54 protein-coding genes, 2 tRNA genes and 1 other annotated feature (1 of these 57 running past the window's edge) are annotated in these 57671 nt (G+C 26.3%); of the genes, 30 read left to right on the top strand and 26 right to left on the bottom strand.

The window, feature by feature from the left end; all coding sequences use genetic code 11:
* Positions 1-154: 154 nt before the first annotated feature.
* From C7380_RS08670 to C7380_RS08690, 5 genes are all read right to left on the bottom strand, one after another.
* Positions 155-979, bottom strand: a complete 825-nt coding sequence (locus tag C7380_RS08670; protein WP_109605111.1) for an ABC transporter permease — start codon at positions 977-979, stop codon at positions 155-157.
* Positions 980-998: 19 nt separating this feature from the next.
* Positions 999-1997: an ABC transporter ATP-binding protein gene (locus C7380_RS08675; RefSeq protein WP_109605112.1), complete on the bottom strand. Its 999-nt coding sequence runs from the start codon at positions 1995-1997 to the stop codon at positions 999-1001.
* A 209-nt stretch (positions 1998-2206) separates the two neighbouring features.
* Positions 2207-2494: a DUF4491 family protein gene (locus C7380_RS08680; RefSeq protein ID WP_109605113.1), complete on the bottom strand. Its 288-nt coding sequence runs from the start codon at positions 2492-2494 to the stop codon at positions 2207-2209.
* Entirely contained in the window at positions 2491-3141 is a 651-nt protein-coding gene (locus C7380_RS08685) for an SGNH/GDSL hydrolase family protein (RefSeq protein WP_158274857.1), read from the bottom strand. Before C7380_RS08685 ends, C7380_RS08680 begins: the two co-directional genes overlap by 4 nt.
* 56 nt (positions 3142-3197) lie before the next feature.
* Positions 3198-3692: an inorganic diphosphatase gene (locus C7380_RS08690; RefSeq protein WP_109605115.1), complete on the bottom strand. Its 495-nt coding sequence runs from the start codon at positions 3690-3692 to the stop codon at positions 3198-3200.
* Positions 3693-3877: 185 nt separating this feature from the next.
* Between C7380_RS08690 and C7380_RS08695 the strand changes: the two genes are divergently transcribed.
* The gene (locus tag C7380_RS08695; RefSeq protein WP_109605116.1) at positions 3878-5152 is read left to right on the top strand and encodes an ArsB/NhaD family transporter; all 1275 of its coding nucleotides are present in this window, start codon (positions 3878-3880) and stop codon (positions 5150-5152) included.
* Between the two features lie 19 nt (positions 5153-5171).
* Positions 5172-6119, top strand: a complete 948-nt coding sequence (locus tag C7380_RS08700; RefSeq protein WP_109605117.1) for a hypothetical protein — start codon at positions 5172-5174, stop codon at positions 6117-6119.
* A 155-nt stretch (positions 6120-6274) separates the two neighbouring features.
* Here the strand turns inward: C7380_RS08700 and C7380_RS08705 are convergent, their stop codons facing one another.
* Genes C7380_RS08705 through C7380_RS13550 form a run of 3 tightly spaced genes read right to left on the bottom strand, consistent with a single transcriptional unit; the run spans position 6275 to position 7573 of the window.
* A complete protein-coding gene (locus C7380_RS08705) occupies positions 6275-6505 on the bottom strand; it encodes a hypothetical protein (RefSeq protein WP_109605118.1) in 231 nt (76 codons plus the stop codon).
* Entirely contained in the window at positions 6502-7038 is a 537-nt protein-coding gene (locus tag C7380_RS08710) for a hypothetical protein (protein ID WP_109605119.1), read from the bottom strand. Before C7380_RS08710 ends, C7380_RS08705 begins: the two co-directional genes overlap by 4 nt.
* Positions 7031-7573 carry a hypothetical protein gene (locus C7380_RS13550; RefSeq protein WP_158274858.1) on the bottom strand — a complete coding sequence of 181 codons (543 nt, stop codon included), beginning with the start codon at positions 7571-7573 and terminating at the stop codon, positions 7031-7033. The genes C7380_RS08710 and C7380_RS13550 overlap by 8 nt, the downstream gene beginning before the upstream one ends.
* A 242-nt stretch (positions 7574-7815) precedes the next feature.
* On the opposite strand from C7380_RS13550, the gene C7380_RS08725 reads away from it, so the two are divergent.
* The 13 genes from C7380_RS08725 to C7380_RS08785 all read left to right on the top strand — a co-directional run bounded on the left by C7380_RS08725 (position 7816) and on the right by C7380_RS08785 (position 21769).
* A complete protein-coding gene (locus C7380_RS08725; RefSeq protein ID WP_109605122.1) occupies positions 7816-9057 on the top strand; it encodes a M23 family metallopeptidase in 1242 nt (413 codons plus the stop codon).
* A gap of 110 nt (positions 9058-9167) precedes the next feature.
* Positions 9168-9380, top strand: a complete 213-nt coding sequence (rpmE, locus tag C7380_RS08730) for a 50S ribosomal protein L31 (protein ID WP_109605123.1) — start codon at positions 9168-9170, stop codon at positions 9378-9380.
* Between the two features lie 235 nt (positions 9381-9615).
* Entirely contained in the window at positions 9616-9993 is a 378-nt protein-coding gene (locus C7380_RS08735; protein ID WP_206050574.1) for a S1 RNA-binding domain-containing protein, read from the top strand.
* A gap of 100 nt (positions 9994-10093) precedes the next feature.
* On the top strand, positions 10094-11359 hold the full coding sequence (gene hisS / locus C7380_RS08740) for a histidine--tRNA ligase (protein WP_109605124.1): 1266 nt from the start codon (positions 10094-10096) through the stop codon (positions 11357-11359).
* 13 nt (positions 11360-11372) lie between these two features.
* Positions 11373-12230: a hypothetical protein gene (locus tag C7380_RS08745; protein ID WP_109605125.1), complete on the top strand. Its 858-nt coding sequence runs from the start codon at positions 11373-11375 to the stop codon at positions 12228-12230.
* A gap of 45 nt (positions 12231-12275) precedes the next feature.
* Complete coding sequence (locus C7380_RS08750; RefSeq protein WP_109605126.1) at positions 12276-13499, top strand: DegT/DnrJ/EryC1/StrS family aminotransferase; 1224 nt, start codon at positions 12276-12278, stop codon at positions 13497-13499.
* On the top strand, positions 13496-15349 hold the full coding sequence (locus C7380_RS08755; RefSeq protein ID WP_109605127.1) for a nucleoside-diphosphate sugar epimerase/dehydratase: 1854 nt from the start codon (positions 13496-13498) through the stop codon (positions 15347-15349). The genes C7380_RS08750 and C7380_RS08755 overlap by 4 nt, the downstream gene beginning before the upstream one ends.
* On the top strand, positions 15333-16313 hold the full coding sequence (locus C7380_RS08760) for a glycosyltransferase family 2 protein (protein WP_158274859.1): 981 nt from the start codon (positions 15333-15335) through the stop codon (positions 16311-16313). The genes C7380_RS08755 and C7380_RS08760 overlap by 17 nt, the downstream gene beginning before the upstream one ends.
* A complete protein-coding gene (locus tag C7380_RS08765; protein WP_109605129.1) occupies positions 16310-17215 on the top strand; it encodes a glycosyltransferase family 4 protein in 906 nt (301 codons plus the stop codon). Before C7380_RS08760 ends, C7380_RS08765 begins: the two co-directional genes overlap by 4 nt.
* 17 nt (positions 17216-17232) lie before the next feature.
* Positions 17233-18540 carry a hypothetical protein gene (locus C7380_RS08770; RefSeq protein ID WP_146192163.1) on the top strand — a complete coding sequence of 436 codons (1308 nt, stop codon included), beginning with the start codon at positions 17233-17235 and terminating at the stop codon, positions 18538-18540.
* A 56-nt stretch (positions 18541-18596) separates the two neighbouring features.
* Positions 18597-19205 carry a DUF8042 domain-containing protein gene (locus C7380_RS08775; RefSeq protein ID WP_109605131.1) on the top strand — a complete coding sequence of 203 codons (609 nt, stop codon included), beginning with the start codon at positions 18597-18599 and terminating at the stop codon, positions 19203-19205.
* Positions 19206-19215: 10 nt separating this feature from the next.
* Entirely contained in the window at positions 19216-19650 is a 435-nt protein-coding gene (gene fliS / locus C7380_RS08780) for a flagellar export chaperone FliS (protein ID WP_109605132.1), read from the top strand.
* A gap of 322 nt (positions 19651-19972) precedes the next feature.
* Positions 19973-21769: an LVIVD repeat-containing protein gene (locus tag C7380_RS08785; RefSeq protein ID WP_109605133.1), complete on the top strand. Its 1797-nt coding sequence runs from the start codon at positions 19973-19975 to the stop codon at positions 21767-21769.
* Between the two features lie 45 nt (positions 21770-21814).
* Here C7380_RS08785 and C7380_RS08790 read toward each other — a convergent pair whose 3' ends face one another.
* The 8 genes from C7380_RS08790 to C7380_RS08825 form a co-directional block, all read right to left on the bottom strand.
* Entirely contained in the window at positions 21815-22114 is a 300-nt protein-coding gene (locus C7380_RS08790) for an STAS domain-containing protein (RefSeq protein ID WP_109605134.1), read from the bottom strand.
* Positions 22115-22195: 81 nt separating this feature from the next.
* The gene (gene abc-f, locus C7380_RS08795; RefSeq protein ID WP_109605135.1) at positions 22196-23995 is read right to left on the bottom strand and encodes a ribosomal protection-like ABC-F family protein; all 1800 of its coding nucleotides are present in this window, start codon (positions 23993-23995) and stop codon (positions 22196-22198) included.
* Complete coding sequence (locus C7380_RS08800; RefSeq protein WP_109605136.1) at positions 23995-24684, bottom strand: pseudouridine synthase; 690 nt, start codon at positions 24682-24684, stop codon at positions 23995-23997. The genes abc-f and C7380_RS08800 overlap by 1 nt, the downstream gene beginning before the upstream one ends.
* Positions 24685-24728: 44 nt before the next feature.
* Positions 24729-25643, bottom strand: coding sequence for an ABC transporter ATP-binding protein (locus C7380_RS08805; protein ID WP_109605137.1), 915 nt, complete (start codon positions 25641-25643; stop codon positions 24729-24731).
* Between the two features lie 12 nt (positions 25644-25655).
* On the bottom strand, positions 25656-26105 hold the full coding sequence (gene smpB, locus C7380_RS08810) for an SsrA-binding protein SmpB (RefSeq protein ID WP_109605138.1): 450 nt from the start codon (positions 26103-26105) through the stop codon (positions 25656-25658).
* A complete protein-coding gene (disA, locus tag C7380_RS08815; RefSeq protein WP_109605139.1) occupies positions 26089-27201 on the bottom strand; it encodes a DNA integrity scanning diadenylate cyclase DisA in 1113 nt (370 codons plus the stop codon). The genes smpB and disA overlap by 17 nt, the downstream gene beginning before the upstream one ends.
* A gap of 2 nt (positions 27202-27203) precedes the next feature.
* Complete coding sequence (gene radA / locus C7380_RS08820; protein ID WP_109605140.1) at positions 27204-28541, bottom strand: DNA repair protein RadA; 1338 nt, start codon at positions 28539-28541, stop codon at positions 27204-27206.
* Positions 28538-31033: an ATP-dependent Clp protease ATP-binding subunit gene (locus C7380_RS08825; protein ID WP_109605141.1), complete on the bottom strand. Its 2496-nt coding sequence runs from the start codon at positions 31031-31033 to the stop codon at positions 28538-28540. The genes radA and C7380_RS08825 overlap by 4 nt, the downstream gene beginning before the upstream one ends.
* Before the next feature lie 302 nt (positions 31034-31335).
* Between C7380_RS08825 and C7380_RS08830 the strand changes: the two genes are divergently transcribed.
* The 12 genes from C7380_RS08830 (at position 31336) to mtnA (ending at position 45430) form a co-directional block, all read left to right on the top strand.
* A tRNA-Thr gene (locus tag C7380_RS08830) sits at positions 31336-31411 on the top strand.
* 16 nt (positions 31412-31427) lie between these two features.
* A tRNA-Tyr gene (locus C7380_RS08835) sits at positions 31428-31514 on the top strand.
* Between the two features lie 28 nt (positions 31515-31542).
* Positions 31543-31707: a 50S ribosomal protein L33 gene (rpmG, locus tag C7380_RS08840; protein WP_109605142.1), complete on the top strand. Its 165-nt coding sequence runs from the start codon at positions 31543-31545 to the stop codon at positions 31705-31707.
* A 75-nt stretch (positions 31708-31782) separates the two neighbouring features.
* The gene (gene secE / locus C7380_RS08845; RefSeq protein ID WP_109605143.1) at positions 31783-32010 is read left to right on the top strand and encodes a preprotein translocase subunit SecE; all 228 of its coding nucleotides are present in this window, start codon (positions 31783-31785) and stop codon (positions 32008-32010) included.
* Between the two features lie 23 nt (positions 32011-32033).
* A complete protein-coding gene (locus tag C7380_RS08850) occupies positions 32034-33101 on the top strand; it encodes a transcription termination/antitermination NusG family protein (RefSeq protein WP_109605144.1) in 1068 nt (355 codons plus the stop codon).
* Between the two features lie 130 nt (positions 33102-33231).
* Positions 33232-33660 carry a 50S ribosomal protein L11 gene (gene rplK, locus C7380_RS08855; RefSeq protein ID WP_109605145.1) on the top strand — a complete coding sequence of 143 codons (429 nt, stop codon included), beginning with the start codon at positions 33232-33234 and terminating at the stop codon, positions 33658-33660.
* Positions 33661-33676: 16 nt separating this feature from the next.
* Entirely contained in the window at positions 33677-34378 is a 702-nt protein-coding gene (rplA, locus tag C7380_RS08860; RefSeq protein WP_109605146.1) for a 50S ribosomal protein L1, read from the top strand.
* Between the two features lie 10 nt (positions 34379-34388).
* Positions 34389-34538, top strand: a sequence feature (ribosomal protein L10 leader region).
* Between the two features lie 11 nt (positions 34539-34549).
* On the top strand, positions 34550-35092 hold the full coding sequence (gene rplJ, locus C7380_RS08865; protein ID WP_109605147.1) for a 50S ribosomal protein L10: 543 nt from the start codon (positions 34550-34552) through the stop codon (positions 35090-35092).
* Positions 35093-35111: 19 nt separating this feature from the next.
* Positions 35112-35495 carry a 50S ribosomal protein L7/L12 gene (rplL, locus tag C7380_RS08870; protein ID WP_109605148.1) on the top strand — a complete coding sequence of 128 codons (384 nt, stop codon included), beginning with the start codon at positions 35112-35114 and terminating at the stop codon, positions 35493-35495.
* 161 nt (positions 35496-35656) lie between these two features.
* Positions 35657-39220 (top strand): DNA-directed RNA polymerase subunit beta, encoded by a 3564-nt coding sequence (gene rpoB / locus C7380_RS08875; RefSeq protein ID WP_109605149.1) that lies wholly within the window; start codon positions 35657-35659, stop codon positions 39218-39220.
* Positions 39221-39314: 94 nt separating this feature from the next.
* Entirely contained in the window at positions 39315-44249 is a 4935-nt protein-coding gene (locus C7380_RS08880; RefSeq protein ID WP_109605150.1) for a DNA-directed RNA polymerase subunit beta', read from the top strand.
* A 131-nt stretch (positions 44250-44380) separates the two neighbouring features.
* Positions 44381-45430 (top strand): S-methyl-5-thioribose-1-phosphate isomerase, encoded by a 1050-nt coding sequence (gene mtnA, locus C7380_RS08885; protein ID WP_109605151.1) that lies wholly within the window; start codon positions 44381-44383, stop codon positions 45428-45430.
* A 19-nt stretch (positions 45431-45449) separates the two neighbouring features.
* Here mtnA and C7380_RS08890 read toward each other — a convergent pair whose 3' ends face one another.
* Positions 45450-46160 carry a TylF/MycF/NovP-related O-methyltransferase gene (locus tag C7380_RS08890; RefSeq protein ID WP_109605152.1) on the bottom strand — a complete coding sequence of 237 codons (711 nt, stop codon included), beginning with the start codon at positions 46158-46160 and terminating at the stop codon, positions 45450-45452.
* A 145-nt stretch (positions 46161-46305) separates the two neighbouring features.
* Between C7380_RS08890 and C7380_RS08895 the strand changes: the two genes are divergently transcribed.
* From C7380_RS08895 to C7380_RS08905, 3 genes are read left to right on the top strand one after another with little or no spacing between them, the layout of a single operon-like run.
* Positions 46306-47211: an ABC transporter ATP-binding protein gene (locus C7380_RS08895; RefSeq protein ID WP_109605153.1), complete on the top strand. Its 906-nt coding sequence runs from the start codon at positions 46306-46308 to the stop codon at positions 47209-47211.
* Between the two features lie 10 nt (positions 47212-47221).
* Positions 47222-48352 (top strand): ABC transporter permease, encoded by a 1131-nt coding sequence (locus C7380_RS08900; RefSeq protein ID WP_109605154.1) that lies wholly within the window; start codon positions 47222-47224, stop codon positions 48350-48352.
* Entirely contained in the window at positions 48342-49403 is a 1062-nt protein-coding gene (locus tag C7380_RS08905) for an ABC transporter permease (RefSeq protein ID WP_109605155.1), read from the top strand. Before C7380_RS08900 ends, C7380_RS08905 begins: the two co-directional genes overlap by 11 nt.
* 40 nt (positions 49404-49443) lie before the next feature.
* On the opposite strand, the gene C7380_RS08910 is transcribed toward C7380_RS08905, so the two are convergent.
* The 9 genes from C7380_RS08910 to C7380_RS08950 form a co-directional block, all read right to left on the bottom strand.
* Positions 49444-51849 (bottom strand): DNA polymerase III subunit alpha, encoded by a 2406-nt coding sequence (locus tag C7380_RS08910; RefSeq protein ID WP_206050575.1) that lies wholly within the window; start codon positions 51847-51849, stop codon positions 49444-49446.
* Between the two features lies 1 nt (position 51850).
* The gene (locus tag C7380_RS08915; protein WP_109605157.1) at positions 51851-52786 is read right to left on the bottom strand and encodes an RluA family pseudouridine synthase; all 936 of its coding nucleotides are present in this window, start codon (positions 52784-52786) and stop codon (positions 51851-51853) included.
* Entirely contained in the window at positions 52761-53204 is a 444-nt protein-coding gene (gene lspA, locus C7380_RS08920; RefSeq protein ID WP_109605158.1) for a signal peptidase II, read from the bottom strand. Before lspA ends, C7380_RS08915 begins: the two co-directional genes overlap by 26 nt.
* Position 53205: 1 nt before the next feature.
* Complete coding sequence (locus C7380_RS08925; protein WP_109605159.1) at positions 53206-54021, bottom strand: CheR family methyltransferase; 816 nt, start codon at positions 54019-54021, stop codon at positions 53206-53208.
* A 13-nt stretch (positions 54022-54034) separates the two neighbouring features.
* Positions 54035-54772: a hypothetical protein gene (locus C7380_RS08930; RefSeq protein ID WP_109605160.1), complete on the bottom strand. Its 738-nt coding sequence runs from the start codon at positions 54770-54772 to the stop codon at positions 54035-54037.
* Positions 54773-54833: 61 nt separating this feature from the next.
* A complete protein-coding gene (locus C7380_RS08935; RefSeq protein WP_109605161.1) occupies positions 54834-55592 on the bottom strand; it encodes a YebC/PmpR family DNA-binding transcriptional regulator in 759 nt (252 codons plus the stop codon).
* A 12-nt stretch (positions 55593-55604) separates the two neighbouring features.
* Complete coding sequence (locus tag C7380_RS08940) at positions 55605-57002, bottom strand: PP2C family protein-serine/threonine phosphatase (RefSeq protein WP_109605162.1); 1398 nt, start codon at positions 57000-57002, stop codon at positions 55605-55607.
* 1 nt (position 57003) lies between these two features.
* Positions 57004-57363 (bottom strand): response regulator transcription factor, encoded by a 360-nt coding sequence (locus C7380_RS08945; protein ID WP_109605163.1) that lies wholly within the window; start codon positions 57361-57363, stop codon positions 57004-57006.
* 1 nt (position 57364) lies between these two features.
* A protein-coding gene (locus C7380_RS08950) for a TIGR03936 family radical SAM-associated protein (protein ID WP_109605164.1) crosses the window boundary here: on the bottom strand, positions 57365-57671 show its 3' portion. It continues 272 nt past the right edge of the window; the window shows 307 of its 579 coding nt (coding positions 273-579); its start codon lies beyond the right edge, outside the window; it ends in the stop codon at positions 57365-57367.

Here is a 57671-nt window from a genome sequence, read left to right on the forward strand (position 1 = left end):
TTTTGCTATCTTTTTTTCTTTCTTCCCTTCTCTTTTTTCTCTTTTTTATCGCTTTTTATTCCTTTTTTTACTTGTTTTTATTTTTGTTGCTTTTCGTTTACTTGTTTTTTATTTCATATCCCTTTTTTATTGCTCTATTTTTCAAGTCACTATTTTAATATCTATCAAATGAACCCGTTGTTTTGGCTTTATATTCTGTAAATGCAAAAAATAATCTTCCTATAATTATATATATTATTCCAATAATTATAGTTTTAAATATTGGAGAGGAAGCTTCTTTTAAAGTATAACCATTTAACATTATTAGTCTTGCTGCTTCTATTCCATGAGTAATTGGTATTATTTTTGATATCATTTGAAGCCAATCAGGAATTACAGATATTGGAAAAGTTATTCCACAAACTATCATTATTATACCTCTTGCTATATTCACCATAGCCCCTGCTTCTTTTGCCCATAGAACTATACTTGCAAAGATACTTCCTATTCCAAATGCTCCTGGCATCATTATTAAAAATATTACAAACCACATTAAAATTGGTGCTTGGAATTGTATTCTATATATCAAAATATATTCCGCTATTGCTATTATATTTGTTATTAAAGCTATAAAAAGTGATATTAATCCTGCACCAATTAAAAAATCAAATTTTTTTGTAGGAGTTAACCAATTAGATTCTAAAGTTCCAAGCATTTGTTCTTCTCTTAAGTATGTTCCAAAAGTCCAAAGTAGCATGTTAACCCACATCCAAGTAATAGTTCCAATTATTATATAAGCTATATAATTATCTGTTCCAGTAATGTTTTGAAAATTTTTTAATCCGGAATTATCTGGACCAGATAAGCCTATGGCACTTAATATATATATTAAAGGAAATATTAAAGGCCAAAATAAAAGTTGTATTATCCAAGTTGGATATCTTATTAGAATTATAAATTGACTTTTGAATACGGCATATATTGTTTTTAGTCTGTTCATTTAAAATCCCCCCAATTATTTAATTTTTTAGGTTTTTTCCAGTTATATTTAAGAAAACATCTTCAAGTGTTGTTTCTTTTATATTCATGCTTAAAATTTTGGAATTATTAGTATTTAATATGTTTAATACATCATCTATAATTTCATGACCATTATTTTGATGAATAATTATTATATGTTTTTCTTCATTTGCATCGTATTTATACATGAGATTTTTTATGTTTTTTATTTGATTTAATTCTTTTTCTAATTTTTTTGAATAATTAGTAATTTTAAATTTTATTTTTTTAGTTTCATTTAAAGATTTCTTTAATTTTTCTGGAGTATCGATTGCAATTATTTCACCGTTGTCTATTATTGCTATTCTGTCAGATAAAAAATCTGCTTCTTCCATATAATGTGTTGTTAATAGTATGGTTTTTCCTTCATCTTTTAAATTTAAAATTATTTTTCTTAAATTTAAAGCTGCTTGAGGATCCAAACCTAAAGTCGGTTCATCTAATAAAACTACAGGAGCATCTGGAATTAAAGCTTTTCCTAGTGCAACTTTTTGTTTCATTCCTGTAGAATATTTTTCTACTAATTCATCAGCTCTATCTTCTAAATCTATTTTATTTAAAATATATTGAGTTCTTTTTTTACCTTCTTTTCCGTTATAACCATATAATGCAGCAAAATATTCAAGATTTTCTCTTGCCGTTAATTTCCAATATACGCTTCTATCTCCTGCTAAAACTGTTCCTATATTTTTTAATGCTTTTAAAGGTTCTTTATTTACATCTATATTGTTTAGAAAAATTTTCCCATTGGAAGGTTTTAATAAACCAGAGAGCATTTTTATAGTAGTTGTTTTTCCAGCCCCATTTGGACCTAAGAGGCCAAATATTTCTCCTTTTTTTATTTGAAAACTTATATCTTTTACAGCTTTAAGTTCTTTTTTTTCTGTTTTTTTAAATAATTTTTTCTTTTTGATGATGAATTTTTTTTCTAAATTTTCGGCTATTACAGTGAATGACATATACAACACCACCTTTATTTTATTAAAGTGTATTTTAAATATTTTTATAAAAACCATAATTATTTTTCATATTTTTATTATAATATTTAAAAAAATAAAAGTCAAGTCTTTTTATATTAAAAAAAATAAGTTTATTTTTAAAAAAATAAATAAAAAACTGTGAATTTTTTAATTCACAGTTTTTAGTAGACTTTTTTTAGATTTTATAATTAATTTTTTTTGTTAGGATTTTTGGGGAACCAACCCTTTTTTACTCTTTCTTCTTGTTCTATTATTTCATGTATACTCCAAAGACATGAAAAACCAGTTATAGATATCATTGAAGAGATTAAAGTGTTGTTTATAAATATTGAAATTATTATGAATATTATTCCTAATATTAGAAAAATTGGCCAAGTTTTTTTCCCAAAATAATATTCTGTTTTTATTACTATTGGATGAAATATACCTATGATTATAAAAGCAAAAAAACCTATGAGAATTCCTTCAAAACTCATATATATATCTCCTTTTTTAAGGTCTTTAATATTTTTGTGAATATTAACATATGACCTTTTGAATTTGGATGTATTCCATCTATTGTTAGATCTATGTCTAAATCATCTAATTTTTTAAAATCTTCATATAGATTAATATATGTTAAATTGTAATGATTTGCTATTTTTTCTATTGTTTTATTATATTTTATTATTTCTAAATTTTCTTTTGAATAAAGATCTTTTCCAAATAAAAATTGATTTTTTATTTTTTTTGTATAAGGTATTAAATTCATCAATTTTATATTTGTTTTTTTATTGGTTTGTTCTATCATATTTATTAAATTTAATTCAAATATATCAATATCGCTTATAAACGGATCTTCAAAGTATTTTCCAAGTATTTCATTTGTTCCTATAAATATAAATAATAAATCAGGATTTTCTTTTATTACGTCTTTTTCCCATCTTTTTAATAAATCTATACTTTTATTTCCCCCGATTCCTTTATTTATTATGTTTAATTTTTTTTCTGGATTTTTTATTTTTAAGAAATCATTTATATGTCTAACGAATCCATTACCAATTTCATCAGGTTCCTTGTAAGTTGCTCCAGAATCGGTTATACTATCTCCTATGAATAAAAGAGTTTCATTTTTTTTAAACATTTTATATCTCCCCATTTAAAAAACAACTCATTCTGTAATTACAGAATAAGTTGTTTTTATTTGTTTGCTTTTTTATATCTTTCAAAGCCATCTTTTATAGCTTGAATTGCTGCTTCTTTGCTTTTCCAGCCATCTGTTTTTACCTTTTTTTCTTCTAATTCTTTGTATACAGAAAAGAAATGTTCTATTTCAGCTAAAAAATGAGAAGGAACTTCAGAAAGATTTTCTATATGATTCCATAAAGGATCTTTTTTAGGAACACATAGTATTTTTTCATCAGGACCTTTTTCATCTTCCATCATGAACATTCCAATTGGTACAGCTTCGATTACGCAACCTGGAAAAGTACTTTCCCATACTAATACTAAAACATCTATTGGGTCGCCATCTAAAGATAATGTATTTGGTATAAATCCGTAATCAGTTGGATAATGCATAGATGAAAATAACATTCTATCAAATCTTATTAATTTGTTTTCTTTATCATATTCATATTTATTTCTGCTTCCTTTTGGTATTTCTATAAATACATCAACTGTCATTTCTTTCATTTTTTTTGCTCCTTTTTTCATTTTCTATTTTTGATTATAACATAATTTTGTAAAATCAAATTTTTCTTTATTTGAATATATTCTTTACAACTATTCTAAATTATTGAAATATTTTGTATTGAATGCTAACAATTAAAAGTGTATAATTCTTAATTATGTAAATTTATTTTTAGGAGTTGATTTTTATGTTTTATGAGATTGTTTCTATAGGAGTATTTATCTTTGTAATGATTGCCATAATAACCCATAAAATAAATAGAACTACTGCTTCAATGTTGGGGGCTCTTATTGTTATTATTATAGGAGTTTTTGAAGATCAGATGGATGCTTTTACTGATTATATTGATTTTAACACTATATTTCTTTTATTAGGCATGATGATTTTTGTCAATGTTCTAAAAAAAAGAAATATTTTTACTTTTATAGGGGTATATACTTTAAAAAAAGTTGGGCATAGTGTTAAGAGCTTGTATTTTATTTTAATATTATTAGTTGCTTTGATTTCAAGCGTTATTGATAATGTTACTACTATACTTATATTTATTCCAATTTCATTGGCCATTTGTGATTCTTTAGATTTAGAATATTTTCCTTTAATATTGGCAGAAATATTTGCTTCTAATATTGGAGGAACAGCTACTATTATAGGGGATCCACCTAATATTATGATAGCTTCAGCAGCCGATATTTCTTTTGTGGATTTTTCAAAAGTTATGTTTCCTTTATCTTTAATAAATTTGTTGGCTTTAGTGGGATTTGTTTTTTTTGTTTTTAGAAAAGAATTAAATAAGAAAATAGAATCAAAAGTTATTGATAGTATGGAATTTGAAAGTTTGATTGAAAATAAAAAAGAATTTGTTTTATCTTTTATACTTTTAATATTAGTTATTTTATTATTTGTTTTTCAACATCAGTTGAATTTAGAAGCATGTATAATTGCAATGATAGCAGCGTTTTTTTCATTGTTTTTATTAGAAAGACATGACATAGATCATATATTAAAAGAGGTTGAATGGGAAAGTATTTTATTTTTTATGGGATTGTTTATAATAACGGGAGCTCTTGAAGAAACTGGAGTGTTATCTTTTTTAGCAGATAAATTAATTGGATTAACTTCATTGTCTTCAGATGTTTTCTTAGGACTTTTATTGATAATATCATCATCAATTTCTGGATTTCTTGATAATATCCCTTTTACAGCAGCTGTTATTCCTGTTATTGAGAATCTTATAAAATTGAGTCCAAAGATAAACTTTAATATATGGTATTATTTATCTGCTGGGGCTTGTGTAGGAGGTAATATGACTTCTATAGGTGCTTCTGCAAATATAATTGCTTTGGCCTTATTATACCAGTTTAAAGGTATGAAAGTTTCTTTTGGAAGATTTTTAAAATATGGGTTTTTTATAGTTTTAATAAATATTATTATATCTTATATTTATTTTAAAATTATATTTTGATATTTTAAGGGGGAGGATTATGGGATTGAAATATATTTCTTTTATTATTATTTCTTTTTTTACTATTTATTTGTTTGGTTTATCTTTTATATCGTCTTTTCAAGATAATATTTATGTTTTTTTAGTACTTTTATTTCTTATTTTGGGTATTTTAAATTCAATAATTCGAGAATTTTTTTTAATTTCTAAAAAAGATAAAAAATTTTTAAAATTCAATTTTGAAGATATTTTTTTTGTATTTTTAGGAGCTTTTATTGCATACGTTTTAAATATATATTTAAAACAAGGGGCTATAATAGCGGCAAGTTTAGTTGGTATTATTTCAAGTTCTTTTTTAAAAAATAAGAGTATTCCTATTTATACGGGTGCTTTTGCTGGAATGGTATCTCCAGATCTATATCATGATTTTTATCATATAATTATTGTTTCTTTGATAACGGGTATTTTTTATGTTTTATCAAAAGATGTTTTTAAAGGAATTGGTGGAAAACTTGGTGCTACAGCTTTTGTTTCATGGGTTTTGTTATCTTTCATATTTGATTTTTCATTTATAAAAGGTGAATTTTATTATGATTTAGATTTTGTTGTCTTTTTTATAAGTTTTTTGGGAGTATTTTTGACTTTTTTTTTGCAATATTATTTAAATAAAGATTTAGTAGCTTCATCTTCCATATTGAGCCTTTTGGGTGCTTTAATTTTTCCTGTTATCTTTTTTGAAAAAGGAGTTGATTTATCAATTTTATTTATGGCATCTACTTTTGCTGGTATGAGTACTGATAAAAAGATAAATAACTTTGCTTTTATGGTTTTAGTATCATTCTTTGTTTCTATTATTTTTGTTTATAGTTATAGTCATTTTGGTGGTGGTGGGGGTAAACTTGGAACCATATCTTTTGGATGTGTTTTGGGTGTGAAAGGAATTTGTAATTTTTTTAATAGACACAATATATTTATACTCAAAAAGTAACTTATTGTTGATTTAAAATTAGCTTTTGAACATGTTAATTTAACATATCATCTGATATAATTATATCATAAGATTAATTAATATAGTTTATTTATAGTATAGATAATTTATATAGCTTATATATAGTATAAAATCCGATCGAAAGATCGGATTTTTCATTTTAGTAGTTTATTCAGAGTATTTATAGCATTTATACTATTATTACTTAATTCTTTTATTTGTTTTTTTATTGAGATGGTTTTTATTATATTAGATTTGTCAATTTCAGGTTCTATAATATTTTCTTCAACTATTGTTTTTGTTAGAAGTTCTCCTATTTTTGAAGCTTCTTCTTTTTTTAATTCTTCAAGTATATTTAAAATTTCATCGGTCTTTTTTTTAATCATATTTTAACCTCTTTGTTTATAATATATTTGTTTGCTTCTTTTATTATTAAGTTCGCTTCTATTAATTCGTTTAATGCTAAAGTTGTTTGAATTTGCCATCTTATTTCATCTTGAGTTATTTGATTAAAATCTATTTCTGGATTTAAATTGTCATTTATTCTTGGGAATAATAAATAATAAAGATCTTTTATTGTTAAAAAAGTATCAAATTCCTTTAAAAGAGATAATATTTCATTTTTATAATCTACATTTGTTTTGAATTTGTTTTTTATATGTTCATTTATGACTTTTAATTGATTTATATTTTTATGTTCTTTCGGCATTAAATATTTTAATTTTTGTTTTTTTATTTTTTCTAAATCTTTTATGGAGTTACTTAAATCTTTTATAGAAGATTCAATGGTATTTTTAATTTGTAAATCCATTATATTTATTTTTTTATTTTTGTATATTTTTTGATATTTCCTATGTTCTTTTTTTATTATTTGTATTAGCTCATCTATTTTTATTATCAATAATTTTTCATCAATCATATTTTACACCTCTATAGATTGGGGGTCTTTTGAAGAATTTTTTATATTTATTAATGAATTTATATGCGGTTTCTTTATCTGTTTTATAAAGAATATCTGTGAAATCAAAATATTTAATATCTTTTAATTTTTTTGCATCAAATTCTTTTAAATAATGAATTATTTCTCTGAATGATTCATCGGCAAATAGGTTTTTTATTTCTATTATATTTTCCATAGAATTTGAAGGAATATTTAAATTTTCTATTTTTTGTATTATTTTTTCTTTTTCTGAGTTGTTTAAAGATTTATTTTTTATATTTAAGTCGATTTGTTTTTGTTTTTCGAAGATTTTTTCAGGTGAGTTTTTTTGATTTTTTTCTTTTTTTATTAATTCTTTTTTTACTTTTTCAGCTAATTCAGGTTTATTTTCCATTAAAAATTTTTGTGCAAGAGTTAAGTAATAATCTTTAGTATTTTTTAAAGGTTTTTTTAAATAACTATTCAATTTTTCCTCGATTCTTTCAATATCTGTTATTTTTCTTATTGTATTCATAAGGCTCCTCCAAATTAATTATTACTATATATATATTAACAGATTATAAGTGATTTTTATAATTAATATTTATATTCTTATTTGCAATAGTTTTTGTATATTTATTTGAATTTTACCATAATTAATTATTTTGTCTATTTTTATTTTTATGTTATTTTATGTAAAAATTTTAGAAACTTGATGCATTTTTTTAATTTTTTGTATATAATTGAATAGAGAATATTATAGTGAGGTTATTTTAAATGAAATATAATAATTTTTTTGTTTGTCTTTTCTTTTTGATAATTCCATCAATTGTTTTTTCTAATGTATACTTTTTTTCCAATGTAATTGGAGAAAAAGAGTATTTTTTTGATGGGGAAAATATTTTATTGTCTATAGATAAAGTATCTCAATATACGGACTTTGATAATGTTGTCAAAAATGATTTTTTGATAGTATTACAAAATGATACTGATAAATACTTTATTTTTCCGGATAATAAGATAGTTGTTAAGAATTCTAATAAAACATATTATTTTTCTGAATCAGATTTAATTGAGAAAAATCAGGATTTTTTTATAAGTGAAAAACTTTTAAAAGAACTTTTTGGTATAGAAAAAACTTTTAAATCTAATAATTATTATTTTAATTTTAAAGATTATAATTATGTTGAACCAAAAGAAAGTAAGAGCTATATTATGAGAAAAGTTTCTGGTCTGGATATTTATGAAAAAGGGTATTTTTATTCTGTGCAATCAAATGATTCTATTTTAAAGATTTCTAATAAAACTGGAATTTCTGTTCAAGTTTTGGTAGATAGAAATGAAGATATTGTTTATAGTAAATATTTGTATAAAGATCAAAAACTTTTTATTCCAGAAAAAAATGTGTTTTATTATAAAGTTAGAAGTAAAGATACTTTGAATATTTTGTCTAAATATTATTTTACAGATACGGCTAATATTAAATGGGATAATAGTAAAAAGTTTTTATATGTTGGTGAAATTATTGAAATCCCTGCAGAATCAATAGGTCTTTCTTATAATAGAAATCAGGAAATTGGATGGCCTGTTATAGGTGTTATTTCTTCTTTATATGGTTATAGAATACATCCAATATATAAGACGAGAAAGTTTCATAGTGGCCTTGATATAGCTGCTCCTGAAGGTATACCAGTTATGGCTTCTACTGAAGGTAAGGTTGTAGAGGTTGGCTATGATGAAGATGGATATGGAAGATATGTTAAAGTTTCTTATAATAATAGATTTTATATGTATGGACATATGAGCAAAATTTTAGTTCCTGAAGGATATTATTTGAATAAAGGTGAAACTTTGGGCCTTGTAGGCTCAACAGGGCTTTCGACAGGACCTCATGTCCATTTTGAAGTTAGATATTCTAATAATTCTACTATAGATCCTTTGAAAGTGTTAAAAAAGAATATGCAAGATACTTATTTAGTTAATAGTTCTGATTATAAGTACAATTCTGGTGGCGAATAATAATTGTCTAATTAGTTAATTTATTATTAAGTTATCTATGTTTCTTGACACTATTAATTTTATTATGCTATAATATACCGGAAATAATATAAATAAGAGGTGGATTAGTTATGAAAAATGGAATACATCCTGAAATGAAACTCATAACTGTTAAATGTGCTTGTGGTGCTGAACACAAGATTTATTCTACAGTTGATTCATTCAGATTGGATGTTTGCTCAGAATGTCACCCTTTCTATAAAGGTGAAGGTGCTGGACTACTTGATACTGAAGGAAGAATTCAGAAATTCAATAACAGATATAAAAACTTCCTCAAGAAGTAAAAAAATAGGGGAGATATTATCTCCCTTTGTTTTGTTTTAAATTTTTAATTATTATAGATAAAAGTATCCAGGCGATTGGGCCTTGCATTTCAAGAAAAAGCTTGAATATCCAATCGTCAAAATAATTGGACTTTTCGGAGGTGAACACCATAGCCTGGGCCCGGGCCGCGAAATTGCGAAATCACGACTTTGCAAGGTTCTCGTGAAAAATCATTAGAAGGGCAGGGGTATTTAAGTGAGCGAAAGTATTGCCCAAGGTTCTTTTGTTAACGCCAAAGTTGTTGATATCAAAAAATTTGGTGCTTTTGTAGAGATTGAATCAGGTGAAGAGGGATTTATTCATATTTCTAAGGTTTCTAAGAAATATGTTAAAGACGTGACTGACTTTTTAAAAGTAGGACAAGAGATTACAGGTAAAGTTATCGGTAAAACTAAAGATGGTAAATATGAGTTATCATTAAGGGAAGGCGACTCTAAATCTACAAGTGATGAAGGGGCAGCTAATTCAGAAAATTTTGAAAAGAAATTAACACGCTTTTTAAAAGATTCTGATAGAAAAATTTCTGAATACAGAAAACATTTAGATAAAAAAAGAAAGTCTAGAAGAAGATAATAATAAATTTATAGGGAGCTTATAGCTCCCTTTAAGTTTATTTAAATAGTTTTGTGATAAAATATATATATTAGATAATTGGGTGTGAGGAGGACAAGACTTGAGTAAGTTTAAAAGAATTAAAGGAACTCAGGATATTTATGGTGAAGATATAAAATATTGGGACTTTATAGAAAAAACTATGAAAAAAGTTTTTTTGAAATATGGGTTTAAAGAAATAAGAACACCAATTTTTGAGAGTACAGATCTTTTTAATAGAGGTGTTGGTGAGGGAACAGATATTGTTCAAAAAGAGATGTATACTTTTGAAGATAAAGGCGGTAGATCTATAACTTTAAGACCAGAAGGTACGGCTTCAGTTGTCAGAGCATATATTGAAAATTCTATGATTAATTTTGGTTCACCAATGAAATTATTTTATAATGGTCCTATGTTTAGATATGAAAAACCCCAAGCTGGTAGATTAAGACAATTTTATCAGATAGGTGCAGAAGTTTTTGGTACTGAATATCCTCTTTCTGATGCTGAAGTTATTTGTATGATAAATGATGCATTTAAAGAATTGGGATTAAATAATTATACTATTAGACTTAATTCTATAGGCAAAAAAGAAAGTCGTGAAGAGTATAAAAATATTTTAAAAAATTATTATTCTGATAAATTCGATGATTTGTGTGAAGATTGTAAAATAAGGTATGAAAATAATATTTTAAGATTACTTGACTGCAAAATAGATACAAATTATGCCAAAAATGCACCATCTATACTTGAGAGTTTAAATCATGAAGATAAAATGCATTTTGATAGTGTAAAAAAACATTTAGAAACTATGGATGTTCCTTTTATAGTTGATGATAAGATTGTTAGAGGTTTGGATTATTATACTCAGACTGTTTTTGAATTTATACATGAAGGTTTAGGTGCACAATCAACTTTAGCTGCTGGTGGAAGATATGATAATTTGGTTTCTGAAATAGGTGGTAATAGTACTCCAGCTATAGGTTTTGCTATGGGTATTGAAAGGCTTGTTATGGCTCTTAAATCTGAAAATATTATTATTGATGATTGTGAAGATATTGATGTATACATAGTTAATTCTGGTGAAAGTGCCGAATTTGAGGCTGTTAGAATAGCTAGAGAACTTAGAGATAAAGGTATTAAAACTTTTATGAATATTTCAAAAAGAGGTTTTTCTTCACAAATGAAACATGCAAATAAACTTAATGCAAGTTTTGCCGTTATTATAGGTGAAGATGAAATAGATAAAAATATAGTTACTTTTAAAGATATGGAAAGTGGAGAACAAATTCAAGTTGAAAGAGGTTGGTTTGTCAATTTGATACTTGAGAAACTTGCAAATAAATAGTGGAGTGGTTTTTATGTTATTATTGAGGCCTTTTATGGTGTTTATTGCAATGATTCTTTTTTATATTCCTCCTTTACAATTTATTGGAATAGCTTTATTGTTTTTTATTTATCATGTTTTAATAAAAAATCGTAATGAACATATAAAAAAGATGAAAGAAGTTTATAAAGTCAATAATTGGAATTTTCCTTTGGAAAAAGAAGGTAACCCTTTTTTATGGCTTTTCGTTTATATAGGATCTTTGATTGTGTTGTTTTATTTTAGCACTGAAGTTACCAATGAAGTTATGGCTTTGAGTTTAGAAGAACTTTCTCTTTATAATATTGAAAAATGGAAGTCTTTTTTGATCATTTTTTCATTTTTTACAATGTGGGTCTCTTATACTTTTATGATAAATAGAATCATTAAGGATCAATGGAAACTTCAAGAATCTGAATTAAATCATAATATTGTTAATAATAGAATTATAATTTTAAGAGAAGGCAGTATCGTAATGCTTTTTAGAGTTTTAACTCTAAATTTTTATGAATGGTTTGTTTTATTTTCTTTACTTAGAGAAACAGCTCTGCATTATTTTGAAGATGGAACTGCAACAGGCAATTATGAAAATCTAATTTCTGATAAAATAAAAATTAAAGATGTAGCTAAAAAAGAATCTCATGAAACTGATATTCAAGAAAATAGTGTTGAAAATATATATGAAAGAATAAAAAAAGATATTTCTTTTTTAAATGATAATGAAAAATATTCTAAAATATTTTATGAAGTAACCTCTCTTTCGAATGAAAAAGCCAAAGAACTTTTATATTTGCTTTTTAAAGATAATTGGATTTCTAAAGAAGAGTATGATAAAATAAATAATTTTATTTAATTGAGGGGGTTAAACCCCTCAATTTATATATAAGGGGGAATTTTTTTGAAAGTTCCATTATCATCACCAGATATTACGGATTTTGAAATTAATTTTGTTAATGATGTTTTAAAATCAAATCAATTGGCATTAGGCCCATATCTCAATATGTTCGAAGAAAAAATAAAAAAATATTTTGGGGTTAAATATGCCATTGCTGTCAATTCTGGAACTTCTGCATTACATTTGATTCTTAAAGCTATGGAATTTAAAAGAGGAGATAAATTGATAACTACTCCTTTTACTTTTATATCGAGTTCTAATGTTGCTTTATATGAAGATGGGATTGTTGAGTTTGTTGATATAGATAAGGATGATTATAATATATCTATACCTTTGTTGAATAAAAAATTAAAGGATTTAGATCGAGCTTTTTTTATGGGAGTAGATATATTTGGTCAATCACTTGACTGGGATAGTATCGATTATGATAAAAATAAAATATTTATTATAGAAGATTCTTGTGAGGCTATTGGTGCTGAATATAAGGGGAAAAAAGTTGGTACTTTTGGTAAGGCTGGTACATTTGCATTTTATCCTAATAAACAGATTACTACAGGTGAAGGTGGAATTGTAATAACTGATTGTGAAGATATTTATAAAAAATGTAAATCTATGTCCAATCAGGGCAGAGGCGATGATATGCAATGGCTTGAACATGTAAGAATTGGATTTAATTATAGAATGGATGAAATGTCAGCAGCTTTAGGATATGGTCAAATGATTAGACTGGATGAAATTTTAAAGAAGAGATCTTTAATAGCTGAAAATTATTATGATCTTTTTTCAGAAGAAAAAAGAATTGTTTTGCCTAAAATAAATAATTTTAATATTCCAAGTTGGTTTGTATTTGTTATTAGGCTTGATTTAAATTGGGTATCGAATTTTTTAGATTTGCCAGAGTGGATTATAAATTTTGATTTTTCTGAAAGAATAGAATCTGATAAAAGAGATGTGTGGAGTAAAAATATCTTTAAAGTTCAAAATTTTTTGAATGATTTTATAAATAAATTGACTTTAAAGGGTGTACAATGTAAGAATTATTTTAAACCCGTTCATACACAAAAATTTTATAGAGAAAAGTTTGGTTTTGAATATGGAGACTTTCCAATTACTGAACTTATTTCATCTTTAACAATAGCTATACCTTTTTTTACTAATTTAACTTTTGAAGAACAAGTTTATGTTTTTGAGTCTATTAAAGAAGTCTTGGGAGAGATGGAAGTATGAATTTTGTCTTAAAAAGAAAATATAAAATAGTTTTTATAGATTATATTTTATTTTTTATCTCTTATTTAATAGCAATGTTCATGAGGTTTCAATTTGATTTTGATGAATTTTCTAAATATATTTCTCCTATAATTTTATATCCATTTATAATGATTGTAATTTTTAAAATAACCGGAGTTTATAAATCTATTTGGAGATTTGCAACTCTTAAAGAACTTTTACCTATTTTTTATAGTGGATTTTTTGGATTTTTAATAAACTTTTTTATCTTTGAACTCTTTAGTAGATATGTTACTGATTTTTTTATATTACCTTTTTCGGTTGTATCTTTTGCAAGTTTATTGGGAGTTTTGCTTGTTTCATGGAGTAGAATTTTTTGGTTTTCATATAGCAAGAAAGATAAAAAAGCTGTTAATTTAAGCAAAAAAATTTTGATAATTGGTGCTGGAGATGCTGGTGTTGAATTACTATCTGAATTTGAGAGACATCCTGAAGCGGGAATAGTTTTAGGTTTTTTGGATGATGATGATTCTAAAATAGGTAGAAAAATAAGAAATTATGAAGTGCTTGATAAACCAGAAAATATTATGAAATATGTAGAGAATATGGAAATTAATGAGGTCATAATAGCTATTCCTTCAGCCAATTCAGATGAAGTTAAAAATATTCTTGATTTTATAGATAAGTCAAAAGTAAGAGTTAAGACTCTCCCAGGAATTTTTGAAATTCTTAATAATAAAGTATCTCTTGGTTTTCTTAGAGATGTTGAAATTTCTGATTTATTGGGGAGAAAGGAAATAGAAGTTAATTTAAATGAAATAGAAAGTTATATAAAAGGAAAAAATGTTTTGATTACCGGTGCGGGTGGTAGTATAGGAAGTGAAATATGTAGACAAGTTTCAGCTTTGAAACCCAAAATATTGTATGTTTTAGGTAGAGGTGAAAATAGTATTTTTAAGATAAATAAAGAGTTAAAAAATAAATTTCCAAATTTAATGATTGAAGAGATTATATGTGATGTTACTAATGAAAAAAGACTTTATAATATTTTTAAAAAATATAAATTTGATATAGTATTTCATGCTGCGGCACATAAACATGTTCCTTTAATGGAGAAAAATCCATCTGAGGCATTTATGGTTAATACTTTAGGTACTTATAATATTGCCAGATTTTCTGGAGAGTTTAATATAGAAAGATTTATATTTATATCTACTGATAAAGCTATAAATCCAACTTCCATAATGGGAACATCTAAAAGGCTTGGTGAAATGCTTATTAGATCTATATCTAAAGATTTTGATACTAAATTTGGTATTGTTAGATTTGGAAATGTTTTGGGTAGTAGAGGAAGTGTAGTTCCAATATTTAAAGAACAGATAAAAAATGGTGGCCCAGTTACTGTAACTCATAAAGATATGAAAAGATATTTCATGACTATTCCTGAAGCAGTAGCTTTAGTTTTACAAAGTGGAAAATATGCTGAAGATGGAGAGGTTTTTATTTTGAATATGGGAGAACCTGTTTTAATAGATTCTCTTGCAAGGGAATTGATTAGATTATCTGGTTATGTTCCAGATCAAGATATAAAAGTAGTTTATACAGGTATAAGACCAGGTGAAAAATTATATGAAGAATTGTTTTTAGAAACAGAAGAATTTTTGAAAACAAATAATAGTAGAATATTTAAACTTAAAGCTAATAATATGATAGATTATGATAAAATAAATAATTTTGTTGAATTTTTAAATATGGCAATTGAATCAAATAATTTTGATCTTATAAATGCGATTATTGGAAAATATGTTCCTGATTCTAAAGCGAGGGTTGATAATGAAATTTCAAGATAAATTTTCTATTTCAGTTATAATTGTATGTAGAAATGAGATTGACAATATTGAAAATTCTATAAATTCTTTTTTTAATCAAAAAAGAGTTCCCGATGAAATAATAGTTGTTGATGGTATGTCTGATGATGGAACTTATGAAAAAATTGTCGATTTTAAAGATAAACATAAAAATATAAAAATATTTCAAAATGAAAAAATTTATACGCCTTTTGGTCTTAATATAGGGATAAAGAATTCTAAAAGTGATTTTGTTATGATTGCAGGAGCGCATACTATTTTTGATGAGAATTATATAGAGGTTTGTATGAATTTTCTGGAAAATAATGAAAAAGCAGAAATCTGTGGAGGCATAGCTAAAGCTTATGCTTCTGAAGGAATTTTATCTAAATCTTTTGCTAAAGTTTATTCGAGTATTTTTGGTGTTGGAGGTTCTAAACATAGGTATTCAAATAAACTTCAAAAAGTTGATACTGTAGCTTATGGGGTTTATAAGAGAGAACTTTTTGATAAATATGGTTTTTTTGATGAAAGACTTATTAGAAATCAAGATATAGAACTCAATTATAGATTTAGAGAAAATAATGTTGATATTTATTTATTACCGATTGAAAATTTTTATATAGTTCCAAAAAACTTAAAATGTTTTTTAAAAAAGAATTTTGACAATGGTTTTTGGAATTATATAACATTGAAAATAAATAAAAATGGAATTGGATTAAGGCATTTTATACCTTTGTTTTTTTTAATATATATTTTTATGTTAATTTTATTTACCATTCTTAATATTTATTTATTTAAAGTTATTCTAATCTTTATATTATTTATATATATTATTATAGATTTGTTTTTTTCTTTTGAAAAAAATTTTATATCTTTTTTGTTTAATTTTATATTTTATCCAATGCTTCATATTAGTTATGGACTTGGAACTTTTATGTCTATAATAAAAGGGGGAAAAGTATGATTTTTATTCCTTTTTTTTTGAATATTTTAATAACTCCTTTTATTATTAAATTTGCTTTAAAGTTTTCTATTGTAGATAAACCAGATAATAATCTTAAAAATCATAAAAAAATAACACCTTATCTTGGTGGATTGTCTTTATTTTTGAGTATTTTACCTTTTTATTTTGATGATTTATATTATATAATTCCAGCTTTTATAATAATGATTATAGGACTTTTTGATGATATTAAAAATATTAATCCTTTTTTTAGATTATTTGTTGAATTTGCTGTTATTACTTTTACTGTTGTTAATTTTCATATGGGATTTAGTATTATTATAAATATACTTTTTATAATAACGGGAGTTGCTTTAATAAATGCTGTTAATATGATAGATGGTATGGATGGACTTTGTTCTGGAACAGCTTTAATATCACTTTTATTTTTTGCTATAATAAGTAAAAACTTTGATATATTATATTTTGTTTTTGCTTTATTAGGATTTTTAGTATTTAATTTTTATCCTGCAAAAATTTTTTTAGGAGATGCTGGATCATATTTAATAGGGTTTACTTTATTTTATAATTTTAATTATCTTACGTCTAAATCGGGTTTTGGTGGATATTTTATAGGTTTAATCATAACAGCTTATTTTTTTACAGATTTGTTTTTTTCTATTTTGAGGAGAATTATGAATGATAAATCACCTTTTTATGGTGATAAAGAGCATATTTATGATAAAATTAGAAGTAGATTTAATACTAAGATTTCAACAACGGTTTTGATTAATTATATTATAGTTTTTTCTTTTGGTTTAATTTCATGGTTTTCATGGTTTAAACCTTATCTTGGGATAGGTATTGCATTTGTTTTGTTTTTATTTACCGGGGTTTATTTTAGATTATATAAGTATGATTGAAAAGAGGTGCATTTTTATTGGCAATTTTGAAAGATAGCCGTAGAAATTATTTAGTCGTTAAGCCTTGGGCTGTTAAAAAAATATTTTTTAATGATAATTCTGAATTAGATGATTTTGATATTTTTGAAAAATATACATTTGAAGTAGAAGCTAAAACAGGAAGCTTTAAATGGATGTTTAATGAATTTAGTCATGAAAAAATGGATGATTTTGAAAATTTGAAAGTGGATATAGAGTATATTCCACTTGTTTTGACTTTGTTCAGAATAAATAAATTTTTGAATTCTAATTATAAAAATATGGCTTCAGTTTTATCATCTGATTTGGATAATATGACAAATGAAATAATTACTAAAGAAAGTTTACTTTTTGCAAATGAAGAGAGTTCTAATATAGTTTTTGTTTATTTGAAAAAGAAAAAAACTACTATTGAGCATCATCTTATATTTAGTAGTATGGATTATAATAATTATTTTGACATAAAAATTAATGTCAAACCCGATATACTTTTGAATTTTTATTCAAATTTATTGAATGAATTTAATAAGTATAGATTAGAAACTTTGCCTGTAGTTATTCAAAGTATGTCAAATGTTTATGATGAAGTTATAAAAGGTATAGATGTTTTGAATTATGATAATATAAAAGATATTGAAGATAAGATATTTTCCATTTATGATATAGATATCATGAAAATAATAGATCCCATAGATTCTTCTACAGATTTTGAAGATTATATTAATTATCTAAATTTTTTGTATAAAGAAAACAATAATAATAAAGATGAAAATGAAGTTGAAATAGATTTTATGATAGAAGACATGGAAAATCTTGAAGAACAGATTAAAAATATACTTGAAAATGAAGATTTTTCTGAAGAAGATGGAGTTTATAGTGTTAATATTTCTGGGAATGATGTGCAAAACAGTGAAAATGAAGAGTTATTTAATGAAATAGAAGAAGAAATGATGGAAATTCTTGATGGGATTATTTTTGAAGATGATTATGATGAAGATTATATAATTGATGAACTTAAAACTCTCATAAAAAATGTAAATTTTTTATTTTCAAATAATATTTATACTAAAGCAGATTTTCAAAGAAAACTTCTGTTGGATATAATAAATGCTTATGGAGTTAAAAAAGTTTTGAATATAACTAATTTACTTCAAGAAGTTTTCGAAGATATTAGCATAGAAATGGAAATAGATAGTGTTTATGCAATTTCTGAAGATAAGATTATAAATGATTATAAGAAATGGTATAAGAATATTTTCAGTAGTAAAGGAATATCTATATTTAATGCCATTAAAAATGGTAAGTAAAGCCTTTTTGTTTTTAGACGATTATATAATGATAAACTTTTTTAGGAGGCTTTTTTATGAGCGATAAAGTTTTACTGAGTTTAAGTGGTATAAAAAATGAAAATTTTGAAATTGAAAAAAATGAATTTGAAACTTTTGAAAAATTAGTTGATTTTTATGGTGAGGATACAAAAGGAATTTTAACTTATATCAAAATTAATGATCAAGAAATACCTTTAAATTATTTCGATGAGGTTAAAAATGCATTTTTTGAAGGTGGAGAATCTATAGAACTTATGTTTGAAACTAAAAAATCAGTATTAAATTCTCTTATAGAGGAAGGATTTGAATATATAAATAAGGTTAGAGAAAATCTTGATAATCTTTCTAAAGAAGTTTTGATGAATAGCCAAGAGGGACATAAAATGTTAGGATCTCTTAGTGAGGGGTTTGAAGCTTTACTGACTATAATTAATCAGACTAATGAATATATAGGGGAAGTTACGTATAATGAACAACAAATAGAAAAAATTAAGAGCATATTATCTACAATAGTACAAGCTCAAGCTTCAAAAAATTATATAGAATTATCAGATAATGTAGATTTCGATCTTCCAGAAATTATAAATATATTTGATGATGTTTTGAAAGAATCAAAAAGAATTTTAAATCATAAAGTAAATTAGGAGGGATCATATGTATCAAAATCCCAATTCCAATACTTATTTAGAAAATTCGGTTAATACTGCAAGTCCTGCTAAATTAGTTGAAATGCTTTATAAAAATGCACATGAAAGGCTTCAACGTTCTTTAAAATTAATAGATGATAAAAGTATAGCAGAAGTAAATTTTGAATTGAAAAGGGTTCAGGATATAATAAATGAGTTAAATGTATCTTTGAATATGGAAGTTGGCGGAGATATATCTGTAGGATTGAGATCTTTATATTCGTATTTAAATAGAAGATTGCTTGAAGCAAATATGAAAAAGGATAAAGAAATTATTTTAGAAGTTGATGGATTTTTAGTTGAATTACTTGAAACTTGGAGAGAAGCTATGAAAAATGCTCCTCAGACAGTTAAAGAAATGAATAATGATATTAAGAGATCTAAATTTGATATAGAAACTTAATTTTTAAATCATTAGAGGGGGCCTTTGGGCTCTCTTTTGTTTTTTGTTATAATAATATTAAATGTAGTTTATATTTCTAGTTTAATTTAAAATAAATTTATTAAAAACGTTACAAATAGAAGTTTTTTTTAAAGTTTTTTTATTAATATATTATTGTGTTAAAAAATACGTATATTACAGCGTATATAGAATATGAAATAAAGGAGGGTAGAGGTTATAGTAAAACGTGTAATATTATAAAACTTTTAAAATAATTTATGATGAAATTGGTCTTGAATATTATATAATAAAAGTTTTATAAGTTTTATATAACTTATTATAAATGCCTTTTAATAATAGATTTAAAAACTTTAGAACTATTATATATTTATTGATCGTTATAATTGTTTATTTTATCATTTTTTGGGCTTATTCAAATGTAGATGGAAAGGAAAATGTTTCTGTTAATACTGGCACCATAGACATTGTAGATATAAAAAACGATAAAAAATTGGATTATAAACCTTTTGAATTTGAAAAAGAATATGGAATAATTCTTGGAGGCTTTGATGGTATTTATGTTTTTGATTTTAAAACAAATTCTATAATAGAAAATTTGAGAACTGGTAAGTATATAAGTGAAGTTATAAAAGAAAAAAATATTCTTTATTTAACAGATAGAGAAGGTTTAAAGATATATGATTTTTCTAATATAAAAGAACCTAAATTAATTAATTCTTTTAATACTTATGGAGAATCATTGGCTTTTGATAAAGTTGAAGATTTTGTATACCTTGCCGATGGCAAAAATGGAATAGTTTCTTTTAAAATAGAAGAAGATTTTAATATATTGATAGAACAACATGTCAAATTAAATGGAATAGTTTTATCTATACTTCATTATGATGATTTTATATTTGCTATGGGGCCAAAATTAGGACTTTTAACTTTTGAAATAAAAGATGGAAAAATCTTTGAATATAGTCATTATAATGATTTTATTAATCCTACTTCTATGCAAATTTTTGAGGATAATATTTATTTATTAGATGAATATAAAGGTCTTTATATGTTTGATATAAAAGATATTATTAATGATGCTAATACTCAACCTGTTAAAATTTATCCTCTTGAGATGACATCTTCTTTTTATGTCAACAAAGATGGTATTTTTTATGCAAATTCAAAAGGTATTTTTGATTTAGCAGGTGATGAAATAATAAGAGAAAATTTTGATAGAACTAAAATAAAAGTTAATGATAATCTTATATATATTTCTCAAAGAGAAAAAGGTTTTAAAGTATATGATATTTTAAAAAAAGAATATGTATATAAGTATAATATATTAAATTATATAAATAATTTTAAAGTATTTGAAAATGGTATTTTAATAGAAGATTCTTCTAATATAATGTTTATGGATAATGAAATGAAAAAAATATGGGATATTAATTTAAATGGAGAAGTTTTAAAATATTCGAAAGGTTTTTTAGTAAGTGGGGATACATTTTTTTCTATTGTTGACAATAAAAAGAAAGTTACTTATGATTCGACTATTAATGTAAATAATTTTAAAAGTATAAATATAGGTGATTTTATTATAAATGAAGATGGAATTTTCAGATTTGAAAATTTTGATAATTTATATGCTGGAAAAGTTAATGATTTGTGTGAATGGAGTAATGGATTTTTATTTAATGATGATAATAATATATATTTTTATGATTATGAAAATTATGAAGTTACAAAAAAATTTTTTCATACTAATAAAATTCAAGGGGTTTTTACATTTGAAAATGGAATTATTTTTTATACAAATTATAGTTTTTATATTTTAAATAATGATTTTGATGTTATAGATAGTTTTCAATATGATATAAAACCAGATAATTTTATAGTTTCTGAGAATAAAGTTTTTTTTACAATTCAAAGCAGATTTTTTGTTGTAGATATCTTTAATACTGATAGGTATAAGATAAAAGAAATGGAATTGCCAATAGTAGATATAGATTATTTCGAAAATAAAGTGTATATATCTCTTTCTTCAGAAGGTATTATTTGGTATGATATAAATGAAAATCTTGATTTAGAGAAGCTTGGAGAAGTTTTGATCTTTAATGCAAATAATTTTTTATTGTAATTAAAACTCCAAAGTAGAATTAAACTACTTTGGAGTTTATTATAATTATTTTATTGTAATTATTTTATCGAGTTTTACTATTTCTATAACTTTTTTGACATTTGAATTTGAAACATTATGTATTTCCATTATACCATTTTCTTTTTTATAATCTGCAAAAAAATAAAATATTCTTCCAAGTCCAGAACTGTCTATATATTCAAGTCCATCCATGTCTATTATGATTTTTTTCATTCCCTTATCTTTTAAGTCATATAACATTTCTTTTAATTTTCCCGAGTTTGATATATCAATTCTACCTTCTAATTTTATTTTTCCGATATTTCCAGTTATTTCTTTTTTCATATTTATACCCCCTAATTAGAGTCTGTTAATTTTTCATAGCTTTTTAATATAATTATAACATAAATTCTCATTATATACCAATTATTTTTGAGATGATTCATAAAGTTCTTCTAATTCTTGATTTATTTGATCTTCTTCTATGGTTATTTTCTCAAGGTTTTTTTCATATTTTTCTTTTTTCTCCATCAATTCGATAACTTTTGAATAATTGTTTCCATTTATTATTAATTCTTTTTCAGTTAGGTCTATTTTTTTGAATAAATCATCAGCAATTATTATTATTTCTTCTTTCCTTCTTTCTAAAGCTTTTATTCTATTTTTTATCTTTTTCATTTGTAAAAGTATGTCTTTATCTTTCTTTTTTTTATTTAATTTAAAAGAATCTTCTTGTATTTCTTCTAAAAAATCATCTAATTCTGTAGAAATATGCGATTTTCCATTTTTTATGAAAATAAATTTATCTGATATATTTTTTAATAATTTCTCATCATGGGATACTAATATTATTGCGCCTTTAAATTCTTTTAAGGTTTCTTCTAATGTTTGAACTGTTAATATATCTAAATGGTTTGTTGGCTCATCGAGGATTAACACATTTGGTTTATTTAATATTTCTTTTGCCAATGCCAATCTTGTTAATTCTCCACCAGATAAAGTATTTATAGTTTTAAATACATTTTCTCCAACAAAACCAAATCTTCCAAGATATTTTCTTACTTCATAATCTGGCCATTCTGGCATAAGTTTCCAAGTTTCTGTCATTATATCATTTAACCTATTAAATGATGAAATTACCTGATCGAGGTATCCTATTTTTATATTGTGTCCCCATTTATAATGACCAGAATTTTGAATTAATTTATTATTTATTATTTTTAATAAAGTTGATTTTCCACAACCATTATTTCCTATTATCGAAACTTTTTCACCTTCATTTACTTCAAAGTTTATGTCTTTTAGTAAAGGTGAATTATTGTTGAATTCGAATTTTAAGTTTGTGACTTCAAGAACTTTATAACCAGTTTTTTGCGGTTCTGGTATTTTTATTTTTATAGCTCTTTCTTCTTCGATGGTATCAATTTGTTCATACTCTTTTTTTATCTTTTCTAAGGATCTTTCTCTTATTATAGCTTGACGAACCATTTTTTCAGTAGCCCATTTTCTATACCTTTTTATCATTTTTTCAAGTCTATCCATTTCTTTTTCGAGATTAGATTTTCTTGAAGCAACTGAATAAATCAAATTTTCTCTTTGTTTCATATAATTATCAAAAGGTCCTTTGAATTCCCATACTTGATAATTGTTTATTTCCCAATATTTATTACAGAGATTATTTAAAAAATTTCTGTCATGAGATACCGTTATAATAGCTCCTTTATATTTCTTTAGATAACTTGTTAACCATTTTATTGAATATAAATCTAAATGGTTTGTCGGTTCATCTAAAAGAAGTAAGTTATGATTTCCAGCCAATGTTTTTCCCAAAGACAGTCTTGTTAATTCTCCACCACTTAAAGATTTTACTTTTCTTTCCCAAGTTTCCTCTGGAAATCCCAAGCCTATTAATACACCCTTTATAGATTTATCCATCATTATATCATCTACATTATTTATTCCTCTTTTTACAAAGGAAATTAAGTTTTCATCTGGATTTTCCATTCTAAATTGTTTTAAGAATTCAATTTGAGTTTTATTACTTTTTATAACAGAACCTTCTAAAGGTTCTATAATTTCAGTTAGTATATTTAATAATGTTGTTTTACCGGATCCATTTTGTCCTATTAAAGCTATTCTATCTTCATCATATACGGTCAAGTTTACATCAAAAAATAGATCTTGTTCACCAAAATTATGAGAAATATTTTCTAATTTTATAAGCATTATTCACCTCTTATTGCAAGCAAAGCTTCTTCTTTGCTCATTTCTTTATAAGCACCTTCTTCTATAGTTAATTTCAAAGATCCTATTTGTGTTCTCTTAAGATCTGTTAATGTGAGATCTATTTTTTTAATCATCCTTTTAACTTGATGATATTTACCTTCTGTTATTTTTAGTTCTATTGTGTTAGAATCTAATTTTTTAGCAATTGATTTTTTTGTTATAAAATCTCCAAGATCCATAGGTTCCATGAGCATTTTTAATTTTTCATCTTCTATTTCTTCTTTTGTTTTAATTATATATGTTTTATAAACTTCTTTCTTGGGAGATATTATTTTATGAATATAATTTCCATCATTTGATAGGATTAAAAGACCGTTAACATCGACATCCAGTCTTCCTGCTATTGACAAATCATCTTTGAATGGATGATCAATGAGATCTAAGACTACTGGTATATTTGAATCTTTATTTGCAGATAAATATCCTTTTGGTTTATTTAACATTATATAAATGTTATCATAAGCCATTATTTTTTCGTTTTCATATTTTACTATATCATTTTTATTTACTTTGTATGAAGGACTTTTTATAATAGAATCATTTATTTTAATTTTTCCTTTTTTTATTAATATTTTTACCTCAGAACGTGAACCAATTTTTGAATTACTAAGATATTTATCAAGTCTCATTTTTACCACCTTTATTATAAAGAACTCATAAAGTATTTTAAGCTTTATGAGTTCTTAACTATGTAAGAATATATATCTTCAAGATTTGGATTTATTTTTTTTGTTGAAATATCTTTTTTATCATTATCAAATAATATTTTTTCTTTAGATTCTATTATTATTTTATTTTTTGAGATATTTCTAATATTTATTATATTTTTATCATTTTTAAGTTTATCTATTATATTTTTTAATTTTTGTACATCATCAGATTTAAATTCGTACATGTTTATTATTTTATCAAATTCTTTATATATTTTTTCAGTTTTTTCATTTATAGCAATTTTCCCATTTAAGATTACAGCTATATTTGAAGAGATTTGTTCTATTTCCCAAATATAATGAGAAGAAATTAATACAGTCACATTTGATAATGTATTTTCATTTATTATATATTCCCTTATAAATTTTGAAGTTTCAACATCTATTGCATTAGTTGGTTCATCTAATAGAAGTATTTTAGGGGATTTTACCAAAGCTCTTGCTATATTTAATTTTTGTTTATTTCCAGAAGATAAATGTTTTGTTAGTTTTTGCTTGTATATATTTAAACCAAAATCTTCTATTAATTTTTTTATTTTGTTTTCATATTTTTCTTTTTTTAAACCTGATATGATTGCAAACATTTTTAAGTTTTCTTCTGGAGTTAAGTCTTCTTCAAGGACTGTATAATCTGATACTAAACTTATCATTTTTTTTATTTCTTTTTTATTTTTTTTAATATCATGATTAAAAATTTTTATATCACCTGATGTAGGAGTTATAAGTGTTGAAAGCATTTTCATAATCGTAGACTTTCCAGCTCCATTTGGACCTAAAAGGCCATATATAGTTCCTTGAGGTATTTTTAAAGATACATCATTTACAGCCAAGGTGTCTCCAAAATTTTTTGATACATTGTTTATTTCAATGGCATTCATCTTATTACTCCTTTAAATATCGTATTTTATAGTTCTTTTCATTTTTCTTTCAAAATCTTTTTTTGCTAAAGTTTCTCTTTTATCGTATTGTTTTTTCCCTTTTGCAAGACCTATTTCTAATTTTATCAATCCTTTTTCAGTGATATAAATTTTTAAAGGAATTATAGTTAATTTTTCTTTTTTTAGTTTTTCTTGTATTTTTCTCAGTTCTTCCTTGTGTAAAAGAAGTTTTCTTTGTCTTAATGGTTCATGGTTAAAAATTGATGAATTTCCATAAGGAGTTATATTAGCATTATTTAAGTATGCTTCACGATTTTTAACTTTACAGTATGAATCTTTTATATTTATATGCCCATTTTTTATTGATTTAACTTCTGAGCCAGTTAATGAAATGCCAGCTTCAAATTTGTCAAGTATAAAATAATCATGATAAGCTTTTTTATTATTAGTAATTATCTTCATTTTTAAATTCCACCTCTAAATCTTTTTCTTTGATATCTTCTGTTTCTTTTTTCTTTCTATGCAATGCTCCCAATATTATTTCGGCTCTTCTTTTACCTATTCCAGCAACATTGGTTAAATCCTCAAAAGATGCTTCCATCAATGAAGGAAGTCTTTCAAAATTATCTACAACATTTTTAACTGCTGATGAAGGTAATTTTGTTGAGTATAATATTCTATAACCCCTTGGGATTATTATTTTTTCTTCAAGTTCATCATCGGAGGATACATCATATCCCAAAGTTCTTGCTATTGTGAATAAATTTACTAAATCGTCGGTTTTTACATTATTAAAATTTTCTATAGCATCTTCCGATTTTTGATAATTTAAATCATCTACATTATAATCCATTATGATTGCTCCAACAAGTTTAGGAACAGATCTTAAGATTTCTTCATATTCGAGTTTAGAACTACCAGCTATTTCTCCAAGTTCTCTCAAATATTTATCTGTTGCTTGAGTTATTTTTATGGTTAACATTCCTTTTGATATTATTTCAGCTACATCATATAAACTAACATTTTTTCTCACTTCTTCTATGTTAAGATAATCTATTAAATCTAAAAAACTTTGCTTATATCTTTGAGCAATTGTTATTTCTTGGTTTACTCTTGCAAAGAGTATATTTTCTGTTAAAAGTTCGTGTTTTTTGTTTTTATAAAATACAGATACCGAATTACGTCTTTTTGAAACAGCTATGGTTATATCTCCAGTTTGAAGTGATACTTTTTCAGCTGTTCTATGTCTCATACCGGTTTCATCTGAATTTAATGATTTTTCAGGATTTAATTGAGCATTTGCAAATAGTATTTTTTCAGCATTTTTATCGAGTACTATAGCACCATCCATTTTTGCAAGCTCATATATTTTTTCTGGTATGAATAAAGCATCTAATTCGAAGCCAAGTTGTATTAAACCTTCTTCAAGATACTTTTCAGGGCTTGAAGCTAAAAATATTAAAGCTCCTAAATTTGCTTCCATTATTCTATCGATTCCTTTTCTTAATTGTTTTCCAGGTGCTAAAAAATCAAGTATTTTTAATAAGCCCTCATCCATATTTAAACCCCCTTGAATAATTTAACTAATTCATTTATATTTTTTATTGGAGTACAAGATTTAACTTTTTTGCTATTTTTTTCTGGAATTAATATATTTTCCATACCAAGTCTTTTTGAAATTTCAATTCTTTTTTCTATTGAACTCACAGAACGAATTTTTCCATCTAATCCTATTTCACCTATAGCTATTGTAGGACCTAATGGAGGTGTTTCTAATAATGATGAAACTAAAGAATTAGCTATCGCTAAATCTATTGCAGAATCATTTATTTTGAATCCACCAGAGGTACTTACAAATATATCTTTAGATTCTATAGGCATTTTTAGTTTTTTTGATAAAACAGCACTTATCATTAAAACTCGATCTAAAGGGACACCAGATGTGATTCTTCTGGGAGTTCCATAAACTGGTTTACTCACTAAAGCTTGAATTTCTATTGGAATTAGTTTATTCCCTTCTTTTATTATTGTTAAAGTATTTCCTGATTCATTTGAATAATCATTTAAAAAAAATTCATTCATATTTTCTATTGGGATTAATCCTTTTGAAGTCATTTCTAATAATATTATTTCATCGGTAGGTCCATATCGATTTTTGGTTATTCTTACCATTCTTAATCCAGAAGTTTTTTCAAGATCAAATTGTATAACACAATCTACTATATGTTCTAATATTTTTGGACCTGCAACGGCTCCTTCTTTGTTTACATGTCCGATTAAGACTATTGTTATATCATTATTTTTTGCAAAATTAGTTATTTTCTTAGAGCATTCTCTAACTTGTAATATGCTTCCTGCTATTGAATCAAATTCATCTGATTTCATGGTTTGAATTGAATCGATAAAAACAACCGAGGGTTTTTTTGTTGATTTAGATATGGTGTTTATTATTGAATCTATATCATTTTCAAATATAAGACCTATATTTTTATTTTCTATATTTAATCTTTTATATCTTTGTATTACTTGAGTTTTTGATTCTTCACCAGTTGCATAAAGTACAAATCCATCAATATCTTTAGAAATTTGAGATATTAATGTACTTTTACCTATGCCAGGTTCACCACTTATTAAATAAATTCCACCTTTTACAAAGCCGCCATTTATGGAATCATTGAATTCTTTTATGGAAGTTTTAATTCTTACAGGTATAGAAACTTCTTCATCAAGATAAGTTATTTCTGATGTTGTTTTTGATGTTTTTTTATTTTTTTTAAAATCAATATCCGCGGTAAATTCTACCGCGGATGATATTGAATTACATGATGGACATTTAGCAAACCATTTATCAGATTCAAATCCACATTCATTGCATACAAAATATTTTTTCGTCTTCAAGTGTTTTTTACCACCTTTTTCTTTTTGGAGACAATTTTTTTGAATGAAAGACCATCTTTTTTACTTCCAATAGATATTTGATCGCCTTCTTTAAATTTTCCTTTTAATAATTCTTCTGAAAGGGGATCTTCTATATATTTTTGTATAGTTCTTTTTAGAGGTCTTGCACCATAAACTGGATCATATCCTTTTTCTAAAATGAAATCTATGGCATTTTTACTTATCTTTATTTTTATATCTTTATCTTCAAGTCTTGTTGAGATATCTTTTAGTTGAATTTCAATTATAGATTTTATATTTTCTTTAGTTAAAGGATGGAATACGACTACATCATCTAATCTATTTATAAATTCTGGTTTGAAAGCTTTTTTTATTGCTGACATTACAGAGCTTTTTATTTCTTTGTATTCGGATTTTTCAGAGATCTCTTCTACAAAACCAAGAGATCTTTTAGATTTATTTATATGTTCAGAGCCCAAGTTTGAAGTCATTATTATTATAGTGTTTCTAAAATCAACTGTTCTACCTTGTGAGTCTGTAAGTCTTCCTTCATCCATTATTTGAAGTAATATGTTGAATACATCAGGATGTGCTTTTTCAATTTCATCCAAAAGAATAACTGAATATGGTCTTCTTCTTACCACTTCTGTTAATTGACCACCATCTTCAAAACCAACATATCCTGGAGGAGCTCCAACAAGCCTTGAAACATTGAATTTTTCCATATATTCACTCATATCAATCCTTACAAGAGAACTTTCATCACCAAATAAATATTCGGAAATAGTTTTAGCGAGTTCTGTTTTACCTACCCCTGTAGGACCTAAAAACATGAAAACTCCATTAGGGCGTCTTGGATCTTTTAAACCACTTCTGGATCTTCTAATAGCTTTAGAAACAGATACTATTGATTCGTGCTGACCTATAACTCTTTCATGTAAAACAGCTTCTAAGTTTAATAATTTATCTATTTCACTTGATTCAAGTTTTTTTAATGGAATTCCTGTCCAATTTGATACAACATCGGCTATTTCTTGTTCTTTAATTGGAATTACTTGATTTTCTGCTTTTTTTCTCCATTCCATATAATTTTCTTTGTATGCATCTCTTAAAGTTTCTAATTCTGAGTTTATTTTTTCTACTTCATCCATCTTGTTTTCAGAAATTTTTAAATTTTTTTCAGCTTCAAGAGATTCAATTTTTTCTACTTCTTTTTTTAATTTTTTTGGTAATGTCAAAGTATCAAGTCTCGCTTTTGCACCAGCTTCATCTATTATATCAATAGCTTTATCTGGTAAATATCTATCAGTTATATATCTGACTGACAAATTTACAGCATTTTCTATGGCAAAATCTGTGTAATTTACCATATGATGTTCTTCATATTTAATCTTTATTCCTTTTAATATTGCGATAGCTTCTTCATTGGAAGGTTCCGCAACAAATATTTTTTGAAATCTTCTTTCAAGTGCAGGATCTTTTTCTATAAATTTTCTATATTCTGAAGATGTCGTAGAACCTATAAGAGTTATACTTCCATTTGCAAGTGCTGGCTTTAAAACATTTGCAGCATCCATAGAAGAACCCTCAGCAGCTCCAGCTTCTACTATCATATGAAGCTCATCTAAGAATAAAATTATATCTTCAGTTTTTTCCAAAACTTGCATGAGTTTTTTCATTCTTTTTTCAAATTCACCCCTATATTTTGTTCCCGCTACTAAAGAGGTTATATCAAGTGCAAATATTGTTTTATTTTTTAAAACTTCTGGTACATCACCATCAGCAATTTTTTTAGCTAAACCTTCAACTATAGCACTTTTTCCAACGCCAGCTTCACCTATTAACACAGGATTATTTTTTTTCCTTCTGGCAAGAATTTCCATAACTCTTCTTATTTCAATTTCTCTACCTATTACAGGATCTAATTTTTCTTCTCTCGCTTTTTCTGTTAGGTCTGTTCCAAAATCTTCTAATTGTTTTAAAGCATTTTGTTTTTGCCTTTTTTTGTCTTCATTATCTTCAAATTCAATTGTTTCCTCATTTGGCTTTATTTCGCCCTTCATCATTAAATCTGCAAGCTGTTTTCTCATATTTGAAAGATTAACTCCCATTCTTTTCATTATATGAGATGCAATACCTTCAGCTTCACGACAAATACCTAACAAAAGATGTTCGGCATCTATTCTTGAAGAACCCATTAATTCAGATTCATCATAGGCCAATTCTATTATTCTTTTTGCTCTTGGAGTTGGTTGTGGTGCTCCAATTATTCCTTGACTAGAGTTTGTTCCTACAACATTTGTTATTTCAGATTTTAATTTTTCATAATTTATTTCAAACTCTTTGAATACTACATCAAGATATTTTCCACCTACTTTTAATAATCCAAGTAATATATGTTCTGTTCCAACATATGGGTGTCCCATGTCTTTAGCTTCATTCTGCGCATTTATAAACACTTTGGCAGCTCTTTCAGTAAAATTGTCGAACATCTTTTTCACCTCCATATTCGACCATATTTGCTGTATTCATTGCACTTATATTTTATCACGAATATTTATAATTACAAAATTTTTATATTACAAACATCCTATATATAGGCAACAAAATAAATAAGATAAAATAAATCATAATTTGTGTATAAAATAAATGACTATAATATTTATTAAAAGTCCGAAAAACAAAAAAACATTTGTTTAATATTTTTGTTACTTTAATGCAATTGACAATATTCTTCAACTCTGATATAATCATTCACGGTTAGCGCAACTTGATGGCTAACGAACAAAATAACGCCGACGTAGCTCAATTGGCAGAGCGGCTGACTTGTAATCAGCAGGTTGGGGGTTCAAGTCCCTTCGTCGGCTCCATAAAAACAATAATTGTGGTTAGGTGCCCGAGCGGCCAAAGGGGGCGGACTGTAAATCCGCTGGCAGATTGCCTTCGAAGGTTCGAATCCTTCCCTAACCACCATAATTTTTAGCTGGGCGAGGTGAAAGCTATGGCTTCAAAAAACGTAATAGTGAACTTTTCTTTAAAGTGTTCTGAATGTGGTACAAGAAATTATTATAAGAAAAAGAATAGAAATTTTAAAGAAAAAATTGAATTGAAAAAGTTTTGTCCAAAGTGTAGAAAACATACATTACATACTGAATCAAAAATATAGAGTTGAAAAAGCCCCTTCAAATGTCAAGGGGCTTTATTTCATAAGAATATGGGATTGTTTGAGGAGGTACAGAATATGTCAAAATTCTGGGTTTTTTTGAGTTCTGTGTGGCAAGAAGCTAAAAAGGTTAGCTGGCCATCAAAGAAAGATTTAATGAAATCGACAGGTGTCGTTTTAGTTATAATTCTTTTTGTTTCTGTTTATTTGTTGGTAATTGACTGGGGATTATTATCGGCATTCACAAAATGGGTATACCCTATATTCCTTGGAGGAATGGCTACAAATATGACACCCAATCCATAAATTATAAAAGTGGGTGATTGAATATGCGTAAAGAATGGTATGTTTTACAAGCGTACTCAGGTATGGAAAATAAAGTAAAAGAATTATTAGAAGAAAAGTATAGAATGTTAGGCTTTGCGCATTTTTTTGGAAAAATAATAGTTCCAGAAATAGAAGAGCTTGACTATTCAAATAAAAAAGTAGAAAAAGTTTTTGTTAATAATGATTCTAAAGTTTTTACTAAAAAAGGTAAAGATATAAAAAAAGGTGATGTTATAGCTAAAGAAGCTGATTTTTTTGCTAAAGAAAATGGAATTATTACATCTTTAAAAAATTTTAGAAGAATTATAATAGAAACAAAAGGTAAAAAATATTCTACTACCTATTTAATTCCGGAAAATGCCGGAATTTTAGCTGGTTTAAGAGTGGGTAAAGATGTTAAAGCTGGCATGCCATTCACAAAAGATGCTTCTTTTGAGTGTGAAGTTGATGGTGAAATAGGTGCTATAGAAAAAGTAAAAAAAGTAATAATAGATAATTCCTTGGGAGAAAAGGATGTCTATATAGTTCCACGTTCTAATTTTGATTCTAAAGTTTTTAGAAATGGAACAGAAATTTCTAAAGGTGAAAAATTAGCAGAAGGAAAAGAATTTAAAGCTAAATCATCTGGTAGAGTTGATGTTAGAGAAACTGCAATGAGAAAAGAAATTAGAATAATAAAAACTTCAAGAAAAAAACTTTTTCCAGGGTATATTTTTATAGAAATGATGCATGTTAAAGAAGCCGAAAATCTTGTTAAATCAATACCTTATGTTTCAACATTTTTGAATGTTGGTGGTAAACCTATAAGACTTAAAAGAAATGAAATAAGAGCTTTATTAAGACTTATTGGTGAAGAAGATTATGAAGATAAAAAAGATAAAACTGAAATAAGAATTGATTATGAAATTGGCGAGCATGTTAAAATAATAAATGGACCATTTGAATTTTTTACTGGAAAAATTAAAAATATAGATTTAGATAAACATGAAGTTAATGTTTCTGTTTCTATGTTCGGAAGAGAAACTGACGTTGAGTTGGGTCTATCTGAAATAGAAAAAATAGTTGAATGATTAAAGTTTTGTTTACCAAAGATGTTTTATTTTTTACCAAATTTTATTATTTATTTCATAATAATTCTATATTATAAATTGGAATTTAGTGGGAGGAGAAATCCGAAAATACCACAAGGAGGTAGGAAAAATGGCTAAGAAAATAGCAAGAGTAATAAAATTACAGCTACAAGCTGCTAAGGCAACTCCAGCCCCTCCAGTTGGTCCAGCACTTGGACAACATGGTGTAAATCTTATGGAGTTTTGTAAAAAATTTAATGCTGAAACAGCAGATAAAGCTGGTATGTTATTGCCTGTAGAAATAACTGTTTATGAAGACAGATCATTTACATTTGCAGTAAAAACCCCTCCAGCATCATTCTTGATAAAGAAGGCAGCAGGTGTAAAATCAGCAGCACATAATCCTGGTAAAGAAATAGCTGGAAAGATCAAGAGAAGTCAGGTAAAAGAAATTGCCGAAACTAAGATGCAGGATCTAAATGCTAAAACCATTGAAGCTGCCATGAATATTATCATGGGAACAGCTAAAAATATGGGTATAGAAGTTGTAGAAGGATAAGAGAGGGGGTAAAATAATGGCAAAGCATGGAAAGAAATATTTAGAAGCTAAAAAAATAGTTGAATCAGATAAATTATATGATTTAAAAGATGCAGTTGAACTTGCAAAAAAAGTTTCATATGCTAAATTCAACGCTTCAGTGGAAGTACATGTTCAATTAGGAATAGATCCTAAAAAAAGTGATCAAAACGTTAGAAGTACAGTAACTTTGCCTCATGGAACAGGTAAAGATGTTAAAGTTTTAGTTTTTGCTCAAGGTGAAAGAGCTGAAAAAGCTAAAGAAGCTGGAGCAGATTTTGTTGGAGCTGAAGATTTAGTTGAAAAGATAACTAAAGAAGGCTGGACAGATTTTGATGTTGCTATAGCTTCATCTGATATGATGAGATTTGTTGGGAAATTAGGTAAAGTATTGGGACCAAAAGGATTGATGCCATCTCCAAAAGCTGGAACAGTTACTGATGATATAGAAGCAGCAGTAAAGGGATTTAAAGCTGGTAGAGTTGAAGTAAGAAATGATAAAACTGGTAATGTTCATTTCCCAGCAGGTAAAGTTTCTTTTGAAGATGATCAATTAGTTGAAAATATAAAAAATGGTTTAGAACAATTATCTAAATTAAAACCAGCGGCATCAAAAGGTAAATTTTTCCAAAAAGTAGTAATTGCACCTACAATGGGACCTGGAATTAAACTTGACATAAATGCTTTATCTATAGTATAATTTTTCAGGAAAAGTTAATAATGTCGTACCTAAGACAGTAGGTTATATTGAAATCAATATATTAAAGATGCCTGCCGAGGTGCGTGGAGAAAAGAGACAAGTTTTTTGTTGTCTATGTTCCGCGACCCTCATTTAGTCGTGGAATTTTTTTATTTAAGGAGGTGCATTGAGTTGTTAACCAGAAAAGAGAAAACTTTATTAGTAAACGAATTTGTAGATGCATTCAAGAATTCTTCAATAGTAGTTTTTACAGATTTCACAGGTATGCCTGTTTCTCATACTGATGATATGAGAATGCAACTTTTTAAGGAATATGAAAGTGAAGCTGTATATAAAGTAATGAGAAATTCATTGTTAAAAACAGCTATCAAAGAAGCTGGATTAAACTTAGAAGATTATGAAGAATTTCTTGAAGGTTCAACAGGTGTTTTTTATGTAAAATCAGGAGATCCTATAGTGGGATTAAAAGTATTAACTGAATTTGCAAAAAAACATGATGGAAAACCATCTATAAAAGGTGGAGTTCTTGAAGGACAAATATTTGATGCTAATAAAGCAGAAGAGTTATCAAAACTTCCATCAAAACAAGAACTTATCGGTATGTTTGTACGTGGCTTGAACGCCCCTATAAATGGAGTAGTTAATGTTCTTGCTGGAACAATTAGAAATTTATCAAACGTTTTAAATGCAATTAAAGATCAAAAATCAGAATAATATTACGGAGGTGTTCTAAATGACAAAAGAAGAACTCATTCAGGCAATAAAGGAAATGACAGTAGCTGACTTAGCAGATTTAGTAAAAGCTTTAGAAGATGAATTCGGAGTATCAGCAGCAGCACCAGTTATGGCAGCTATGCCAGGAGCAGTTGCAGGTGGAGCAGCAGCAGAAGAAGAAAAAACAGAATTTGATGTTGTATTAAAAAGCTTCGGTGCTAAAAAAATAGGTGTTATAAAAGTTGTTAGAGAAGTTACAGGTCTTGGATTAAAAGAAGCAAAAGACTTAGTTGAAAAAGCAGGAACTCCAGATGCTAAAGTTAAAGAAGGCGCAGCAAAAGCTGAAGCTGAAGAACTTAAGAAAAAATTAGAAGAAGCTGGAGCAGAAGTAGAACTTAAATAATTTGAAGTAATTGAATTATTTTCTTAATAAAAAATTTATAAAATGATGATACAATTGAATCCGCATTGGGCCATAAGGTCTGATGCGGTTTCATTTTGCTTAAAAATAGAAAAAAATTGTAACATTTTAATATAAATATTCCAAAAGCCGAGGTGATTCCAGTGAACACCCGCACTTTAAAAGTGGGAAAAAGAGAAAGAGATTTCTTTGGAAATGTACATGAAAATTTTGAAATGTACGATGATTTGATAAAAATTCAAAAGTCTTCATTCAAAGATTTTCTTGAAAAAAGACTACAAGAAACAATAAGAAAGTTTATGCCGCTTAGAGTTCCAATAAAAACTACAGCTAAAAAGAACAAAGAAATCCTACTTGATTTTGTTAATGTGAAATACGAGGATCCTTTAATGACTGAAGAAGAATGTAAGTCAAAAAACCTTACCTACTCTGGAAGAGCGTTTCTTACCGTTCAGATAACCGATACATCAACAGGTGAAACTATAGAAAAAGAAGATGTTTTTTTATGTAATATTCCTTATATGACTGATAGAGGAGTATTTATTATTAATGGTGCAGAAAGAGTAGTAGTAAATCAATTAGTTAGATCTCCAGGGATTTACTTTGTTAAAGAAGAAGAAAAAGATTCTAATAAAGAAATGTTTTTAGCACATTTTTTACCTGTAAAAGGTGCTTGGCTTGAAATAATATTCAATCCAAACTTAGGTAAAGAGGTTCTTCAAATAAGAATCGATAGGAAAAGAAAATTTAATTTTTTCTTGTTTTTGAAAGCTTTAGGTTATGAAAATGATCTTGATATACTCGATCTTTTTCCTGTAAATATAGATCTTGAAGATGAGTTTGATGTTGAAACATATAATGATTCAACCGTACTTTCTGATATGCATTTTCAAGAACTAGAGGAAATGGAACCTTCTAAAACCACTGTAAGAGGAATGAAACTTTCAGAAGCAAAAGAATTATTATTTAAGTATGATGTGAAAAGTATTAAAGTATCTCATAGAGTTGCACAGCTAACTCTTGATAAAATGAAGAAAAGGTATGAAAAAGAAGGTCCTTTAACATCTCTTGAAGCTTATAAAGAAATGTTTATAAAGCTTAAACCTACTGAAATACCTCGTGGACAAAAAGCAAAAGAAGAAATCGAGGAAATGTATTTTAGAGAAGATAAGTTTGATTTTTCAGATATAGGAAGGCAAAAAGTTCAAGTTTCTTTAAAAGATGTATATTTTAAATATCTTAAAGAAGTTAAGGGAAAAGAATTAACAGAAGATGAATTGAATAATTTAGAATATCCAGTAGAATCAATGGCTATAGAACATTTGGATATAATTCTTTCAGCAAGACATCTTTTAGACCTTGAGGAAAACCCTGAAGCACTGGATACCAGGGATCATCTTGGAAATAAAAGAGTTAGATCTGTTGGAGAACTTATGCAAATTGAGTTTGAAAAAGCGTATTCTAAAATGATTCAACATATACCAGAAAAGATAGCTATGTCACAATCTTTAAATAAAATAAATCCACAGTCTCTTATAAATTCAAGAGCTATTATGACATCTTTTCATCAATTTTTTGCTACTTCACAATTATCACAGTTTATGGATCAAATAAATCCTTTATCAGAATTAACTCATAAGAGAAGACTTTCCGCGATAGGTCCTGGTGGATTAAAAAGAGAACATGCAAAATTTGAAGTTCGTGATGTCCATCATTCACATTATGGGAGAATGTGTCCTATTGAAACGCCAGAAGGTGCAAATATAGGACTTATAACTTCGCTTGCTATTCTTGCAAGAACGGATGAATATGGATTTTTGAAAGCTCCTTATTTTAGAGTTAAAAATGGAAAGATTTTTAATAAAGATATAGTGTATTTGTCAGCTGATGAAGAAGAAACTCATAAAATAGCCCCTGCATCTGTTGAGAGAGATGAAGATAATAATATAGTATCAGAATATGTTGAAATAAGGTATCTTGGAAAGGTTACTTTATTTCCTAAAGAAGAAGTTGAATTTATAGCTGTTACACCTAAACAAATTGCATCAGTTTCTGCATCTTTGATTCCATTCTTAGAACATGATGATGCCAATAGAGCTCTCATGGGATCCAATATGCAAAGGCAAGCAGTTCCTTTACTTTATACAGATGCTCCATATGTAGGTACTGGAGTTGAGTGGTTGGCGGCAAGAGATTCTGGATATGTTATACTTGCAAAACATAGGGGTGTTGTTACTTATGTTGATGGAAGAAAAATTGTTATTACCAGAATAGATGAAGAAGGAAATTATATAAAAGATAGAAATTCAAATTATATTAAAGATGAATATAAAATATTAAAATATGTAAGATCTAATCAAGATATGTGTATAAACCAAAGACCTATAGTTGACATGGGAGAAATAGTTGAAAAGAATGCTCCTCTTGCTGATGGCCCTTCTACAGAAATGGGTGAATTGGCATTAGGTAAAAATATTTTAGTAGCTTTTGTTCCATGGGAAGGTTATAATTTTGAAGATGCTATAGTTGTTTCAGAAGAATTATTGGAAAAAGATTCATTTACTTCTGTGCATATAGAAGTTTATGAAACTAAATCAATGGATACACAATTGGGACCTGAAGAAATTACAGCAGATATTCCAAATGTGAAAAAAGAACTTTTAAGAAATCTTGATGAAGAAGGTATAGTAAGAGTTGGTTCTTATGTATCTTCTGGAGATATACTTGTTGGTAAGGTTACACCACGTGGAGAATCAGAAACATCACCAGAAGAAAAACTTATTAAATCTGTTTTCGGTGATAGAGGAAGAGATGTAAAAGATTCTTCATTGACATTACCTCATGGTATAGAAGGTAGAGTAATAGATGTGCAAGTTTTCGATAGAAAGGATATTCCTAACCTCGAAATAGGTGTGAATAAATATGTTAAAGTTTATATAGCTACCAAAAAAACATTACAAGCTGGGGATAAATTGGCTGGAAGACATGGTAATAAGGGTGTTGTTTCTACAATACTACATAAAGAAGATATGCCATTTTTACCAGATGGTAGACCTATACAAATGATGTTATCTCCTTTGGGAGTTCCTTCACGTATGAATATAGGACAGGTTCTAGAATTACATCTTGGTTGGTTGGCAGAGTTATCAGGAAAATACTTTGCAACGCCTATTTTCGATGGAGCAACTGAAGAACAGATAACAACAGAGTTACATAGAGTTAGAAAAGAAAAACAACTTGATCTTGGTGAAACAGATGATAATATAACCGCAAAAATAGTATTGAGAGATGGAAGAAATGGAGAACCATTTGATTATCCGATAGATATTGGATTTATGTATATGATCAGATTATCTCATATAGCTAAAGATAAAATTCATGCAAGAGCTACTGGTCCATACTCTTTAATTCACCAACAACCATTGGGTGGTAAAGCTCATCTTGGTGGACAGAGATTTGGAGAAATGGAAGTTTGGGCTCTTGAAGCTTATGGAGCAGCTCATACATTAACTGAAATGTTGACTTATAAATCGGATGATATTAGAGGTAGAAATGAAGTTTATAAAGCAATATTAAAAGGTGAAAATCTACCAGAACCAGGAATTCCTGAAAGTTTTAAAGTATTAGTAAAAGAATTACAGGGTTTATTATTAGATATTAAGTTGTTTGATGAAGAAGGTAAAGAATTAGACGTAGATAAATTATAATTGCTAAAAAAGTTGTCATAGGAATAAAACTATGACAACTTTTCGGCAATAAATAATCTTGATATAAATAAACCCTCAAGGAGGGAGAAAATTAATGGCGAAAGTTTCTTCTTTTCAGAGAAAGATATCAAAAATAAAGGTTGGACTTGCATCACCGAATACAATTTTAGAATGGTCAAATGGGGAAGTAAAGAAACCTGAAACTCTTAATCATAGAACAAGTAAACCAGAAAAAGATGGTTTATTTTGTGAAAAGATTTTTGGCCCTACAAAAGATTATGAATGTGCTTGTGGAAAATACAAAGGTAAAAAATATGAAGGTACAGTATGTGAAAGATGTGGGGTAAGAATAGAATCAAAAGAATCAAGAAGAAGAAAGATGGGACATATAGAACTTGCAACACCAGTTTCTCATATATGGTATTTGAAATCTTCACCTTCAATACTTTCTATAATATTGGGAAATACAGTTAAAGATTTAGAAAATATAATATATTATGGTTCTAAAAGAGTTATAGAAAGAGCATATTTAACTCTTTCAAATGAAAGTCAAGAAAAAGATTTGGATTATTATCCAGGAGAAATTCTTTATCAAAGAGAATATGAAATATATTCTCAATATGTTGACATAGCTGTTGAACCAGCTGTAAAAGTTTCTCGTGTTAAAGGTATGCCTACTTCTCAGATATCAGGTAAAGTGAGTATAACGAGTGAGATGACCCATACTGAAAGAGAATTGACTTGGATAACAATAGAATCAGAAGATGGTCAAAAAATGAAGTATCCTGTTTTTGAAGGAGCTTCTATAATGGTTGAAGATGAACAAGAAATAGAGGAAGGAACTCCTCTTGCAGATAGGTTTTTGTTTGAAGAAGATTTCCTAACTCATCATGAATATACTATATTTTCAGAATATTATCCTGGCCAAATAGAAATAGACAGAGAAATCGAAAGAGATACACCTATAGTTGTTATAACCGATATCGATAAAAGATTTTCTAAAAGAATAGGTAAAAGAACAGGTGATATCTTATTAGAAGATGAAGCCAGAGCTTATGAAGAAGTAATGAGAATTTTAAATTCTAAAATTAAATATGAAAGAGAACAACTCATTGGATTGAAAATATCAGAAAATATAACTGTTTCAGATAGAATTGTTGAAAAAGGTACTTTGATGAATGAAGATCTACTTCAAGAATTTTTAGAATTTGGAATTAAGGACATAAAAGCTAATAGTGAAGATGGAGCTGAACAGATATATCAGATAAATAAATATGAATTATTTAAAGCTAATTATGGTGCTGAATCTATAAAAGAATTACTTGAAAAAATAGATCTTGAAAGATTGAGAGCAAAATTAGAGTCAGATATAGAAAAATTAGATAAAAGAAGTCAAAAAGCTTTAAAATTATTAAAAAGATTAAAATTAGTCAAAGATTTTATAAAATCTAATAATAGACCTGAATGGATGATAGTTAATACTCTTCCTGTAGTTCCACCAGATTTGAGACCTTTAATACAGATCGATGGAGGAAGATTTGCTGCTACTGATTTGAATGATTTATATAGGAAAGTTATAAATAGAAATAATAGGCTTAAAAAACTTATGGATATGGAAGCACCTGAAATAATAATTAGAAATGAAAAAAGAATACTTCAACAAGCTGTTGATTCTCTTATTTATAATGGAAGAATAGGTAAGCCTATGACAGATAGAAGTAAAAGACCGTTAAGATCTTTAACAGATCTTTTAAAGGGTAAAAAAGGTAGATTTAGAAGAAATCTTTTAGGAAAACGTGTTGATTATTCTGGAAGAGCTGTTATAGCTGTTGGTCCAGATTTAAAGATACATGAATGTGGATTACCTAAGAAGATGGCTTTAGAATTATTTAAACCATTTGTACTTGCAGAATTACTCAAAGATTCTAATGTTGCGAGTAAAAATGCCAGAAAATTGAAAAAAACAATAATTGAAAAAGAAATGCCTCAAGCTTGGGAAATACTTGAAGAAGTTATCAAAGGACATCCTGTTATGTTAAATAGAGCTCCTACACTTCATAGAATTTCTATTCAAGCATTTATTCCGAGACTTATTGAAGGTAATGCTATAAGATTACATCCATTAGTTTGTCCACCATTTAATGCTGATTTTGATGGTGACCAGATGGCTGTTCATGTACCTCTTTCTGCCGTTGCACAAGCTGAAGCAAAATTTTTAATGTTATCCAGATATAATATAATTTCTCCGGCTAATGGAAGACCTATTTCTATGCCTGGTAAAGATGTTATAGCAGGTTCTTTCTACTTAACTATGCATGAAAATAAAGAATTTGATAATCTAAAATTACCAAAATCATATCAAGAATCTTTAAAAGATGGATATATAAAAAATATATTTGCTGATGAAATGGAAGCAACCTATGTTCATGATTATGATAAAATAATAAATTCTGGAGTTCATTTCAATGATGGAAATTTTGAATGGGTTAGACCTGTATTTACATTGCATAAAACAATTGGTTTTAGAAATGATAAAAATAAGATTATAAAATCTACAATAGGTAAAATAATTTTCAATCAAGTCGTTCCAGAAAAATTGAAAGATTATTCAGCTAAGATGGATAAGAAAGGATTAAAAAATCTTATTTTTAAGACATTTAAAATGTATGGTATAGATAGAACTGCAGACTTATTGGATGATATAAAATCTTTTGGATTCCATTATGCAACAATTTCTGGATTGACAATATCGATAAAAGATGTTTTAGTATCTCCAAAAAGACAACAAATAATAACAAATTCAGAAAATAAAGTACTTAAAATAGAAGAATTATATGAAGAAGGATATTTGACAGATAATGAAAGATATATAGAAGTTGTAAAAGTTTGGGAAAAAACAACTGCTGATGTTACAAAAGTTACTGCTGAAGAGTATAGAAAACATACATTTAATCCAATTTGGATGATGGTTGACTCTGGAGCCAGAGGTAATATAGACCAGTTAAAACAGTTGGCTGGTATGAGAGGTCTTATGGCTGATCCAGCTGGTAAAATTATAGAAGTCCCTATAAAATCCAACTTTAAAATGGGTCTTTCAGAGCTCGAATTCTTTACATCTACACATGGTTCAAGAAAAGGTTCGGCAGATACTGCTTTAAGAACTTCTACAGCGGGATACTTAACAAGAAGACTTGTAGATGTTGCACAATCCATTACAATAAATGAAACTGATTGTGGAACTACAAGAGGTATAATAGCCGAAGAATTGTGGTCAGATAACTCTAAAATAGAAAAATTGTCTGATTTCTTATTTGGTAGAGTTCTTGCAAAGAATGTTTTAGATCCAGAAAGTGATGAAGTTATAGTTAATCCAAATAATGGTAAAGAATATGTTAGAGATGTTATGCTTGATGAAGATGATTCATTGTTCTTGTCAGAATATAAAGATGAAATAAAAGTTTTTGAAGAAAAACAATTAAAACTTGAAGATTTCAACAGTAATCAACATTTGATATCTTTAAATGATTATAAAATAGAAGATAAAATTATAATAGAAAAGAATGAAGTTATAACTAAGGAAGCTATTGAAGAATTAAAATTACATAATATAACAAATATAAGAGTTAAAGATTATAAAGCAGTCAATTTTGTTCATGTTGGTGAAGATATAAATGTAAATGATGAAAATGGAAAAGAAATTACATTGTTGAAATACCAAGAAAAGATTGATGAAAAAACAGCATCTATTTTAGAAAGACATAATATAGAAAAAGTTTTGGTTAGACCACTTATTTATATAAGGTCACCTTTAACTTGTGAATCAGAATCTGGATTATGTGCAAAATGTTATGGAATGGATCTTGCAAGTCATAAACATGTTAATATAGGTGAATCTGTTGGAGTTATAGCGGCTCAATCCATTGGTGAACCTGGAACACAGCTTACAATGAGAACTTTCCATACAGGTGGTATTGCAACTGCTTCTGATATTACACAGGGATTGCCAAGAGCAGAAGAATTGTTTGAAGCAAGAAAGAAGCTCAAGGGACCTGAAGGTATATTCTCAACTGTTAAGGGTACAGTAAGGTCTATAACAAGAGATGAATCAGATAAGAGAAGTAAAAAACTCAAATTTATAGTAGAAGATACAGAACATGAATTACATACATTTGATGCCGATTATAGAACAAAACCAGTGGTTGCAGAAGGAGATAGAGTACTTGAAGGTGAAAGACTTACTTCTGGAAATATAAAACCAAGAAAAGTTCTATCAGATCTAGGCGTTGAAGCTGTTTCAACATATCTTTTGAAAGAAATAAAGAAAATATATGCTGAACAGGGTGTTGATATTCATGATAAACATTTTGAAATTATAATAAGACAGATGTTAAATAAAGTAGAAATTACTGATGGTGGAGATACAGACTATATGCCAGGAGATCTTTTACCTTTTAATAGATCGAGAAAGATAAATGAATCTATTTTAAAAGAAAATTCAAGAATAGATGATAATAGAAAAGAAGTAATAGGTAAAAGATTGGCTAGAAAAGTTATAATTCCTTCAGAGAATGAGGAAGAAGATAAAATATTCTCTAAATATGATGAAATAACAGAAAATATGTTGAAAGAAATAATAGAAGCAAAAATAAAAGAAATAGAAGTTTATGAAGATTATGAAGAAGTTTTAAATGATGAAGAAGAAATAGAAATAATAGGAACACAAAAAACATATTTAGTAAATCCTAAATCTACCATACAATCTGAGAGAAAACTTCTCAGAATAACCAAAGCTTCCCTAGAAAGAGAAGGATGGTTATCAGCAGCTTCATTCCAACAAACTGTACAAATATTAACTGAGGCTGCAATTGAAGGCAAAGATGATTTCTTAAAAGGTCTTAAAGAAAATGTAATTGTTGGACAACCAATTCCAGCAGGTACGGGATTAAAAGTTTATTCTGATTTAGAGTATGAAACACAAGATAATAAACTTAATGAAGATATTCAAGACATAGAAACTAAAATATCTTAATTTAAATACATATAAAGTTATAATAAAATGCATGATTTCTTAAAACTTAGAAATCATGCATTTTTTATTTGTAAATTTTTATACTCTATTGTATAATTTTAATATATCTATAATGAAAGGAATGAATATAAATGGGAAAATTAAAAGGTATGTCCATGGAATGGATAGATAATAAGTTAATTCTTATCGATCAAAGATATTTGCCTTTAGAAGAAATATTTTTTGAATGTACTAATTATAAACAAGCTGCTATATCTATAAAAGATATGATAGTTAGAGGTGCACCAGCTATAGGAGCTACAGCTGCATTTGGAATGGCTTTGGCTTCTTTTGAATTTGATTCAGAAGATAAACAAAATTATATCAAAAAAATGCAAAATGCAAAAATAGAACTTTCAAAGACAAGGCCAACAGCTGTTAATCTTTTTTGGGCTTTGAATAGAATGTATAGTTTAATAGAAGATAAAATAGAGAATTTAGAAACGAAAGAAATGAGTATTCTTCTTGAAAAAGAAGCAGTAAATATTGCGAAAGAAGATATAGAAATTAATAAAGCGATTGGACTAAATGGTGGAAAATTATTAAACGATGGTGATACAGTTTTGACTCATTGTAACGCTGGAGCACTTGCAACTGTTGATTATGGAACAGCACTGGGTGTTATAAGAGGTGCAATTGAATCAGGAAAGAATATAAAAGTTTATGCTGACGAAACAAGACCTTATTTACAAGGAGCAAGGTTAACTGTTTGGGAATTAATGCAAGATGGTATAGATACAACATTGATATCGGATAATATGGCTGGATGGGTAATGAATCAAGGAAAGATAGATGCCGTTGTTGTTGGCGCGGATAGAATTGCTGCCAACGGAGATACAGCAAATAAAATAGGAACATATTCTGTTGCTGTTCTTGCAAAAAGACATGGTATTCCTATGTATATAGCGGCACCACTTTCAACTATAGATATGAAAACTAAAACAGGTGAAGATATACCTATTGAAGAAAGAAATCATGATGAAGTGAGGCTATGCCATAAAATAAAGATGGTTATGGATAATGTAAAGGTCTTTAATCCGTCTTTTGATGTAACTCCAAATGATTTGATAACTGCGATAATTACCGAAAAAGGTGTTATTAAACCACCATTTGATGAAAATTTAAAAAAATTATTTAAATAAAAGAATAGCAGTATTACTGCTATTCTTTTATTATATAAGACATTTTAGGTTCAAAATCAAATTTTTTAATTCTTAAATCATTAAAATTATTAAAGTATTCATAAATTGCTTGAGATTCTCCTGGCCAAATGGGATTATTTATTTCATCAAACACAATTATTCCACCTTTAACAACTTTAGGGTATAAATATTCTAAAGCAATTTTTGTTGGTTCATATAGATCGAAATCTAAGAATAACATTGAAATTGTAAGATGATTATTATTTTTAACATATTCTGGAATTGTTTTAATCGCATTACCTTTTATCAATTCGATTTTTGAAAAATTGTTTAAAAATCTATTTTCATCATATAGCTTTTCACAGTTTAAAAGATCTTGATAAACATCAAATTTTGGATTCATACCATTTAATCTTAAATTTTTATTTTTTTCATTAGAAATATCTTCATTTGAAATTGTTGGAAATCCTTCAAAGGTGTCAAAACCAATTATTTTTCTATAAAGTGCATAAGGTTCAAGTATAGTAGATAATTTTGCCCATGCAAAAATACCGCCACCATGGTAAACTCCACATTCTACAATATTTCCTTTTACTTCTTTTATTTTTTTAAATAATTCATATCTTACAAGAAATCTTGCCATTACTTGTCTTCTAACATATTTTTCAAAATTGTCGATATTTTTTTGAATTGAAGCACCGTTATTTAAAAAAAGTTCATCTATTTGCATAATTTTTTCCTCCTAAACTTTTTATGCCAATAATATTATAAGATATTCCTGTAAATACCAAGATATCAGATTTCTTAAAATTCACTTAAACTTTTATGATAGAATTAAAATAATTATAACATTGATTTATAAGGGGGTATTTAATATGGAAGATATTTTAAAGATTGAAAATTTTAAAAAATATTATAAGGATGTAAAAGCGGTTGATGGAATATCTTTGAGTATACAAAAAGGTAAAACTACTGCTATACTTGGCCCTAATGGCGCAGGTAAAACTACTACTGTTGAGACTTTAGAAGGCCTTAGAAAACCTACTATGGGGGATATATATTATTTTGGTGAAAAAGTTTTTGAGATAGACAGAAAAATAAAGGAAAGAATAGGAGTTCAACTTCAAAGTACTACTTTTTTTGACAATTTAACGGTTGAAGAAATTATAAGAGCTTTTGGTGGATTATATAAAAAAAGTATAGAAACAAATATTTTACTCAAAGATTTAAATCTTGAAGAAAAAAGAAAAGCGAGAATGAAAAATTTATCTGGTGGACAAAAGCAAAGAGTAGCACTTGCTTGTGCTATAGTTAATGATCCTGATATTATATTTTTAGATGAACCTACTACTGGATTAGATCCACAGGCAAGAAGAAATTTATGGGAACAGATTGATGATTTTAAAAAAAGAGGGAAAACAGTAGTTCTTACAACGCATTATATGGAAGAAGCAGAATTTCTTGCAGATTATATATATGTTATAGATCATGGTAAGATAATTGCTGAAGGAACTGTAGATAAACTTATAAAATCATTGAATATGAATTCATTAATAACTTTTGAAACTTTAGATTTTGATTCAAATATAGATTTATTTAATGGAGATTTAAAGAAAGTTGATGATGTTTATCAATATGAAACTGATGATGTTGAAAAATCTCTCATAAAGATTTTTGAATATTCAAAAGAAAAAAATTTTAAAATTGATAATTTAAAGGTTAGAAAACCAAATCTTGAAGATGTTTTTTTAACATTAACTGGAAGGTCATTAAGAGATTAGGAGTGATTTTATGAGATGGTTTAAACTTACATCAGCTATGATAAAAGATAATTTTAGACAATTTGATAGTGTTTTTTGGACTATAATATTTCCATCAATATTTTTATTATTTTTTATTTCAATATTTGGAAATGTACAAAATAATGAAGAAAATATAGAATTTAAAGTTGGAATTTATTATGAAAATCAAGATATTGGTATATTAAAAAATATTTTAAATAATGTATTTGAAGATGAAGAATTTAAAAAAACATTTAAAATATCTAAATATGAAAATTTTGAAAAATCTTTAGAAGATCTGAAAGAATATAATATCGATATAATAGCATATTTCCCAGAAGATATTAATAAAGTTAATTTTTTTAATTTGAATGATGATAAACCTATTATAAAAATATATAGAACTCAAAAAAGCTATTCTAAAATTACTTCAGAGGTTTTTTCAAGTGTATTAAATGAAATAAATTTAAGGTTCAATACTATGGGAAGAGAATTAAATATAGAAACAGATTATATTTATTTAAATACAAATGATGAAGGTTTTGTTTATGAAGATTTTATTTTTCCTGGTATATTAATGATGGCAATATTAACTGTTTCTATTTTTAATCTTCCATTGAATTTTGTGGATTATAAAAATAGAGGAATTATTAAAAGAGTTTTTGTTACACCTTTAAAAATGAGCCATTATTTTTATTCTTTTTTGATTTCAAATTTTAGTATTTTATTTTTAGCCATAATACTTCTTTATTTTGAGGCATCATTTTTAAATATATCAACTTTGATTTTTAATTATAAATTTATATTTTTCTTACTTTATTGTTGTATAACGGCACTTTCATTTGGACTTATAATAGCATCATTTTTTAGACGTATAGGAACGGCATCTTCTGTTTCAAATATTGTTTATTTTATAACTATTTTTTTAAGTGGTTTGTATTTTCCTACAAAAGAAATAACTTCTTTCGTTAGATGGTATGTTTATATAAATCCAGCAACATATATGGTTGATGGACTTAGAAATATTCTTTCTGGAGATTCTATAGGTATTATTAATATAATTGTACCTGCTATTTGGTTTTTAATTGGATTAATTTTATTTTCATTTAATTTTAAAAGGGTGATGTCAGATGAAAAATAGAACTATACATTTATTAAAAGTTTTTTGGATGGAAACCTTTAGAAATAAAATCAGTTTATTTTTTACTGTATTTTTCCCACTCCTTTTTATAATAATATTTGGAACTTTGTTTGGAGAAGGAGGGTCATTTGATAATGAAAAAGATCTTGCAAAAATTGGAGTTTTAAAAATTGAAGAAGATTTTAAAGAATATTTAAAAAATTATGAGATTATTTTTTATAAAGATGTAGAAAAATTAAAAAAAGATGTTGAGAATGGTGAATTAAAGTATGGAATAGAAAATAAAGAAAATAGTTATTATATATATTTAACAAATGATCTAACTAATTATCAAAATTTTCAAAATATAAAATCTGAAATTGATAATTCTTTGAAGAGATATAATTATCAAAATTTAAAAGATTTTTTTATCATTGAAGATGAAGTAGTTGCAGTAGGAAAGAAAAAAGTTACAGATCTTGGATTTATAATTACAGGGGCTTTGGCTATATCTATACTTTCTGGAGGAATGTTTTCAGTCATTACTATTTTTGGAAGATATAAAAAAGAAAATATTATAAAAAAATTTATGACTACCCCAGTTAAACCAATTGAATTTGTTTTTTCTTCGAGTTTTGTTCAAATAATTTTAAATTTTTTTGCAGTATTTTTAAATATATTATTCAGCATAATAATTTTCAATACAGGACTTGAATTTAATTGGTTATTATTGATTATATCTATTTTTTGTGCATCAATAGCTATGATGGGATTTGGTATTTTATTATTATTGATATTTAAAAAAGTTGAAACTGCTCAAAATGCTTCATCTATTCTTTATATGGTTATGACTTTTTTTGCTGGAGTATATTTCCCTTTAGAATTGATACCTTCTTCTATAAGATGGCTATCATATATAATGCCAATAAAGTATTTGGCAGATACAATAAGATTTTCAGCATCTATTCAAGATATGTCTTTTACTTATTTTTGGATAATTAATATTACTTTTTTTATAATAGGTATTTTATTATTACAATTTGCATCAAATAAATATGTAACTGAAGAATAAAAAAAGATTTGACTAAAGATAGTGTATAGAACTATCATAGTCAAATCTTTTTTATTATTTTAGTAGGTATTTTATGATATATTTTCTTATCATATATAATGCCACTACTATCAAATATAAAATTTTTATAGGCATAACCTATTATATTGAAAGTTTTATTACTTAAATATTTTTTATGTAATTCATTAGATAAATTATTTAATTTATTTTGTGAAAGGGGAAGTCCTATGGTTTCAGTTTCATATATTATTAAATCTTCAATAGTAGTTTTAATTTCTTTAGTATCTTCTGTTATGGTATTTCCAAAAACACTGCTTTCTATTTCTTTTAATTCTTCTAATTCTCCTCTTAATAGTTTAGTAGATTCTCTTAAGAACATTTTTCTATTAATGTTTATAAAATCAAGAGCTCCAGATCGAATAAGAATTTCTATTATATTTCTTGTTATTTTCTTTGATATACATATATTTATGAACTCTTCAAAATTTTTAATGTTATAGTTGGAAAAAAGTTCTTCTATATTTTTTCCAATACCTTTTATACAAGAAATAGGAGGAAATATATATTCTTGTGAATAAAATCCTTTTGGATATTTTAGAGAAGGATTATATATTTTTGTGTTTAAAAAAGAACATTCATTTATTATATCAGTGTTTAATCCTCTTAATTTTATGTAATTAAATACAAATTTAGAAGGGTTTTTAAATTTTTCTTCAGCTATCCAATATGAAATATGAGCATAAGCTGAAGCATGTGATTTTGCAAAAGCATATTGTGCAAACATTTCAATTTTTGAAAATATTCTTATTGAATTTTCTTCACCTATCTTTTGGGAGGCATTTTTTATGAATTTATTTTTAATTGGAGATAATTTATGTAAATCTTTTTTTGCAACTGCTTTTCTTAAAAGATCTGATTCATTTTTATCTAAACCACCTATTTTTTGTCCCAGTTTCATTATTTGTTCTTGATAAACAATTACACCATTAGTTTCAGGAAATATTTTTTTTAAGAAATCTGGTGAAGAATTGTCGAGATATTCATCAAGCATTCCAGATTCTAAAGGGCCAGGTCTATTCATGGCTATTAATAATATTAAATCTTCGAATTTTTTTGGTTTAATCTTTAAAGAAACTTTTCTTCCAAGTTTAGATTCCAATTGGAAAATTCCCTTCGTTAAACCTTTAGAAATACCATCATAAATATAAGTGTTTTGAAGTTCATCAAAAGTTTCTTTAGCTTGTATCATTTTTAAAAAGTTTAAAGTATCTAATGAAAGAATATCAAATTTTTCTATATTGAGTTTTTTCAAATCTTCCATTTGATATTCTATTATTGGAAATTCTTTAAAATCAATAGGCAAAATACCTCTTAAATCTTTATTAGAAATTATTATGCCTGCAGCATGAGTTGATTCAGCTGTTTCTAATCCTTCAAAATAATAAGCGATTTTTAGAATTTCTTTTGTTTTTGAATCTGATTTTTTATATAATTCATAATTTTCGGAAGATCTTATGGGATTTTTTAAATAAGGAATATATTCAAAGTTATCTTTTAATTTTTTTAAAACAGATTTAAATTTCATAGTTGAATATGTTCTTATTTGAGCAATTTTATATTTTCCATAATATTTTTCTAAAAGGGTTATTAAATAATTTCTTTGAGTTGAATCAATATCTATGTCTATATCTGGTAATTCTTTTCTAAAAATGTTTAAAAATCTTTCAAATAATAAATCATATTTTAAAGGATTAATTTTTGTTATTCCAAGTTTATATACTAAATAAGAGCTGACAGCAGATCCTCTTCCTGGTCCCACAGATATTTTATTGTTTTTAGCAATATCTATTATTTTTTTCACATTTAATATGTAATTAGATACATTTAATTCTTTAATAACTTTTAATTCTTCTTTTAAAATTTTTATTTCATTTTCATCGAGATTATTTTTTGATAATTCTTTTTTCAAATCTTCAAAATTTCCAATATAAGGAATTCCAACGTTTATTTTTTCAATATTATAATTTATATCAATTTTAGAAATTTCTTTTAATTGGGAATAATTCTTCTTATAATCTTCTATAGAATAATTTTCTTTGTCATCAAAAAAATTTTTTAATTCATAACAAGGATAAATTATTTCTGGAATTGAAAGGTTTATAGGTTCAAGATTTATAGAATAGACATTGTTATAGTCCCTTATTGCAAGAATTATATCTTTTTCATTTTTTAATAAATAATTTTTATCATTTTTTTCATAAATTATTATAGGTCTAATATTATTAATTTTACATAGAAAAATAAACCCCATCCATGATTTTGGATGAGGTTCTTTTAATATAATAGTTTCTATTTTCATTTTTTTTGAAATTTGTATCAAATCTCTCATCTGTATATAGGATTTGCCTATAGTTAAAGATGTTTTCACAGGACCTAATACATTCATATTAATCACCATATTTATTATAGATATTTTTGATTGCATTTTTAAAGTCATCAGGAATAGGGGCTATAAACTCCATCCATTCATTTGTTCTTGGGTGAAATAAATTCATTTTCACCGCATGAAGCATTTGTCTATTTATACATAATTCGTTTTCAAATTTTCCGATTTTTGAATAAGTACTATCGCCTAAAAGCGGAGATTTTAAATATTTAAAATGAACTCTAATCTGATGTGTTCTTCCTGTTTTTAAGTTTATCCATACTAAATTTAAATTGTTATTAAATTTTTTAATAATTTTATATTTAGTGATAGATTCTTTTCCGCCCTCTATTATAGCCATTTTATGTCTTTGTGTTGGATGACGTGAAATAGGTCTATTTATAATTCCTTGAGGTCTTTGAATAGGGCCTTTAGTAAGTGCAATATAAAATTTTCTTATAGTTCTTTCTTGAAATTGTTTTGAAAGATTTTCTCTGGCCATATTGTTTTTTGCTACAATTATTAATCCGGAAGTATCTTTATCTAATCTATGAACTATGCCTGTTCTTAATTCATCACCAATATCTTCAAAATCATCTATATGACCTTTTAATGCATTTACCAAAGTTCCATTATATATTTTTCCTGCTGGATGAACTATCATATTGTATGGTTTATTTATTACTATTATATCATCATCTTCATATATAATATTTAAATTTATATTTTCTGGTAAGATCTCTGGTTTTTCTGGTTTTTCTGGTACTTCTATGTATATTAGGTCACCAGTTTTAATTTTATAATTAGGTTTTTTTATTTTTTTATTCACTTTTATTGAACCATTTTTTATAGAATTTTGTATAAAATTTCTTGAAATCCAATCCGGAACTTTTTTAGAACAGAACTTATCTAATCTTTCATCTTTTTCATTTTCATCTACTAAAATTTTTTCTATCATTCTTGTTCCCCCATATCAAATATATTACAAGTAAAAAACCACCTATTGTTACAAAAGAGTCAGCTATATTGAAGATTGAAAAATAAGGAACATAAAACATATCTACTACATAACCAAATCTGATTCTGTCTATTATATTTCCTATTGCACCGCCAATTATAAAGCATAATGATAGATCTAAAATTTTAGATTTGCTTCTTAATTTATCTCTAAATATTAATAATATGGTTGCAATAAATGTTGAAAAAATACCATGAAAATAAGCTTTTTCTGATAGCATTCCAAAAGCTATACCGGTATTTTCAGCATATGTCAATTTGAAGATTCCTAAGGATATTGGATTTAATTTTAAAACACTCTCAGACCAGTACTTAGTTAACTGGTCTAAGAGTATTATTATAGGTATTGTCCAACTCATTTTAATTTTCCTTTTGATAGAAGAAAGGCGCTATTGTTTTTAATCCTATTTCTCTATAATTAAAAATTCTTTCTGTAGATCCAACGAATAAAACGCCTCCAGGTTTTAAAGCATCCGCAAATTTTTTATAAAGTGCTTCTTTTGCTGGATTATCAAAATAAATAACAACATTTCTACAAATTATTAAATCATGATTTGTATCAAATTTGTCTGTTAATAAATTAATTCTTTTAAAATTTATAAGGGATTTTAATTTTGGAGAAACTTGATATTTATTATTTTGAAGTTTTGTAAAATATTTTGTTTTTATCGAATTATCAACATTTACAAGGCTTCTTTCATCATATATACCTTCTTGAGCTCTTTTTAAAACGAATTTATCTAAATCAGCCGCTATTACTTTTGAATTTCTTGACATATTAGATTCGTTCAATATTATTGATAAGGTATAAGGTTCTTCACCAGTTGAACATCCTGCACTCCAAATTTTTAAAGAATTATTAGCTTCTTTGTATAATTTTGGAAGCAGATCTTTCTTTAGATAATCCCATTTTTCGGGATTTCTAAAAAATTCTGTAACATTGATGGTAAGTTTGTCCAAGAATTCATCCCATAATATATCTGAACTTTTCAAATCATTAAAATATTCGCTATAAGATTTATAATCATGTTTTCTCATGAGCATATCAATTCTTCTTCTCACTCTATGTTGTTTATAGCCGGTTAAATCCATTTCAAATCTTTTAATAAGGTCCTTTAAAAATTTTTCATAATCATCATCATTATATGGTGAAGAATAAAGGATACTATCGCCCATAAAAACACCTCCATTATATTTGGATACTTATTGAAATGCCTATCCCATCATTTGAATAACTTAAAAAAATATTTTTGTTTATTGGAAATCTTATTATAAAATTATCTTCATGTTTTTCGAAGTAAAATGAATTAATATTTAAATTTCCTGTTTTTATATTATAATATATATTAAATTCTTTTTCCATTATAATTATCTCATTTAAATTGAAATTTTCAAAATTTAAATATATATTTTTAAAAAATAAATAGGGTTTTATATCATGATTTTGAAAATTTAAAGATATACCAAATAAATCTTTGTTTTTTAATGTTAAAGCATATGCTGAGTCATAAAAGTCATTGACTTTAAACCAAAAAGAAGTACTGAAATATTCTTTATTAAAATAAATACCAAAGTATAGATCTTTCATATTTAATATTATATAATCATCTATTATCATATGAAAAGAGTCAAAAGAATTTTTGACATAAAAAATATCTTTTTTGTCATCTATAAATCTATAATGAATTTTAAATCCTGGTTGAGAAAAATCAAAATAATTAAAAATATCTATAAGATTGGATGTTTCAAATTCTCTTTCTTTTAATTTAAAATTATAGTTTAAAGATGTATCATATAGGTCTTCAAATTCTATATCAAAATCCATTCTATTATTTAAATATTTTCCATAATCATTTGTTAGTTTAAAAGTACTTGTGAAAACAAAGGTATTTATAATAATAAAAATTAATATCATACATTTTTTCATAATATCCCCCAATATAAATTAAAATGGGGATCAGAGTCCCCATTTTATATAAAAGGTATTTTTAACCTAATTTTTTTGATAATTCTTCGAGTTCAGCATCATCAATATCGTAATTTCCAAATACTTGCTGAACATCATCATTATCTTCTAAGTTATCCAAAAGTTTCAATAATTTTTCAGCATCATTGCCTGAAATGTTTACTGTTGTTTTTGGATTATAGGTTAATTCATCTTCTATCGAATAACCATCTGCTTTTAAAGCTTCTCTTACGTCTGAAGTTAAATCTGGTTCAACAGTTATTTCTATAGGGTCTGTATCTTCAGTTATATCTTCAGCGCCAGCTTCAATAGCTTGCATCATAAATTCTTCCATATCAGAAACCTCTTCTTTAGGAACTTTTATCAAACCTTTTCTTTCAAAATTCCAAGAAACCGCTCCAGCTTCAGCTAAAGAACCATTACCTTTTGATAGAAGATGTCTTATTTCTTGAGCAGATCTATTTTTATTATCTGTAACAACAGATATTAACAAAGCAACGCCTGCTGGACCATAACCTTCATATAATAATTCTGTTAGTTCTTCACCTTCAAGTTCTCCTGTACCTTTTTTAATAGCTGTTTCAATCTTATCTTTTGGCATGTTTGCCGCTTTAGCTTTATCTACTGCAGATCTTAATCTTGGATTAGCATCAGCATCTCCACCGCCATCTCTTGCGGCTATAGTTATTTCTCTTATGATCTTAGTAAAAGCTTTAGATCTTTTCGCATCTTGAGCACCTTTTCTATGTTTAATATTAGCCCACTTATTATGCCCTGACATATATTATCCCTCCTAAAAACCTTTCATCACTAAAATTGTGGTATCATCATGTTGAGGAGCACTTTTCACAAAATTGTCCACCGAATCAATTATACGGTTAACTATTACATTTGTGTTTTCGTTTATTATCGGTTTTATTAAATTTTCCAGTCTTTTTGTTCCATATTCTTCTTTTTCTTCATTTCTTGCTTCTGTTATTCCATCAGTATAAGATATGAATAGAAATTCAGATTTGTAAGAATATTTTTCTATTTTGAAGTCTATATCTTCAAATATACCCAAAGGAAGACCTGTTGCTACTGAAGTATACTCATTAGAATCAAGATAAATAGGACAATTATTATGTCCCACATTTACGATTTTAACATTTTTTTCTTTTGAATTCAATAGAATAAAAATAGCTGTTACAAATCTATCATCAGGTATATTCTTTTCCAAATAATTATTTACGTATTTTACAAGAGAATCAATACTATCTCCAGCTTCGATTCTACTTCTGACAACTGCTCTCATAGAACTCATTATCAATGCTGCTGGTACTCCTTTTCCAGATACATCTGCCAATAAACCTAAAACTTCATTATCATTTATTTTTATGACATCATAATAATCTCCACCAACATCATAAGCAGATCTGTAAAAAGCTGATATTTGACAATTTAAAATATTAGGTATTTTTTTTGGCAATAAAGAATTTTGAATTTCTTTTGCTATTTTTAATTGCTCATCAAATTTTTGTTGTTTAATTTTTTCATTTAAATAATTTATAGTATCGAATCCAAAAGCGAGTTGCTCACAAACAGATTCCATTATTTTTTTGTCTGAAGCAAGAAAAATCGAATTATCTGTTTTTCCATATAATAAAATAAAACCCCATATTTTTAGTTTTGATTTTATAGGAATTAATAAAAAAGAACTTTCAGTATGATTAACAGAGTCCTTTTCTCTTAAAATTGTTTTTGGAGAGTCTATTTTTTTTAAAAGATAAAGAATTGGTTCTATATTTTCAAAGTTCATATCTCTTAATTCCAAATATAAAGGGTTAAAATTTACATTTTGAGTTTCAAAGTCTACAAATTCTCCAACTATAACATTTTTAAAATCTACAGTATCTTTAAGTCTTTTTACTATTTGTTCTATAGACAGTCTTGGATCTTTAGTCGAAAAAATTAGCTTAGAAATTTCTAAAACGGTAGTCAATTCTTCATATAATTTAGAAATTTCTTCAAATTGAGCTTGAAGAATCATAGTATTTTCTTCTATTTGTATTTTATAATTATTTAACTCTGAAAGATGTTTATCTGTTAAAAAATTAATTCTTTCATATAGTACATTCACATTTTCTTCTTCATCTGTGTATATTTTTAAAGCATTATTTAATTTTGAATAGAGAGACTTTGCATCAAACATATCATTCACCCACTAATTCATTTACCGTATCTATTAAAGATTTTGGACTGAACGGTTTTGTTAATACTTTTTTTGCACCAAGTGATAAGGCTGTTTCTTCATCAGATTCTCCACCTTTAGCAGTTAATACTATGATCGGAATTTTTATATCTATACCTTTAAGTTCTTTTAATACTGTAAAGCCATCCATTATGGGCATCATAATATCAAGGCATACGAGATCAGGTTTTTCTGATAAAATTTTTTCTAAGCCTTCTTTTCCATTAGATGCTTCTATCACATCATAACCAGATGTTTTAAGATTAAAAGTTATTATCTTTCTCAATACTTCAGAATCATCGACAACAATAATTTTTTTCATATTAACCCCTCCAGACGGTTTCAATACAGTAAGGATAATAAATAAAATTCTTTAAGTTCATTTTATTTATTATTTTATAAAAATTAAAAATATTTTTTGTATTTTGAAAAAATTCTAATATGTATATTTTATTATTATTATTATAACATTTCAAGTCTTCAAAAATTTCATTTTTATTGTAAAAATTTTGTCCCTTTTGAATTAAATCCATATTTTTAAAGTTTTCATATATATTTTCAGATATATATATTCTAAATTTAAACTTATCTATTTCTTCATTGATATTAAAATCATCATTTTTTTCTTGA

It is taken from the genome of Oceanotoga teriensis, from assembly GCF_003148465.1.
Classification (GTDB): Bacteria; Thermotogota; Thermotogae; order Petrotogales; family Petrotogaceae; genus Oceanotoga; species Oceanotoga teriensis.

Bases quoted from the DNA above. Each gene is read 5' to 3' on its own strand.
- C7380_RS08670 (WP_109605111.1), bottom strand. From the start codon at position 979: ATGAACAGACTAAAAACAATATATGCCGTATTCAAAAGTCAATTTATA.
- C7380_RS08675 (WP_109605112.1), bottom strand. From the start codon at position 1,997: ATGTCATTCACTGTAATAGCCGAAAATTTAGAAAAAAAATTCATCATC.
- C7380_RS08680 (WP_109605113.1), bottom strand. From the start codon at position 2,494: ATGAGTTTTGAAGGAATTCTCATAGGTTTTTTTGCTTTTATAATCATA.
- C7380_RS08685 (WP_158274857.1), bottom strand. From the start codon at position 3,141: ATGTTTAAAAAAAATGAAACTCTTTTATTCATAGGAGATAGTATAACC.
- C7380_RS08690 (WP_109605115.1), bottom strand. From the start codon at position 3,692: ATGAAAGAAATGACAGTTGATGTATTTATAGAAATACCAAAAGGAAGC.
- C7380_RS08695 (WP_109605116.1), top strand. From the start codon at position 3,878: ATGTTTTATGAGATTGTTTCTATAGGAGTATTTATCTTTGTAATGATT.
- C7380_RS08700 (WP_109605117.1), top strand. From the start codon at position 5,172: ATGGGATTGAAATATATTTCTTTTATTATTATTTCTTTTTTTACTATT.
- C7380_RS08705 (WP_109605118.1), bottom strand. From the start codon at position 6,505: ATGATTAAAAAAAAGACCGATGAAATTTTAAATATACTTGAAGAATTA.
- C7380_RS08710 (WP_109605119.1), bottom strand. From the start codon at position 7,038: ATGATTGATGAAAAATTATTGATAATAAAAATAGATGAGCTAATACAA.
- C7380_RS13550 (WP_158274858.1), bottom strand. From the start codon at position 7,573: ATGAATACAATAAGAAAAATAACAGATATTGAAAGAATCGAGGAAAAA.
- C7380_RS08725 (WP_109605122.1), top strand. From the start codon at position 7,816: ATGAAATATAATAATTTTTTTGTTTGTCTTTTCTTTTTGATAATTCCA.
- rpmE (WP_109605123.1), top strand. From the start codon at position 9,168: ATGAAAAATGGAATACATCCTGAAATGAAACTCATAACTGTTAAATGT.
- C7380_RS08745 (WP_109605125.1), top strand. From the start codon at position 11,373: ATGTTATTATTGAGGCCTTTTATGGTGTTTATTGCAATGATTCTTTTT.
- C7380_RS08755 (WP_109605127.1), top strand. From the start codon at position 13,496: ATGAATTTTGTCTTAAAAAGAAAATATAAAATAGTTTTTATAGATTAT.
- C7380_RS08760 (WP_158274859.1), top strand. From the start codon at position 15,333: ATGAAATTTCAAGATAAATTTTCTATTTCAGTTATAATTGTATGTAGA.
- C7380_RS08765 (WP_109605129.1), top strand. From the start codon at position 16,310: ATGATTTTTATTCCTTTTTTTTTGAATATTTTAATAACTCCTTTTATT.
- C7380_RS08775 (WP_109605131.1), top strand. From the start codon at position 18,597: ATGAGCGATAAAGTTTTACTGAGTTTAAGTGGTATAAAAAATGAAAAT.
- fliS (WP_109605132.1), top strand. From the start codon at position 19,216: ATGTATCAAAATCCCAATTCCAATACTTATTTAGAAAATTCGGTTAAT.
- C7380_RS08785 (WP_109605133.1), top strand. From the start codon at position 19,973: ATGCCTTTTAATAATAGATTTAAAAACTTTAGAACTATTATATATTTA.
- C7380_RS08790 (WP_109605134.1), bottom strand. From the start codon at position 22,114: ATGAAAAAAGAAATAACTGGAAATATCGGAAAAATAAAATTAGAAGGT.
- abc-f (WP_109605135.1), bottom strand. From the start codon at position 23,995: ATGCTTATAAAATTAGAAAATATTTCTCATAATTTTGGTGAACAAGAT.
- C7380_RS08800 (WP_109605136.1), bottom strand. From the start codon at position 24,684: ATGAGACTTGATAAATATCTTAGTAATTCAAAAATTGGTTCACGTTCT.
- C7380_RS08805 (WP_109605137.1), bottom strand. From the start codon at position 25,643: ATGAATGCCATTGAAATAAACAATGTATCAAAAAATTTTGGAGACACC.
- smpB (WP_109605138.1), bottom strand. From the start codon at position 26,105: ATGAAGATAATTACTAATAATAAAAAAGCTTATCATGATTATTTTATA.
- disA (WP_109605139.1), bottom strand. From the start codon at position 27,201: ATGGATGAGGGCTTATTAAAAATACTTGATTTTTTAGCACCTGGAAAA.
- C7380_RS08825 (WP_109605141.1), bottom strand. From the start codon at position 31,033: ATGTTCGACAATTTTACTGAAAGAGCTGCCAAAGTGTTTATAAATGCG.
- rpmG (WP_109605142.1), top strand. From the start codon at position 31,543: ATGGCTTCAAAAAACGTAATAGTGAACTTTTCTTTAAAGTGTTCTGAA.
- secE (WP_109605143.1), top strand. From the start codon at position 31,783: ATGTCAAAATTCTGGGTTTTTTTGAGTTCTGTGTGGCAAGAAGCTAAA.
- C7380_RS08850 (WP_109605144.1), top strand. From the start codon at position 32,034: ATGCGTAAAGAATGGTATGTTTTACAAGCGTACTCAGGTATGGAAAAT.
- rplK (WP_109605145.1), top strand. From the start codon at position 33,232: ATGGCTAAGAAAATAGCAAGAGTAATAAAATTACAGCTACAAGCTGCT.
- rplA (WP_109605146.1), top strand. From the start codon at position 33,677: ATGGCAAAGCATGGAAAGAAATATTTAGAAGCTAAAAAAATAGTTGAA.
- rplL (WP_109605148.1), top strand. From the start codon at position 35,112: ATGACAAAAGAAGAACTCATTCAGGCAATAAAGGAAATGACAGTAGCT.
- C7380_RS08880 (WP_109605150.1), top strand. From the start codon at position 39,315: ATGGCGAAAGTTTCTTCTTTTCAGAGAAAGATATCAAAAATAAAGGTT.
- mtnA (WP_109605151.1), top strand. From the start codon at position 44,381: ATGGGAAAATTAAAAGGTATGTCCATGGAATGGATAGATAATAAGTTA.
- C7380_RS08890 (WP_109605152.1), bottom strand. From the start codon at position 46,160: ATGCAAATAGATGAACTTTTTTTAAATAACGGTGCTTCAATTCAAAAA.
- C7380_RS08895 (WP_109605153.1), top strand. From the start codon at position 46,306: ATGGAAGATATTTTAAAGATTGAAAATTTTAAAAAATATTATAAGGAT.
- C7380_RS08900 (WP_109605154.1), top strand. From the start codon at position 47,222: ATGAGATGGTTTAAACTTACATCAGCTATGATAAAAGATAATTTTAGA.
- C7380_RS08905 (WP_109605155.1), top strand. From the start codon at position 48,342: ATGAAAAATAGAACTATACATTTATTAAAAGTTTTTTGGATGGAAACC.
- C7380_RS08910 (WP_206050575.1), bottom strand. From the start codon at position 51,849: ATGAATGTATTAGGTCCTGTGAAAACATCTTTAACTATAGGCAAATCC.
- C7380_RS08915 (WP_109605157.1), bottom strand. From the start codon at position 52,786: ATGATAGAAAAAATTTTAGTAGATGAAAATGAAAAAGATGAAAGATTA.
- lspA (WP_109605158.1), bottom strand. From the start codon at position 53,204: ATGAGTTGGACAATACCTATAATAATACTCTTAGACCAGTTAACTAAG.
- C7380_RS08925 (WP_109605159.1), bottom strand. From the start codon at position 54,021: ATGGGCGATAGTATCCTTTATTCTTCACCATATAATGATGATGATTAT.
- C7380_RS08930 (WP_109605160.1), bottom strand. From the start codon at position 54,772: ATGAAAAAATGTATGATATTAATTTTTATTATTATAAATACCTTTGTT.
- C7380_RS08935 (WP_109605161.1), bottom strand. From the start codon at position 55,592: ATGTCAGGGCATAATAAGTGGGCTAATATTAAACATAGAAAAGGTGCT.
- C7380_RS08940 (WP_109605162.1), bottom strand. From the start codon at position 57,002: ATGTTTGATGCAAAGTCTCTCTATTCAAAATTAAATAATGCTTTAAAA.
- C7380_RS08945 (WP_109605163.1), bottom strand. From the start codon at position 57,363: ATGAAAAAAATTATTGTTGTCGATGATTCTGAAGTATTGAGAAAGATA.